The 54,986-nt window shown below is 71.4% G+C and carries 53 protein-coding genes and 1 pseudogene (1 of these 54 running past the window's edge); 26 read left to right on the top strand and 28 right to left on the bottom strand.

The genetic code is table 11. The features are described 5' to 3' along the window. Positions 1–629, bottom strand: partial view of an NAD(P)/FAD-dependent oxidoreductase gene (locus tag ABZV77_RS33740; RefSeq protein ID WP_356265348.1) — the 5' portion only. Its footprint begins 505 nt before the window's first position; only the first 629 of its 1,134 coding nucleotides appear in the window; the start codon lies at positions 627–629; the stop codon falls past the left edge of the window. A 184-nt stretch (positions 630–813) separates the two neighbouring features. On the opposite strand from ABZV77_RS33740, the gene ABZV77_RS33735 reads away from it, so the two are divergent. Further along, the gene (locus tag ABZV77_RS33735; RefSeq protein WP_356265345.1) at positions 814–1,533 is read left to right on the top strand and encodes a TetR family transcriptional regulator; all 720 of its coding nucleotides are present in this window, start codon (positions 814–816) and stop codon (positions 1,531–1,533) included. 9 nt (positions 1,534–1,542) lie between these two features. Here ABZV77_RS33735 and ABZV77_RS33730 read toward each other — a convergent pair whose 3' ends face one another. After that, a complete protein-coding gene (locus ABZV77_RS33730) occupies positions 1,543–1,995 on the bottom strand; it encodes a helix-turn-helix domain-containing protein (protein WP_356265342.1) in 453 nt (150 codons plus the stop codon). 122 nt (positions 1,996–2,117) lie between these two features. Here ABZV77_RS33730 and ABZV77_RS33725 point away from each other — a divergent pair, with 122 nt between their 5' ends. The 4 genes from ABZV77_RS33725 to ABZV77_RS33710 all read left to right on the top strand — a co-directional run bounded on the left by ABZV77_RS33725 (position 2,118) and on the right by ABZV77_RS33710 (position 5,766). Beyond that, positions 2,118–3,359: an MFS transporter gene (locus ABZV77_RS33725; RefSeq protein ID WP_356265339.1), complete on the top strand. Its 1,242-nt coding sequence runs from the start codon at positions 2,118–2,120 to the stop codon at positions 3,357–3,359. Between the two features lie 76 nt (positions 3,360–3,435). Beyond that, on the top strand, positions 3,436–4,494 hold the full coding sequence (locus ABZV77_RS33720) for a vWA domain-containing protein (protein WP_356265336.1): 1,059 nt from the start codon (positions 3,436–3,438) through the stop codon (positions 4,492–4,494). 78 nt (positions 4,495–4,572) lie between these two features. After that, positions 4,573–5,268, top strand: a complete 696-nt coding sequence (locus ABZV77_RS33715; RefSeq protein WP_356265333.1) for a ribonuclease H — start codon at positions 4,573–4,575, stop codon at positions 5,266–5,268. A 258-nt stretch (positions 5,269–5,526) separates the two neighbouring features. Then, the gene (locus ABZV77_RS33710) at positions 5,527–5,766 is read left to right on the top strand and encodes a chaplin (RefSeq protein ID WP_356265330.1); all 240 of its coding nucleotides are present in this window, start codon (positions 5,527–5,529) and stop codon (positions 5,764–5,766) included. Positions 5,767–5,871: 105 nt separating this feature from the next. Here the strand turns inward: ABZV77_RS33710 and ABZV77_RS33705 are convergent, their stop codons facing one another. Continuing rightward, complete coding sequence (locus tag ABZV77_RS33705) at positions 5,872–6,210, bottom strand: hypothetical protein (protein WP_356265327.1); 339 nt, start codon at positions 6,208–6,210, stop codon at positions 5,872–5,874. Positions 6,211–6,366: 156 nt separating this feature from the next. On the opposite strand from ABZV77_RS33705, the gene ABZV77_RS33700 reads away from it, so the two are divergent. Genes ABZV77_RS33700 through ABZV77_RS33690 form a run of 3 tightly spaced genes read left to right on the top strand, consistent with a single transcriptional unit; the run spans position 6,367 to position 8,821 of the window. Next, positions 6,367–6,924: a hypothetical protein gene (locus ABZV77_RS33700; protein ID WP_356265324.1), complete on the top strand. Its 558-nt coding sequence runs from the start codon at positions 6,367–6,369 to the stop codon at positions 6,922–6,924. Beyond that, on the top strand, positions 6,924–8,147 hold the full coding sequence (locus ABZV77_RS33695; RefSeq protein WP_356265321.1) for a histidine kinase: 1,224 nt from the start codon (positions 6,924–6,926) through the stop codon (positions 8,145–8,147). The genes ABZV77_RS33700 and ABZV77_RS33695 overlap by 1 nt, the downstream gene beginning before the upstream one ends. Next, entirely contained in the window at positions 8,144–8,821 is a 678-nt protein-coding gene (locus ABZV77_RS33690) for a response regulator transcription factor (protein ID WP_356265318.1), read from the top strand. Before ABZV77_RS33695 ends, ABZV77_RS33690 begins: the two co-directional genes overlap by 4 nt. Before the next feature lie 20 nt (positions 8,822–8,841). On the opposite strand, the gene ABZV77_RS33685 is transcribed toward ABZV77_RS33690, so the two are convergent. Next, positions 8,842–9,579 (bottom strand): SDR family oxidoreductase, encoded by a 738-nt coding sequence (locus tag ABZV77_RS33685; protein ID WP_356265316.1) that lies wholly within the window; start codon positions 9,577–9,579, stop codon positions 8,842–8,844. Between the two features lie 109 nt (positions 9,580–9,688). Between ABZV77_RS33685 and ABZV77_RS33680 the strand changes: the two genes are divergently transcribed. Next, entirely contained in the window at positions 9,689–10,489 is an 801-nt protein-coding gene (locus ABZV77_RS33680) for a helix-turn-helix transcriptional regulator (RefSeq protein ID WP_356265313.1), read from the top strand. On the opposite strand, the gene ABZV77_RS33675 is transcribed toward ABZV77_RS33680, so the two are convergent. The 8 genes from ABZV77_RS33675 to ABZV77_RS33640 form a co-directional block, all read right to left on the bottom strand. After that, a complete protein-coding gene (locus ABZV77_RS33675) occupies positions 10,459–11,052 on the bottom strand; it encodes a GNAT family N-acetyltransferase (RefSeq protein WP_356265310.1) in 594 nt (197 codons plus the stop codon). The two genes, ABZV77_RS33680 and ABZV77_RS33675, sit on opposite strands and share 31 nt — an antisense overlap. A gap of 28 nt (positions 11,053–11,080) precedes the next feature. Then, positions 11,081–12,133, bottom strand: coding sequence for a helix-turn-helix transcriptional regulator (locus ABZV77_RS33670; RefSeq protein WP_356265307.1), 1,053 nt, complete (start codon positions 12,131–12,133; stop codon positions 11,081–11,083). Between the two features lie 103 nt (positions 12,134–12,236). After that, positions 12,237–12,731, bottom strand: a complete 495-nt coding sequence (locus ABZV77_RS33665) for a DUF3291 domain-containing protein (RefSeq protein ID WP_356265305.1) — start codon at positions 12,729–12,731, stop codon at positions 12,237–12,239. A gap of 32 nt (positions 12,732–12,763) precedes the next feature. Then, positions 12,764–13,444, bottom strand: a complete 681-nt coding sequence (locus ABZV77_RS33660) for a helix-turn-helix domain-containing protein (RefSeq protein WP_356265302.1) — start codon at positions 13,442–13,444, stop codon at positions 12,764–12,766. A 45-nt stretch (positions 13,445–13,489) separates the two neighbouring features. Then, on the bottom strand, positions 13,490–14,338 hold the full coding sequence (locus ABZV77_RS33655) for an alpha/beta hydrolase (protein WP_356265299.1): 849 nt from the start codon (positions 14,336–14,338) through the stop codon (positions 13,490–13,492). Positions 14,339–14,351: 13 nt separating this feature from the next. Continuing rightward, positions 14,352–15,596 (bottom strand): beta-ketoacyl-[acyl-carrier-protein] synthase family protein, encoded by a 1,245-nt coding sequence (locus tag ABZV77_RS33650; RefSeq protein WP_356265298.1) that lies wholly within the window; start codon positions 15,594–15,596, stop codon positions 14,352–14,354. After that, a complete protein-coding gene (locus ABZV77_RS33645) occupies positions 15,593–15,829 on the bottom strand; it encodes an acyl carrier protein (protein ID WP_356265295.1) in 237 nt (78 codons plus the stop codon). The genes ABZV77_RS33650 and ABZV77_RS33645 overlap by 4 nt, the downstream gene beginning before the upstream one ends. A gap of 162 nt (positions 15,830–15,991) precedes the next feature. Next, positions 15,992–16,399, bottom strand: a complete 408-nt coding sequence (locus tag ABZV77_RS33640; protein WP_356265292.1) for a rodlin — start codon at positions 16,397–16,399, stop codon at positions 15,992–15,994. Positions 16,400–16,624: 225 nt separating this feature from the next. On the opposite strand from ABZV77_RS33640, the gene ABZV77_RS33635 reads away from it, so the two are divergent. After that, a complete protein-coding gene (locus ABZV77_RS33635; RefSeq protein ID WP_356265289.1) occupies positions 16,625–17,734 on the top strand; it encodes a hypothetical protein in 1,110 nt (369 codons plus the stop codon). Positions 17,735–17,754: 20 nt separating this feature from the next. Then, on the top strand, positions 17,755–18,864 hold the full coding sequence (locus ABZV77_RS33630; protein ID WP_356265537.1) for a hypothetical protein: 1,110 nt from the start codon (positions 17,755–17,757) through the stop codon (positions 18,862–18,864). Between the two features lie 51 nt (positions 18,865–18,915). On the opposite strand, the gene ABZV77_RS33625 is transcribed toward ABZV77_RS33630, so the two are convergent. Beyond that, on the bottom strand, positions 18,916–21,741 hold the full coding sequence (locus tag ABZV77_RS33625; protein ID WP_356265286.1) for a hypothetical protein: 2,826 nt from the start codon (positions 21,739–21,741) through the stop codon (positions 18,916–18,918). A 237-nt stretch (positions 21,742–21,978) separates the two neighbouring features. Between ABZV77_RS33625 and ABZV77_RS33620 the strand changes: the two genes are divergently transcribed. Continuing rightward, complete coding sequence (locus tag ABZV77_RS33620; RefSeq protein ID WP_356265284.1) at positions 21,979–23,316, top strand: serine hydrolase domain-containing protein; 1,338 nt, start codon at positions 21,979–21,981, stop codon at positions 23,314–23,316. A 99-nt stretch (positions 23,317–23,415) separates the two neighbouring features. On the opposite strand, the gene ABZV77_RS33615 is transcribed toward ABZV77_RS33620, so the two are convergent. Next, the gene (locus ABZV77_RS33615; protein ID WP_356265281.1) at positions 23,416–24,255 is read right to left on the bottom strand and encodes an NAD(P)H-binding protein; all 840 of its coding nucleotides are present in this window, start codon (positions 24,253–24,255) and stop codon (positions 23,416–23,418) included. Positions 24,256–24,347: 92 nt separating this feature from the next. Between ABZV77_RS33615 and ABZV77_RS33610 the strand changes: the two genes are divergently transcribed. Next, positions 24,348–24,749, top strand: coding sequence for a helix-turn-helix domain-containing protein (locus ABZV77_RS33610; protein ID WP_356265279.1), 402 nt, complete (start codon positions 24,348–24,350; stop codon positions 24,747–24,749). A gap of 31 nt (positions 24,750–24,780) precedes the next feature. Here the strand turns inward: ABZV77_RS33610 and ABZV77_RS33605 are convergent, their stop codons facing one another. The 3 genes from ABZV77_RS33605 to ABZV77_RS33595 form a co-directional block, all read right to left on the bottom strand. Further along, on the bottom strand, positions 24,781–25,527 hold the full coding sequence (locus ABZV77_RS33605) for a hypothetical protein (protein ID WP_356265276.1): 747 nt from the start codon (positions 25,525–25,527) through the stop codon (positions 24,781–24,783). A gap of 127 nt (positions 25,528–25,654) precedes the next feature. Next, positions 25,655–26,323 carry a response regulator transcription factor gene (locus ABZV77_RS33600; RefSeq protein WP_356265273.1) on the bottom strand — a complete coding sequence of 223 codons (669 nt, stop codon included), beginning with the start codon at positions 26,321–26,323 and terminating at the stop codon, positions 25,655–25,657. A 299-nt stretch (positions 26,324–26,622) separates the two neighbouring features. Then, a complete protein-coding gene (locus ABZV77_RS33595) occupies positions 26,623–27,777 on the bottom strand; it encodes a hypothetical protein (protein ID WP_356265271.1) in 1,155 nt (384 codons plus the stop codon). 277 nt (positions 27,778–28,054) lie between these two features. Here ABZV77_RS33595 and ABZV77_RS33590 point away from each other — a divergent pair, with 277 nt between their 5' ends. The 5 genes and pseudogenes from ABZV77_RS33590 (at position 28,055) to menC (ending at position 34,010) form a co-directional block, all read left to right on the top strand. Beyond that, the gene (locus ABZV77_RS33590; RefSeq protein WP_356265269.1) at positions 28,055–29,725 is read left to right on the top strand and encodes a helix-turn-helix domain-containing protein; all 1,671 of its coding nucleotides are present in this window, start codon (positions 28,055–28,057) and stop codon (positions 29,723–29,725) included. Between the two features lie 48 nt (positions 29,726–29,773). Next, positions 29,774–30,794 (top strand): annotated as a pseudogene (locus ABZV77_RS33585) (membrane dipeptidase). Positions 30,795–31,015: 221 nt separating this feature from the next. Further along, positions 31,016–32,098: a M20 family metallopeptidase gene (locus tag ABZV77_RS33580; RefSeq protein WP_356265535.1), complete on the top strand. Its 1,083-nt coding sequence runs from the start codon at positions 31,016–31,018 to the stop codon at positions 32,096–32,098. 32 nt (positions 32,099–32,130) lie between these two features. After that, complete coding sequence (locus tag ABZV77_RS33575) at positions 32,131–32,901, top strand: GNAT family N-acetyltransferase (protein WP_356265532.1); 771 nt, start codon at positions 32,131–32,133, stop codon at positions 32,899–32,901. A gap of 41 nt (positions 32,902–32,942) precedes the next feature. After that, positions 32,943–34,010: an o-succinylbenzoate synthase gene (gene menC / locus ABZV77_RS33570; protein WP_356265529.1), complete on the top strand. Its 1,068-nt coding sequence runs from the start codon at positions 32,943–32,945 to the stop codon at positions 34,008–34,010. Positions 34,011–34,038: 28 nt separating this feature from the next. Here menC and ABZV77_RS33565 read toward each other — a convergent pair whose 3' ends face one another. After that, positions 34,039–35,217, bottom strand: coding sequence for an acyl-CoA dehydrogenase family protein (locus ABZV77_RS33565; RefSeq protein WP_356265265.1), 1,179 nt, complete (start codon positions 35,215–35,217; stop codon positions 34,039–34,041). 446 nt (positions 35,218–35,663) lie between these two features. Between ABZV77_RS33565 and ABZV77_RS33560 the strand changes: the two genes are divergently transcribed. Further along, positions 35,664–36,320 carry a M23 family metallopeptidase gene (locus ABZV77_RS33560; protein WP_356265262.1) on the top strand — a complete coding sequence of 219 codons (657 nt, stop codon included), beginning with the start codon at positions 35,664–35,666 and terminating at the stop codon, positions 36,318–36,320. Between the two features lie 20 nt (positions 36,321–36,340). On the opposite strand, the gene ABZV77_RS33555 is transcribed toward ABZV77_RS33560, so the two are convergent. Together ABZV77_RS33555 and ABZV77_RS33550 are read right to left on the bottom strand one after the other, a co-directional pair. Continuing rightward, on the bottom strand, positions 36,341–37,162 hold the full coding sequence (locus ABZV77_RS33555) for a phosphoenolpyruvate hydrolase family protein (RefSeq protein ID WP_055563863.1): 822 nt from the start codon (positions 37,160–37,162) through the stop codon (positions 36,341–36,343). Between the two features lie 22 nt (positions 37,163–37,184). Next, complete coding sequence (locus ABZV77_RS33550) at positions 37,185–38,438, bottom strand: Tm-1-like ATP-binding domain-containing protein (RefSeq protein ID WP_356265259.1); 1,254 nt, start codon at positions 38,436–38,438, stop codon at positions 37,185–37,187. Between the two features lie 110 nt (positions 38,439–38,548). Here ABZV77_RS33550 and ABZV77_RS33545 point away from each other — a divergent pair, with 110 nt between their 5' ends. The 3 genes from ABZV77_RS33545 (at position 38,549) to ABZV77_RS33535 (ending at position 42,762) form a co-directional block, all read left to right on the top strand. Continuing rightward, positions 38,549–40,003 (top strand): PLP-dependent aminotransferase family protein, encoded by a 1,455-nt coding sequence (locus ABZV77_RS33545; protein ID WP_356265256.1) that lies wholly within the window; start codon positions 38,549–38,551, stop codon positions 40,001–40,003. Positions 40,004–40,064: 61 nt separating this feature from the next. Next, positions 40,065–41,849, top strand: a complete 1,785-nt coding sequence (locus ABZV77_RS33540) for an ankyrin repeat domain-containing protein (RefSeq protein WP_356265254.1) — start codon at positions 40,065–40,067, stop codon at positions 41,847–41,849. 34 nt (positions 41,850–41,883) lie between these two features. Continuing rightward, positions 41,884–42,762 carry an AraC family transcriptional regulator gene (locus tag ABZV77_RS33535; protein WP_356265252.1) on the top strand — a complete coding sequence of 293 codons (879 nt, stop codon included), beginning with the start codon at positions 41,884–41,886 and terminating at the stop codon, positions 42,760–42,762. Between the two features lie 31 nt (positions 42,763–42,793). On the opposite strand, the gene ABZV77_RS33530 is transcribed toward ABZV77_RS33535, so the two are convergent. Together ABZV77_RS33530 and ABZV77_RS33525 are read right to left on the bottom strand one after the other, a co-directional pair. Next, positions 42,794–43,579, bottom strand: a complete 786-nt coding sequence (locus ABZV77_RS33530; RefSeq protein ID WP_356265250.1) for a hypothetical protein — start codon at positions 43,577–43,579, stop codon at positions 42,794–42,796. A gap of 123 nt (positions 43,580–43,702) precedes the next feature. Next, entirely contained in the window at positions 43,703–44,032 is a 330-nt protein-coding gene (locus tag ABZV77_RS33525; protein ID WP_356265248.1) for a cupin domain-containing protein, read from the bottom strand. Between the two features lie 70 nt (positions 44,033–44,102). On the opposite strand from ABZV77_RS33525, the gene ABZV77_RS33520 reads away from it, so the two are divergent. From ABZV77_RS33520 to ABZV77_RS33505, 4 genes are all read left to right on the top strand, one after another. After that, entirely contained in the window at positions 44,103–45,068 is a 966-nt protein-coding gene (locus ABZV77_RS33520) for a helix-turn-helix domain-containing protein (RefSeq protein WP_356265245.1), read from the top strand. A gap of 174 nt (positions 45,069–45,242) precedes the next feature. Next, positions 45,243–45,662 (top strand): STAS domain-containing protein, encoded by a 420-nt coding sequence (locus ABZV77_RS33515; protein ID WP_356265242.1) that lies wholly within the window; start codon positions 45,243–45,245, stop codon positions 45,660–45,662. Positions 45,663–45,911: 249 nt separating this feature from the next. Beyond that, positions 45,912–46,688 carry a DUF1206 domain-containing protein gene (locus ABZV77_RS33510; RefSeq protein ID WP_356265240.1) on the top strand — a complete coding sequence of 259 codons (777 nt, stop codon included), beginning with the start codon at positions 45,912–45,914 and terminating at the stop codon, positions 46,686–46,688. Between the two features lie 147 nt (positions 46,689–46,835). Further along, positions 46,836–47,438, top strand: a complete 603-nt coding sequence (locus ABZV77_RS33505; protein ID WP_356265528.1) for a TetR family transcriptional regulator — start codon at positions 46,836–46,838, stop codon at positions 47,436–47,438. Between the two features lie 55 nt (positions 47,439–47,493). Here ABZV77_RS33505 and ABZV77_RS33500 read toward each other — a convergent pair whose 3' ends face one another. From ABZV77_RS33500 to secD, 6 genes are all read right to left on the bottom strand, one after another. Next, positions 47,494–48,042: a tellurite resistance TerB family protein gene (locus tag ABZV77_RS33500; RefSeq protein ID WP_356265237.1), complete on the bottom strand. Its 549-nt coding sequence runs from the start codon at positions 48,040–48,042 to the stop codon at positions 47,494–47,496. 44 nt (positions 48,043–48,086) lie between these two features. Then, complete coding sequence (gene dctA / locus ABZV77_RS33495; RefSeq protein WP_356265235.1) at positions 48,087–49,466, bottom strand: C4-dicarboxylate transporter DctA; 1,380 nt, start codon at positions 49,464–49,466, stop codon at positions 48,087–48,089. A gap of 79 nt (positions 49,467–49,545) precedes the next feature. Next, on the bottom strand, positions 49,546–50,601 hold the full coding sequence (locus ABZV77_RS33490) for a tartrate dehydrogenase (protein WP_356265232.1): 1,056 nt from the start codon (positions 50,599–50,601) through the stop codon (positions 49,546–49,548). A gap of 82 nt (positions 50,602–50,683) precedes the next feature. Next, entirely contained in the window at positions 50,684–51,586 is a 903-nt protein-coding gene (locus tag ABZV77_RS33485) for a LysR family transcriptional regulator (RefSeq protein ID WP_356265229.1), read from the bottom strand. An 80-nt stretch (positions 51,587–51,666) separates the two neighbouring features. Continuing rightward, the gene (locus tag ABZV77_RS33480) at positions 51,667–52,356 is read right to left on the bottom strand and encodes a PepSY domain-containing protein (protein WP_356265226.1); all 690 of its coding nucleotides are present in this window, start codon (positions 52,354–52,356) and stop codon (positions 51,667–51,669) included. Positions 52,357–52,422: 66 nt separating this feature from the next. Next, complete coding sequence (gene secD, locus ABZV77_RS33475) at positions 52,423–54,789, bottom strand: protein translocase subunit SecD (RefSeq protein WP_356265224.1); 2,367 nt, start codon at positions 54,787–54,789, stop codon at positions 52,423–52,425. Between the last annotated feature and the right edge of the window lie 197 nt (positions 54,790–54,986).

The following is a 54,986-nucleotide window of genomic DNA, read 5'->3' as shown; positions in this document are numbered from 1 at the left end:
ATCCCCTTTCCCGGCTCGGGCGCGAGCATCATCCCGCCGCCGACCGCCTTCGCGGTGTCCGGGTGGCGGGTGTCGGCGTCGTAGACATAGGTCTCGATGAAGGACGTGCCGGTGTACTCCGGTATGACGTCGGTGAGCAGCGGCCGGACCCGTGACCACGCGCCGTCTGCTCCCACCAGCAGGTTCGTGACGATGGTGGTGCCGTCGGCGAAGGTCACCTCGTGGCGGCCTTCCCCGAGGGCCCGGACCCCGCTGACCTTGTGGCCCCACCGCACGGTGTCGGCCGGGAGCGAGTCGAGCAGGATCTGCCGCAGCTCACCGCGCTGCACCTCGGGGCGGCCACCCGTGCCGTCGTCGTCCTGCTCGAACAGGACGGTCCCGTCGCGTTCGAGGACCCGTGTCGCTTGGCGGCCCGCCAGGACGAGGCTGTGGAACTCCGTCATCAAGTCGGCCTCTTGCAGGGCGAGTTGGCCGTTGTAGTCGTGGATGTCGAGCAATCCGCCCTGCGCACGCGCGGTGGGCGACGCCTCCGCCTCGTAGACCGTGGACGTGATGCCGTGGACGTGCAGGACACGGGCCAGGGTCAGCCCGCCGAGCCCGGCTCCGATGATCGTGACGTGAGTGGTCATGGTGGTTCCTTTCGTCCTGCACACCCACGGGGTGCGCGCGTTCCGAGCCGGTGTGCCTCACCCCGGACCACGAGCCAGCTCCGAAGTGTTCTGGAATGCCGTTCCAGACCTTCATCCAGACTGGAACGCCGTTCCAAGAATGTCAAGCTGGAACGACGTTCCAGGGATGTGCCAGGATGAGCGCATGGCAACCAGAACGCGTCGGCCCGAGCGCCGCGAGAACCCCCTCTCTCGCGAGCGCATCGTCGAGGCCGCCGTTGAGCTGCTCGACACGGACGGCGAAGGAAAGCTGACGTTCCGCGCACTGGCCGAGCGTCTGGCCACCGGACCCGGGGCGATCTACTGGCACGTGGCGAACAAGAGCGAGCTACTCGATGCCGCCACCGACGGCGTGATCGCCGACGCGCTGACCGTCGCACCCGCCATGACCATCGGGCCCGCCACGAGCGCCACGACCGCGGATTCACCCCAGGAAGGAATCCGCGCGGTCGCACTCGCCCTGTTCGACGCGATCGACGCGCACCCATGGCTCGCCACGCAGCTCGCCGCCCAACTCTCCCGCACCCCGGGGCAGTCGGTGGCCCCGAGGATCTTCGAAAGCATCGGCCGACAGGTCAGTGCGCTGGACGTACCCGAGAGCACTTGGTTCACGGTGACGTCCGCGTTGGTGCACTACACCCTCGGCGCCGCGGGCCAGAACGCGGCGAACGGCCGCACCCTCGGGCCCGACGTGGACCGCGGCGAGTTCCTCGACGCCGCGTCAAAGGCGTGGGAAGCGCTTGACCCCGACGACTACCCCTTCACCCGGGCCGTCGCGGCGCAGATGCGCGTCCACGACGACCGCGAGCAGTTCCTCGCGGGGATCGATCTCATCCTCAACGGCATTGCAAAGAAGCTCAGTTGACGGCTCGAATCACCGGCCGGAGACCTTGTGCACAGCCGTGTCGTCGGAGTTGAGCCGTCGCCCGTCCGCGGACAGCACTTCCAGGGCGCGGAGGCTCTGACCCTGTCGGCGGTCGACCAGCTGTGAGTGCGGTTCGCCGGGGGCGAAGAAGTTCTGCTCGCCCCACTGCCGCAGCGCCACGATGACAGGGAAGAGCGCTTCGCCCTTCGGGGTCAGGACGTACTCGCGGTAGGCGCTGCCGTCCGAGGCCGGGACGGATTCGAGGACCCCGCCCTCCACCAACGTCCGCAGGCGCGCGGTGAGGATGTTCTTCGCCACGCCGAGGCTGCGCTGGAACTCACCGAAGCGTCGGCTTCCGTCGAAGGCGTCCCGCACGATCAGCAGGGACCACCAGTCACCGATCGCGTCCACCGACCGGGCGACGGGGCACTCACTGTCGTCGAAACGCGTCCTGGTCACCACGGCATCCACCCTTCACTCTCCACGCTGGTTGCAACATGCTACCAACCAGCGCTACCGTCGCCACCTCCACTGGTAGCAAGATGCAACCAGATTCCCAGATACGGACAGGCGGAGGCGTGCTGATGAGCTGCGACAGCAAGGCTGTGACCCGACGGACCGGGAGCGGACTCCCCCCATCCCCCCTCTCCCGCGCCGTCATCACCCTGTTCGCCATCGCCTGCGGCGCAGCCGTGGCCAACGTCTACTTCTCCCAGCCGCTCCTGGTGACCATCGGCCACGACCTCGCCATGAGCCCCGCGCTGATCGGCAGCGTGGTCACGCTCACGCACGTCGGATACGGCCTCGGGCTCTTCTTCCTCGTGCCACTGGGCGACATGGCAGACCGCAGACGGCTCATCGTGGCGCAGTTGCTGCTCCTCGTGGGCGCGCTGGCCGTGGTGGCCACCGCCCGGACGACGGGGATGCTGCTCGCGGGCATGGCCGCCACCGGACTCCTCGCGGTCGTCACGCAGACGCTCGTGGCCTTCGCTGCGTCACTGGCGCCTGCCGCCGGGCGCGGACGGGTCGTCGGCCTGGTCACCAGCGGCGTGGTCGTCGGGATCCTGCTCGCCCGCACCGCGTCCGGCCTGATGGCGGACCTCGCGGGCTGGCGCTCCGTCTACCTGGCCTCCGCGTCGCTCACCGCCCTGCTCGCCCTGGTCCTGCACCGGGTACTGCCGCGCCACAGCGCCACTCCACAGACCGCTCTTCGCTACGGAGAGCTCCTGCGCTCCACGGTCACCCTGTTCGCACGGGAGCGGCTGCTGCGGCTCCGGGCCCTGTTCGGTCTGCTGGTCTTCGCCGCCTTCAGCACGTTGTGGAGCAGCGTCGCGCTGCCGCTCAGCGAGGCTCCGTACTTCCTGTCCCACAGCGCGATCGGCGCGTTCGGGCTGATCGGTGCCGCGGGTGCGCTGGCCGCGACCGTGGCGGGACGCCTCAACGACCGCGGGCTCTCGCGCCGGACCACCGGCATCGCCCTGGCGCTGCTCACCGTCTCGTGGCTGCCCCTGGCCTTCACCCGCAGCTCTCTCGGGGCGCTGGTCGTCGGGGTGATCCTGCTCGACCTCGCCGTCCAGGCGGTCCATGTCACCAACCAGACCCTGATCTACGCGCTGCACCCGGACGCGGGCAGTCGGCTGATCGGCGGCTACATGGTCTTCTACTCGATCGGCAGTGCCACCGGTGCCATCGCCGCGACCTCCCTCTACACGGTGGGCGGTTGGGGTGCCGTGTGCGCGCTGGGTGCGGCGTTCAGCTGCCTCGGGCTCGTGCTGTGGGCGTGCACTCGGCACAGCATGGACGACGGCACGAGGCGGGGTGATTGAGCGTCAAAGGCCGTTGTCAGTGCCTCCCCATAGAGTGAATACATCACTCGGGGAACGTCGGAGGGGGAGCACAAACGTGTCCGCAAACAGGATTCAGCACAAGGTCAATCACGTCGCGCTGGTAGTGGACTGTTCGGGCTCGATGCAGCCGCACCAGAGCCAACTCATTCGTGTGGTGGACGAATTCGTGGCGGGCTTGAAGGCGGAGTCGGACAGCCTCGGCCACGAGACCCGGATCAGCCTCTATTCCTTCGACCACAGGGTGGAGAACCTGGTCTGGGACATGGATGTGAAGCACCTCCCGTCCATGCAGGGGCTGTACAGGGTGAAGAATGGTGCGACGGCGCTCATTGAGGCTTCGCTGAAGTCCCTGGACGACCTGGGCCACATCTGGGAGGAGTACGGCGAGCACAGCTTCCTCCAGATCGTGGTGACGGACGGCGAGGAGAACGCGTCAGGGGGAGATCGGCGCCACGACGGCGACATGACCGTCCTGGGTCCCTGGCTCGACCGGATCGCGGCGAAGATGGGCGGCCTTCCCGACCACTGGACGTCCGCGATCCTCGTGCCGAACTCGCTGGCCAAGCGCACCGCTCAGAACTACGGCTTCCCGGCGGGGAACATCGCCATCTGGGACGCGGACTCCCAGAAGGGCGTCGAGGACGCGATCGGCACCGTGCGCGCCGCCGCCACCAGCTTCCTCCGGGGGCGGGAGCAGGGGGTCCGCGGCACGAAGAACCTGTTCGCCGTCGGTCAGGACATATCCGTGGACGAGGTGCGGGCGAACCTCGAACCGGTTCCGGCCGACAAATACCGCCTCCTGAAGGTCGACAAGGAAGTCGAGATCCGCCCCTTCGTCAATTCACACCCGGGCGTCGCATACGAAAGGGGTGCTTGTTACTACCAGCTGGGTGCCCGGGCGCAGGTTCAGCAGAACAAGGAAGTCATCGTGGTCGAGAAGGACACCGACCGGGCTTATACGGGGGACGCGGCGCGCAGCCTCCTCTTCGGTACGGGGATTCACGGAACCGTATCCGTGAAGGCGGGGAACAATCCCAAGCTGGAGGTATATGTGCAGAGCCGTTCGGTGAACAGGAAACTGAAGCCGAATACGCGCCTGCTCATCATGCTCTGAAGCGACTCATGTGAGGAAGTTCCCCTGTGGAGGGACCTGCGTGTCTCGGTGGCGGGCGCAGGATGAAACCATCGGGGGATGTCTGACTTGATCATTGCCGCCTGCGACGGTGCGGCGAAGAAGAACCCCGGGCCCGCGGCCTGGGCCTGGGTGGTCGCCGACTCGGATGGTCACCCGCAGCGCTGGGAGGCCGGTCCGCTCGGCCACTCCACGAACAACGTGGCCGAGCTGACCGCACTGGCCGAGCTCCTTGAATCCACCGACCCTGCCGTGCCGATCGAGGTACGGATGGACAGTCAGTACGCGATGAACGCGGTCACCAAGTGGATCGCCTCCTGGAAGCGCAACGGGTGGCAGACCGCGGCGAAGAAGCCGGTCGCCAACAAGGAACTGGTCGTGCGCATCGACGCACTGCTGCAGGGCCGCCAGGTGACGTTCCGGCACGTGGCGGCGCACCAGGTCGACGGCGACCACCTCAACGCGATCGCGGACGTCGCGGCCAGCGACGCCGCGACGAGCCAGCAGCCCGCGGGCACGGCCCACGGCGCGACGGAGATCCCGGAGCCGCGGGCGGAGCGCATGACCGCCGCCCCCGCGAACCGCGCGCCCAAGAAGGCCACCGGCCGCACGAAGAAGGCGGGCTCGAGCGCCGTCATCAAGGCCAAGTACCCCGGCCGCTGTCACTGCCAGAAGCCGTACGAGGCCGGAGAGAAGATCGCGAAGAACGCACACGGGTGGGGCCACGTCGAGTGCCGGGACACCGGAGGTGAGTAACCCCACCCACCGCACCCGGCACGCCCGGCCCGACGCGCATCTGACGCGCATCTGACGCCCAAAAGCGGCTCCCGCTGTCAGCGGGAGCCGCTTTCGTATGCGCCCGCCGTTGCGGCAAACGGGCGAGAACGCGTGTCCGGCCGCCGGGGCAGGCGTTGATCACGGCGGGCGCCCAGAGTGGTGCTGCTCCGGTCTCGCACGGCGTGTGGTGACCTGACCGGGCGCCTTCGGCTTCATTCAACTGCAAGGAGAACCACCATGTCCGCAACGAAGAAGACGCTGAGCGTGGTCCTGGGCACCGGCGCCCTGGTGATGGGTGCGGCGGGCCTGGCCACGGCCGACTCCGGCGCCCAGGGCGCGGCCCAGAACTCGCCGGGTGTCATCTCGGGCAACGCCGTCCAGGTGCCGATCCACATCCCGGTCAACGCCTGTGGCAACACCGTGGACGTCATCGGCCTGCTCAACCCGGCCTTCGGCAACACCTGCGTCAACGACTGACCAGGCACCCCGCGCCGTAGCGAGCTCGCCCAGGCTCCTGCGGCACGAGCAGGCGCGCCGCCGATCTTCCCTTTCGGCGGCGCGCTTTTCGTGCGGTGGGCGGGACTACCAATTGTCCGGCCGCACCTCGTAGGTGAGCGTGTAGTGGGCACCGTCGCCGCGGAACTCGGCGACCTGCTCACCGCGGCCCGAGACGGCGGGGCTGATGTGGAAGTCACCCAGGTGGTCGTTCGGGTCGAGGGTGTCCTCCTCCCACACGGAGACGACATCGGCCGCGCTGTTGGACAGCGTGAACGGCCCGTTGTTGACGTTGATGACGTCGCCCTTGTTGATGTCTCCGCGGCCCCAGACGCGCCCGCCGCGGAAGTCCACCCACGTCTCGTCCTCGCTGCCGTCCTCGGTCTCGATGCACCGCAGTTGGTAGAACTTGACCTGGTATCCCATCTCTGTCTCCCGGGTCCTTCTCCTCGTCGGACGGGTTTCCGACACCCACGAGAATGCGCGCATCAGGGCTACCGTCGCGTCCACTCTGGAGTGGATTACTGGTGTACGACCCAGGGTGTACGTTTCTGCGCCGAGACGAGCAAGTTTCATGGACCCATGAGCGACTCGAACGACCCCATGGATGAGTCGACCGCGCTGGTCACGGCCGCGGACGTCACCCTCGAACCGATCGGCGCGCGGGCGCTCCTCGTGGACCGGGACGTGCTCCTCGTCCCCGATCCGCCGCCCCTCCTCGTCGAGCCGCCGGGGGCGCTGTTCGCCGTGATCGCGCCGGTGCCCGAGGGAAGCGGGCCGGTGGAGCGGATCGGCGTGGCCGACGTGGAACACCTGGAGAACGGCGAGGGCGAGTCGTCGTCGGACGTGCTGGCCAGCGTCGTGCGACTGACCGGGCGCTCGCGCTATACGGTGCGCGCCGAGCCCGCCACACAGCAACGGCTGGCCGAGGCGCTGCTCGCCGAGGACGGCGATCTGTGGGCGGCGATGCGCGAGCTCGGCTACGACTCCCCGGAGCCTGCCCGGCCCAGGAAGGCAGGCCTGACCGGCATGAGCGAGGACCGGTCCGACGCGCTCGCGGCCGGTCCCTGCCGGGTCATCCGCACCTGTCTGCCCCACCCGCCGCGCCCCGACGAGCCACACCCACCGACCGGACCGTGATGACCGGCCCCGGAGCCGTCCTCGGCAGGCTGTACCGGGCGGCCCCCGCCGTCCAGGACTCGGTGCTGGCAGCCGCCCTGCTGCTGCCCGACCTGTTCCTCTTCTCCGACTTCGCGCTCCCCCACGTCGGGCCGGGCGGCCGACTGGTCACGGTCGGGTACGCGGTCCTCGGCTATGCGGCGCTCGCGATGCGGCGGCGCGCACCTCGCGCGGTGTTCGGCTATGTGTGGGCGCACGCGCTCTGCGGTGAACTCCTCACCGCCGCCGGGGCGTTCGACTACAGCCCGACCCTGGCCCTGCTCGCTGCGCTCTATACCGTCGCCGCCCTCCAGGGCGCCCGGCCCGCCGTGCTCGCGCTGGCCTCCGTGGCGGTGCCGGTGGCGCTGTCGGTGCGGGCGGCGCTCGCCGACGTGCCCGACGCGGAGCGGCTCACCTCCCTGCTCGGGGTGGCCTGCTTCTACGGGCTGCTCAACCTGGAGGTGTGGGCCGTCGGCCGGTGGGTGCACGCGGGGCGGGCGGCGGCCGCCCGGGACCGGCTCGCGGTGGCCCGCGCCGAGGAGGCCGTCCTGACCGAGCGGGCGCGTACCGCACGGGAGTTGCACGACATCGTCGCCAATGCGGTGACCGTCATGGTGTTGCAGGCCGGGGGCGCCCGCCATGTGCTGCGGACGGACCCGGACCGGGTCGAGAAGGCGCTCGACCAGATCGAGTCGAGCGGCAAGACCGCGGTCGCCGAGCTCCGCCACATGCTGCTCGTGCTGCGCACCGACGGTGAACGGCTCGCCGCCCAGGGGCCGAGCTTCGGGCTCGCCGACCTCGGCCCGCTCCTGAACGGGGTGCGCCAGGCAGGCCTGCACGCCGAGGTGCGGGTGACGGGCGCCCCCGCCGCGCTCACCAGGAGCGTCGACCTGACCGCGTACCGGGTCGTGCAGGAGGCCCTGACCAACGCGGCCAAGCACGCGGGCCCGGGAGCAGCCACGGTCGTACGGCTCGACTGGCACGGGGCGGGCGGCCGCCTGGAGATCGCGGTCCACGACGACGGGCGGGGCACTCCGGCGGCCGCCCGCTCCGAACTGTCCACCGGGCACGGACTGCTGGGGCTGCGCGAACGGGTGGCCGTGTGCGGCGGCACGTTCGACGCCGGTCCGAACGGGGACGGCGGCTTCCATGTCGCCGCCACCCTGCCGACGGAGGAGCATGACCGGCAGGAGGTCGCGTCATGATCCGGGTACTGATCGCGGACGATCAGGCGATGGTGCGGTCCGCGCTCGCCATGCTGCTCACCGGCGAGGACGGCATCGAGGTGGTGGGCGAGGCGGCCGACGGCGCCGAGGCCGTGGCCCTCGCCGCCGGGCTGCGTCCCACCGTCGTCGTCATGGACGTACGGATGCCCGGCACGGACGGAGTCGAGGCGACCCGGCAGATCACCGCCGACGCCTTCCCCGGCGAGACGCGGGTGCTCGTGCTGACGACGTACAACGTCAGTGAGGCCGTCTACCAGGCGTTGCGTGCCGGGGCCTCCGGCTTCCTGCTCAAGGACGCGGCCCCCGGTGAGCTGGTGAGCGCGGTCCAGGCGCTCGCCGACGGGGACGGCTGGCTGGATCCCGCGGTGATCGCCGACATGCTGGCCGAGTTCGCTGCCCGGCCGGAGAGGATCAGGCCTGCTCCCGCGGAGCTGGCAGCGCTGACCTGCCGGGAGCGCGAGGTTCTGGTCCTGGTCGCGCACGGGCTCTCCAACTCCGAGATCGCCGCTCACCTCTTCATCGGGGAGGCGACGGTCAAGACCCACATCGGGCGGATCCTCCTGAAGCTCGGTATGCGGGACAGGGCCCAGGCGGTCGCCGCGGCCTACCAGAGCGGGCTGGTCGCGCCGGGCTCGTCGCCGCCGCTGCCCTGACCCGCGGACGGCGGGCGCGGTCAGCTCTGCGCGGTCGGGCGGACGACGATCTCGTTGACGTCCACGTCGGCGGGCTGCTCGACGGCGAACGCGATGGCCCGCGCGATCGAGACGGGCGGGATGGCGAACTCGTCGCGCATCCGCGAGATGTCCGCACGGACCCTGTCGTTGGTCGACGCGTCGGCGAAGTCGGTGGCCGTCACCCCCGGCGAGACGGTGGTCACCCGCAGCGTGGGTCCGGCCTCCTGCCGCAGCCCCTCGCAGATGGTCCGTATCGCGACCTTCGTCCCCGCGTACACGGCCATCGCCGGGACGATGCGGTACCCCGCGGTGGACGCGGTCACGACGAACTGGCCGCTGCCCTGGGCGCGGAAGACCGGGAGTGCCGCGCCGATGCCGTGCAGCAGGCCCTTGATGTTGACGTCGACCATGTGGTCCCACTCGTCGGTGCGCAGGTCGTCAAGGGGCGAGATGGTGCCCACTCCCGCATTGCTCACCAGCACGTCGAGGCGGCCGAAGCGCTCCTCCGCGAGTGCGACCAGGGCACGCAGATCATCGCTGCGCGTCACATCCGTGCGCAGGTGGACGGCTTCGCCTCCCGCCCGCACGATTCTTTCGGCCAGTGCCTCGAGCCGTTCGGTGCGGCGCGCGCCGAGGACGAGCCGCGCGCCCCGTTCCGCGAGCAGCAGTGCGGTGGCCTCGCCGATGCCGCTGCTCGCTCCGGTGATGGCCACGACCTTGCCGCTGATGCCTGTCATGCGCTGTGCTCCTCCGTCGTGCTGTTCCTGTATCCCTTTCACCGACAGTCTGGAGTGGGCTTAATCTGGTATCCAGAGCCGACTTATTCTGGAATCAAAGGTGGTAGTCATGGCAGGGACGCAGGACCGGCGCGCCGAGCTGGGTGCGTTCCTGCGCAGCCGCAGGGAGCGGATCACGCCCCGTGAGGTGGGCCTGCCGTCGACGCGGCGGCGCCGCACGCCGGGCCTGCGGCGGGAGGAGCTGGCCCTGCTCGCCGGGATGAGCGCCACTTGGTACACGTACCTCGAACAGGGCCGGGACATCCGGGTCTCCGACCAGGTCCTCGATGCGCTTGCCGACACCCTGCGCCTCGCCCCGCACGAACACGACCACCTGCTCCGACTCGCCGGGCGCGCCCCCAAGGCCGGGACACCGGAGCCGGAATCCCTCACGGCCGAGATCGCGGCCGTCCCGCTGCTCCTCCAGCCGCACCCTGCGTACGTCATCGACGGCACCTACGACGTGCTCAGCCACAACCAGGCCGCCGAGGACCTGTTCCCGCACCTGAGCACCGCCGCGGACCGGCCGCCCAACTTCGTGCGCTGGGTCTTCCTGGAACCCATGGCCAAGGAGGTCCTGGTCGACTGGGAACCCGAGGCACAGGGCCTGCTCGCCCGGGTCCGCACACTGGCCGGTGCCCATCCCGGTGATCCCCGGTATGCGCGGCTCGTGGCGGATCTCCACGACGGCAGCCCCGAAGTGCGGTCGTGGTGGCCACGGTTCGACGTCGAGCAGCGCAGGGGCGGGCACAAACGGCTGAGGCCGCCGGGGCGCGGCGTGACCACGTACGCCTACACCGCCTTCCACGTGGCCGGGCACCCGGAGCAGACGCTGGTGATCTACGCGGAGTCGGAGGGGCCGTCGACGTGAGGCGACCGCCGTCGACTGGCGGACGGCGCGGCCGGAGACCACTTGCCCATCCACTGTGCGGCGCCCCACGCCTCGTACCGTCGCACCTCGGTGAACCCCAGCTTCGCCGCGAGGCGCATCGAGCGGGCGTTGGCGGTCTGGGTGCAGAGGACGAGCGGCTCGCCGGGAAGCTCGTCGGCGAACCAGCCGAGTGCCGCCGCGCACGCCTCCGCGGCGTACCCGTGTCCCCATGCCTCCGGCAGGAACAGATAGCCGAGTTCGGCTTCCCCGGCGTCCGGACGGATCCTGCTCCGGTGCTCCGCGTCGCGTCGCTTGAGCTCGATGGTGCCGATCATCGAGCCGTCGAGCTCGATCACGAAGAGGCCGGGGCGCCTCCCGGGCGTCTCGGGCACGGTGCGCTCGCACTCTTCACGTGGTTGGGGGCCGCCCAGGTAAGTGTGCACCTCCGGTGAGGTGAACAGCTCGATGAATGCGGCGCGGTCGCGGCCCTCGGACTCCCGGAGCACCAGCCGCTGCGTTTTTATGGGTGTGGGCGGCCAAGTGACGGCAATCGGTTCGTACATGGCGGACAAGCTACCGCTCCCGTCGACTTCACAGGCAGGCGACGAGCTCCTCCCTGCTGGTCACGCCGGTCTTGCGGTAGACCGCCTTGAAGTGGTCGTTCACCGTGTGCGGTGACAGGTCGAGTCGGCGGGCGATCTGTTTGTTGGCCTGCCCCTGCAGCGCTCCCTCGACGACCATCCGCTCCCTGGCGGTGATGCCGTACCAGTGGGTGAGCGCGGGCAGCAGTTCGGCGGCCGGGGCGGGCTGCAGCGTGACCACGACGTCGCCTGTCATCGCGCCGTCGAGCGGGTGTGCCTGCAGCGAGAACCATCCCAGCGGGGTGGGGGCGCGGGTGATCGCAGGCGTTCCGGTGCGGCGGACGGTGTAGGTGATGTGCCAGATGAAGCTGAACAGCTCCTGATCGGCGGCGGGGTAGACGCCGGGCAGGATCCCGCGCAGCGCGTCGCGTCCTGCCGACGTCGCCCCGGCGATCTCGTCGTTCTTGCCGATGACGACGATGGCCGGTGGCAGGTGGAGCTGTCGGGGGCGCATCGGCTTGTCCGCCACGTACCGCGTCACGGCCGCGGCGAGCGGCTGCGCCAGCTCGGCGGCGCGGACGGTCTCCGCAGGGGAGAACGGCCTGGAGCCCCGCTCGCGCAGCAGCACCAACGCGCCCCGGGCGACGCCTCGTCGGGACAGGGCGATGCACAGCTCGCTGCCGTAGTCGTCGGCGGCCATGAGGTCGTGGAGGCGCAGCGTCTCGGGGCCCGGGTCCTGCGCGCCCGCGCCGAGCACGACGGCCGGGCAGGGGCCGTACAGGAGGTCGGCGACGGGTCTGCGGGTCCTGCCGAGGGCGTTCGCCCGGTCCATCCGGCGGCGCGCCGCGCTGCTGTAGCTGTTCTCACAGGCCAGGAAGCACCGCGCGCCCGTGACGGGGTCGAACCCGGAGAGCAGGTATCCGTCGTGCGGCAGGACCCGGCCGAGCTGCTGCGAGAGCACGCTGCCCAGCTCCGCCACGGTCCCCGCGCGCGCCGCCGCTTCCGGCAGGGCGCGGCTCACCGGGACCGGCGCGCTCGTCCCCGTACTCGTCCCCATGACCATCGGTCGAGCATGGCAGCCGCTCCCCCGCAACTGCCGGGTTTTTCGCACACCTTGACATTACGTCCGGTATGGACATGTCTTGCGTCACCCGGAGAGGCGGGCACTAGAGGGTCGGGACGGCCTGGAGGTGTTCGGCGGCCTCGGCCGCGGTGTAGGAGGAGGCGAAGGTGAACGCGCGCGGGGAGGGTCCGTTCGCCCGCAGGTCCGCCAGCCGCTCCAGTGCCTCGTCCACCGTCGGGATGTGCCCGGCGGGAACCCACCACAGCACCAAGTGCGCCTCGACGTGGCGCTCGAACCACTCGCGCCGCCGCCGCATCACTTCCAGGTGTCCGCTGCGGTAGGTGAACTCCCAAAGGGCCTCGGGGGTTTCCCAGACCGACATGGTGATGATGACGTCCTCGCCCGCGGGGCGCAGCGCGGTGGCATCGGGCTCCCCTTCCTCCACGAGCCGCCACACGAAGCCGGGCGCGCCGTCGGCGGCGGCGTTGACCGGGTTGAGCAGTTCGACGAACGGTGCGATGCGCGGGTCGGTCAACGGGTGGCTGAGCTTGGCGAGGTTGAGCTCGGCGAGATGCGCGACGGGCACGGGTGAGGTCATGGCCTCATCCCAGCACGGGCCGCTTTTCTATGTCAATCATCATTATTTTTAGAAGACTCCAGAACGACGCAGCACTCCCCCGGTCTGGCGTCCATCCGGGCGCGGACCGGCCCGTCCGCTCCGAGCAGCCCCTCGAGCAGCGCGAGGTTCATACCGCAGACGAGCGGCGGGAAACGCTCGGCGACGGCGTGGAAGGGGCAGTTGCGCATGCGGACGACGCGGTCCGCCGACCCGCCGGTCTCCTCGGCGCCTTCGATGTGCGGTTCGTAGCCGCGCGCGGCCAGCATCTCCGCCGCCTCGTCGAGGTCGTCGCAGGGTGCCGTCGCACCGCGCAGGGCCTCACCACGGCGGCGCGCGGCCGCACAGAGCCCGGCATCCAGACCGGCCTCCTCGGCAGCCTCGGCGAGCAGTTCGGCGGCGGTGCGGTAGTCGCGGGCGGGCAGCGACACCGACCGCTCGGTCCGTGAGCGCGTGTACACCTTGGCGGGGCGGCCCGCCCCCGGCCCCGAACGGCCCGTCAGGCGGCGGCTGCCGCTCTCCAGCAGCCCGGCGGCGACCAGCTTGTCCAGGTGGTGCGCCGCGAGCGTGCGGGTCACTCCGGCCGCCTCGGCGGCCTCGTTGCGGCCGACCTCACGGGCTTGCCCGGCCACGTACTCGTACAGACGACGCCGCACCGGATCCTGCAGTACCGCGATCGCGTCAATGTCCTCCACCTGGCCATTCTAGGAACAGCACCGGCGGGAGACGTTCCGCGGCCGCTACCGGACGCCGGCGGCGGCCTCGTCCACCAGGAAGGAGCCGACGAGGGAGGTGACCGCCTCGGGGCGCTGCAGCGGCAGCATGTGGTCGCAGTCGGGAAACGTCACGAACCGGCTGCCCTCGATCGTCGCGGCGAAGGCCTGCAGTCGCTCGCGGGGGTGGAGGTGGTCGTGCTCACCGCTGAAGACCAGCGTGGGCACGCCCGACAGGCCGCCCTTCAGGGGGCGGCTGCGACTGGTCAGGGCGGTGGCAAGCAGGTCCACCTTGCGCGGCACGCGGGCCGCATTGCGCATGAAGCGCCGCAGGTAGCCGCGGGTCAGCTCCCTGCGGTGGACGTGGTGGCTCTCGTCGAGGCACAACAGGCCGTCGGCCATCAGATCGGCGAAGCCGTCCGCGTCGCCGCTCCTCGCCCGGTCGACGGCGCTCCGCAGCTGGGTGACGAGCTCTTCCGTGACGTCCCCGGGGACGCCCCCGATGAGCAGGCGCTCGACGCGCTCGGGGCGGCGCTGCGCGTACTGCAGCGTGACGGCCGCGCCCAGGGAGTAGCCGTAGAGACTGATGCGGTCGGCGCCGAGGTCCTCGATGATGCCCTCGAGCCCGGTGCAGAGGGTGTCGAGGCCGTCCTGGCCGACGCCTTGGAACGCGGCGGGTTCCAGCCCGGGCAGGTCCACGGTGACCAGGCTCGCCCTCGGCAGGACGACCCCTTCCAGGTAGGCCCAGTCGTACATGCCCTCGAGCACCCCGCCCAGCACGAGGACCGGCGCCGCGGTCGGGTCCGGGTGCTGAAGTACCCGGTAGGTGTACGACACTCCGTGCACGGCCACCGTGCGGATGTGTTCCTGGATCATGCTTCTTCCCGGTTCAGTCGCGAGCGAGGACGAGTACGGCGTTGTGCCCGCCGAAGCCGAGCGACGTGCTCACCGCACAGTCGAGGCGGGCCGTTCTGGCGGTCCCGGCCACCACCTCGACGGGTACGCCCGGGTCCTGCGTCCGAAGGTTCACCGTGGCGGGCACCAACTGCTCCTCCAGGGCGAGGACGGTGAAGGCCGCCTCGATGCCACCGGCGGCGCCCAGCGTGTGCCCGGTCATGGACTTGGTGGAGGTCACCAACGGCCCTTCGCCCAGCACTCGGTGCAGTACGGCGGCTTCCACCAAGTCGTTCATGACGGTGGACGTGCCGTGTGCGTTGACGTGTCCGACGTCGCGCGGGGAGACACCGGCGTCGGTGAGCGCGGCGCGCAGCGCCAGCTCGATGCCCGCTTCGCTCGTGGCGACGGGCGAGGAGGCCTCGCTGGAGGTGGCCGCCCCGTACCCGCGCACGGCGGCACGGGACTTGGCGCCGCGGGCCCGCGCGTGTTCCGCACGTTCGAGCACCAGCACCCCGGCCCCCTCCCCCACGACGAACCCGTCCCTGTCGACGTCGAACGGGCGGCAGGCCGCGGCGGGGTCCGTGGTCCGGGTGGAGAGCGCTTTTGCGTTGCACGTGCCGGCGAAGACCGACCGGGAGCACATGGACTCCGCGCCGCCGGTGACGGCGATGTCGCAGGCCCCGGCGCGCAGCAGGTGGAGGGCGGTGCCGATCGCGTCCGTGCCGGAGGAGCAGGCGGTGGCCACCGCGAGGCTGGGTCCGCGGGTGCCGAGGTCCCTGGCGACGCTGCCCGCGGCTCCGTTGACGACGCTGAGCGGTGCCATGCGCGGGGACACCCTGCGTGCGCCGCGCTCGGTCAGTACGGCCTGCTGCTCGTCGTAGAAAGTGAGGCCGCCGTGGGCCGAGCCGACGACCACCGCGACCCGCGTGCTGTCCCAGACGTCGGGGGCGAGTCCCGCGTCCGCCACGGCCTCCCGGGCGGCGACGACGGCAAGTTGGGCGAAGCGGTCCATGAGCCGGTGGCTGGCCACACCGAGGACGGCGTCGATGTCGAGGTCGTCGATGGTGTACATGAAGTCGCAGGGCAGATCCTGCAACGAGTCCGGCCGTCGCACTCCGCGGGGGGCGGTGGCACTGGTGACCCGGCTCCAGGTGTCCTTCACGCCGACGCCCGCGGCGGTCACCAGGCCGAGCCCCGTCACGACGACCGCGGCGGGTTCCCGAGTCGCAGCCGTCATGCCGCCGCTGCCTTCTGGCGTACGACGGACATCAGGGCGGCGACCGTGTCGCGCGACGTCAGCGTCATGTCGGCCAGGTCGATGGCGCACTCGTCCTCGATCTGCAGGAGGAGTTCCTCCAGTGCGAGGGAGTCGATGGACAGCTGGTACAGGGGGGCGTCGGGGGACACGTCGTCGAGACGGACCCCGAAGTTCTTTTTCAAGAGAACCGTGACGCGATCAGTGGCTTCCACTTCGGTACCGCTCCTTGCCTTGCGATGGTCCACTGGGGAACGCGCCACTGCTTGGGAGGTCACGGGTCACGGGCGGCGGGGGGTGCTTTTCCCGGCTCCGATGCGACGCCCCGCACACACCTCGGGCCGGGCGGGGTGCCCGGCCCGAGGAGCGCTCCGGGATCAGTGGTTGTGCACGCCGTTGCCCGAAAGCGCCGGGATGTCCTCCAGGATGTGCGACAGCGGCTCGTCGCCCTTGGCCTGCGTCGAGTTCTCGGCGCACTGCTGGTTCTGCGGCGCCGAGAGGACCGGGATGTCCTGGACGGCGACCGGCACGAGGATGCCGACGAGGGCGCCCACGTTCGCCTTCACGGGGACTCCGGCGCAGAGCTTGTTCACCGAGCCGTCGACCAGGCGCGCCTGCGGGCTGAGGTCCCCCTGGGTGGCGCTGTTGCCGAACGCCTGCTCGGCGCCGTTGCCGCTGAGCGAGGTGGTGCCGGCGTCGTCGCCGATGGCGGCCGCGCTACCGGCGCCGCCCGCCAGTGCGGCGGCGGCGAGGCTCAGGGCGAGGGGGAGATTACGGGTACGCATGTCACTCCAGTACGGAACGTGAGTTGCCGGAAAAGGCCAGTACATTCGGGAATGCCCCGGGTCCTGCGCCATTCACTCGTTGGCGGAGTGTCGGCGTGGCGGAGCTGACGACGGCGGCAGGCGAACACGGGAGGTCCTGACGAGGACCCTGACGGCCGAATGCCGTCTACCCACGGGCGTGTTCATGCCAATATGCTGTGCGACCTTCGCGCCCTGGGGGGTTCCGTGAAAGGTCTCCGTACGGTCGTCATCGGTGCCGTGATCGCGTGTGCCGCGGTCGTGGCACCGACTGCGGTCGTCCCACCGGCCGTGGCTGTCCCGGCGACTGCGGCCGTGCGGTCCGACGCGGCCGTGGAGGCGAGTTGGTCGGCGCTGCCGGTGCCTGCGGCCGCCCCGCCCGCGAACGTGTCCGACCTCGCCGCGCGCGGACCGGGCGAGGCCTGGGCCACCGGGACCGAACAGGCCGCCGACGGGCCAAGGCCGTTGCTGCACCGATGGGACGGCAAGGCGTGGAGCCGGGACACGACGTTCCCCGGTACCGATGCGCCGGGCAGGCTCGGCAGGGTGCAGTTCGTCGGCAAGGAGACGTGGATCTTCCGGACCCGCGACGGGGCGGGGGAAATCCTGCGCCGGTCGGCAGGTGGGTGGAGCACCGTCCCGCTCCCCCAGACCCTGTGGACGTACCAGGACTTCACCGCGGTACCGGGTGCCGCATGGGTCGTCGGTGAGGACAGCACCGGGCTGAAGGTGCTGCGCTACGACGGCGCCACCTGGACCACGCAGCCCACCCCGGACGGCGTGCTCTTCCTGATGGGGATCACCGCACGTACCGCCGACGACGCCTGGGCCTGGGCGGACACCACCAACGGCACCACCGTTCTGCACTGGGACGGCACCGCGTGGCGGGACGCGAAGGTGCCGCTGCCTTCGAACAGCAACGTGCACACGATCCTCCTCGAACCGCACGGCCGGATGACCATCGGCGGCAGCCAGTACACCGACGGCGTGGGCCGCACCTACCTGATGGCGTGGAACGGGCACGCCTGGCGCACCACGTACCCGCCGCTGGGCGACACCCACACCGCCGCGATGGTGCGCGGCCCGGACCGCGCGCTGTGGCTGCCGGTGCGCAGCGACCGCGCGTTCCAGTCGAAGTACGCACGGGTGGACGGCCGTCGCGTCACCTTCTCCTACGGCCCGGAGCGCACGAACGCCATCGACGTGAAACCACGTGCGCTGGCGAGCACCGGGGCCGGACTGCTGTCCTTCGGGACCGTCGAGATCTACGGCTCCAAACCGAACCTGATGAGCGAGCGGTGGGGAGACCGACCATGACACGCCGACTCCGACTTCCTGTGCCGCGCCGCCTTCTCGTCGCGGCCCTCGCCCTCGCCATGACCGTCGTGGCTGTCATGTCATCGGCCGCGGCGGAACCCCGGTCCTGGGTGCACGTTCCGGTCCCTGCGCAGGTGCGCCCGCAGGCCGCGCTGAGCGAGGCCGTGGCGTTCGGGCCCGACCGGGCGTGGGCGGTGGGTGCCGACGCGGTGGGGCGCGAGGCGCCGGGGTTCCCGCTGGTGCTGCGCTGGAACGGCACCGCGTGGCAGCGCCAGAGCCTGCCCGGGGTCGGCTGGCAGGGGGAACTGCTCTCCATCGCCGCGACCTCGGCGAAGGCGGCCTGGGCGGTCGGGCGCGACTCGGCGGGCGGCGCGCGCCTGCTCCGCTTCGACGGCACCGCCTGGCACGAGAGCCGGGCGCCGCGCGGTGTCGTGCTGACCAAAGCCGTCGCGGGCGGCGGCGAGACGTGGCTGATCGGTTCGCGGGACGGGGCGCAGGTGTTGCTGCGGCGGGACGGCGGGGGCTGGCGGGATCTGCCGGTGCCACCGGGTGCCGTGTGGGGCCTGCACGTCCTGGCGGCCGACGACGTCTGGGCCGCGGGGTCGGGCGCCTCGGGTGCGGCCGTGTCGCACTGGAACGGTCAGACGTGGCAGCAGACGATCGTGGACGGGTTCCCGCGGGCGGGTGTGGGCTCGGTGCTCGCGACCTCGCCGACGGAGGTGTGGGCGGGTGGCACGGCCGGGTTCGTGGGCGGCCCGCCGGGCAAGCCGATTCCGCCGCTCCTGATGCGGTGGGACGGGGAGACGTGGAGCCGGGTGGCCGTGCCCACCGACTTCGGCGCGATCACCTCGCTGGCACCCGCCGCGTCCGGCAAGCTGGGCTGGGTCGGGGTGGCCCGCTCGCAGAAGTGGGGCCCGCCGGGCACCTATCCTCCGCTCGTCCCCGGGCCGGATTTCCTCGCCTGGGACGGTCAGTCGTTCACCGGGTACGACGAACCGGCGGTGGCCGGGGAGGGTGACTCCTCGTTCCTGCAACTGGCGCCGGTGCCGGGCACGGAGACGGTGTGGGCGGTCGGCCGGGCCGCCGGGCCCGAGAGCACGTTCGCGCCGCGCATCCTGCGGTTCGGCTGAGGGGAGTCCGGTCCGGGGAGTGGCAGGGGTCGTCGACGTACACGCTCCTCGTCACCGCGTCGGGGCCCCCGGCAGGTGCGGTAGCTGTCGGGCGTGCATCGTGCAGGGGCTCTGCCGGGGGATGCGGCGGCTGTCGGCGGTGGCCAGGGGCAGTGACCAGGCCACGCGGATGCTGTCGATGAGCGGTCGCGCGCTGTAGGCCGATATGCCGAGTTCCTGGCGCGCCTGGGCGAGGCGCTCCGGTTCGCCGCCTTCGCCTCGTGCGGCGGCGTCCGTGGCCCGCTGGGAGAAGTGCCGGACGGTGAAGATGTCGAGCAGCGTCAAGGAGAAGTACGCGTAGGCGGAGGCCTCGTCGATGAGCTGGAGGGCCTCGGGTGTCAGCTGTCCGGCGAGGGCGGGCTGAAGGTGGTCGTCGGCGCCGCCGAAGGCGAACTCTTCGAGGGTGGTCTGCAGTTTGGCCTGGGTGCAGGGGCAGGGCCGGGGGTCGCTCAGGTAGGTGACGAGCGTGCCGAACCGGCTGAGGATCGTACGGGTCTCCGGCGTCCACTGGTGTTTGCTCAACAGGGTCCTGAACCCGGCGAGGGTCTCGGAGAGTTCCTCGAGGACCAGGTGGCGGGAGATGTCGGTGAGTTCGTGGCTCTGCGACTTCTCCTGCATTTCGCTGATCTGGATGCCGTAGCGCATGAGGTCGCGCAGGATGCCGCCGGACAGGGCGTGGGCGAGCCGCACGTAGGGCTCGGTGAGCCGGTCGGTGCGTACGGCGAGGATGGTCCTCGATTCTTCGAGGGTGCTCGGCTGGACGTGGACGATGTCGTCCAGGGAACTGTCGGTGACGCCCCGGTGGGGCAGGCCCCGGCGGACGAACGTGGCACCGACGTCCTCGGCCACCGAGATGAGGTAGTAGACGTACGGGACGCCGAGGACGGCCTTGATCTCGCTGAGGAAGGCCAGGGCCTCGGTGTCGGAGCCCAGTCGGTCGACCTCGTCGATGGCGATGACCACGGTCCTGCTCACCTCGCCTCCCCGCCCGGTGTTCCGCAGATGGAGCGCCCAGGCGATCTGGGTCAGCAGCTCACGGAAGTTGTCGACGAGTTCGGGGTAGGTGGGCGGGACGGTGGTGACGGATGTGGAGTGGGAGCCGCCGAGTGTCAGGACCTGGGCCGGGCCGGTGGCGTTGAGGGTGTTTCCGGACATCTGGATGGTCTGCAGCCGGTAGAGGTGGTTGCGGCATCGGGTCACCAGCTCCGGTTCCTCCAGCCGCGGCTCCCACCGCCCCACGCCGACCAGCGCCAGGCCCACCATGAAGACGGCCATGCGCAGGGGGTTGTCCTCGTCGGCGAGCAGCGGGCGGATCTCGGGGCTGTCGACCACGTACAGCACGAGGCCGAGGGCACCGGCCGCGGCCAGCGGCTGGAACAGCCGTCGCAGGCTGATGTGCCACCGTCCCAGGTCGAACTCGAAGCCGGAGTCACGACAGGCGACGCAGCACCTCCACACCAGAGTCAGCAGGCCCGCCGTGGCCAACGTCTGTGGCCCGATGTCCAGGTCCAGGTTCCGCACCCGTTCGTCCAGGACGATGCTGAGCGCGGCCAGGCTTTGCAGGAGGTGGCCCAGGAACCGGCCGGTCCGCCGCCAGCCCTCCTTGATCAGCCGGGGCAGCCAGGCGGCGTGCCTCGACTGCCACCAGACGAGGCCCGCGAGGGTGACGCACAGGCTCGCGACCACGGCGTGCCCCTGCCAGATGTCGACGGCGGCGTCGCGGAGCCCGTCACCCTGTTCGCGACCGGTGTCTCCGATGGAGTCGGCGTACTCCGTGTACAGGGAGCGGGCGGGAGCGGACAGGCCGAGCACCACCAGGGCGGCTGCCGGGAGGGCGAACACGCTCCAGCGGCCCAGCCTCCGCATCCGCGACCGGACGCGGCGCAGCAGCCGCCGGGTGGGCGAGAGGCGGGTGAACTCGGGGACGTCGTACCCCTCGTTGCTCAGATAGGTCTCGCACAGCCGCACGGACAGGGAGAGCAGGAAGTCATGGGGAGCGTAGGTGGCCGGGGCCTGGGCCAGCAGGCCCAGCTCGGCGTCCTCGACGCACCCTTCGAGCAGGGTCGTCTTGCCGGAGCCCCGTGGCCCGCACACCGCGATGGTGCCGTACTCGACCTGGTCGAGCTTGCGCTCCAGCTGGAGCATCGCCCTGCTGTCCACGACGTGTGCGGGAGACCGAGGTGTACGCAGCCCCGACGACCGGTCCGGGAGGAACACGGAGTCGGGTTCGTCGCCCACCAGACGGCGCACGACATGCGGGACCGCAGGCAGAATGCCTTCCTTCATGAGCACCCTGCCCCAGCGGATGGCTCGCACCCCGACCTCGAAGCGCTGCACCGCCCAACTGATGGCCAACGCGGCCTCTTTCAGGGAGTGCAACAGGTGGCCGCTGACTGACGCACCGCACCAGTGCAGCACGGACAACAGAGCCACCACGGTCACCACCGACGCGCCCAGCCACAGCAGATTGCCGAAGAGAAGCACGGCGAGCGCGCCGAGGGCCAGCAGCGAACAGGCCACCCGCCAGTTCCAGGCCGCCTCGCTCTCCGCGTCCCGACGCCGTTCCTCGATCTCCTCCAGGGCCTGCCCTGCCTCCTCGAACGTCTGCAGCTCGACATCCGGGCACCGGCTGATGGTGAAGTCCTTGAAGAGCGGGGCGAGCAGCTCCTCCCGGAGGTCGACCTTCGTCACGCCGCTGTGCGCTCGCAGGAGTTGCTCCGTGCTCGGGTCGTTCACGGCATCGTCCACGGTCCAGTCGTAGATGATGTCCATGTCCGGCTCGAAGAAGTCCCTGGCCTTCAGCAACTGAAGCCGGTACCAGATCCTGAGCGACAGCATCCGCGCTTCTTACCTCTCTCCCATGTCTCTCCCTGCCTGTTTCCGCACGTGTATCCCCACGTGCAGAACCTGCGGATGGTACCGGCTGCGATCAGTCGGCAGTCGTTGCGGCCCGGAACCTGACAAACGTCATCTCTTCCTGTGCACAAGGTCGTTCGGAGGGTGGAGGGGCGGCCGGTGTGGCGCGCAGAGGATGGAGGCACCTGCGACGCACACCTGATGAGACGGGGTACGCCCATGCGCAACACCCATCCGAACGCCCACACCGCCCGCCGGAGAGCGCGCCTGGCCGCCGTGGCATCGGCGGCCCTGATATCGCTCGCGGCCGGTGCCTTACCCGCCGGGGCCGCGGCCTCCCCGACGGCCTCCGCTCCCGGCTTCGTCACCGTCGCCGACTCCCCCGCGTCCCGCCTCGACCCGAAGGCGCTGCGCGCCGCGCTCGATGCCTTCCACGAGGCGGGGATGTACGGGGCCTATTCGTCGGTCAGGGACGGCTCGCAGCGGTGGCGGGGAGCGTCGGGCGTGGCCGACGTCGACACCGGGCGGCCGGTGCGCCCCGACTTCGAGCACCGGATCGGCAGCATCACCAAGACCTTCACCTCGGTGGCCGTCCTCCAGCAGGTGGCCAAGGGCCGGATCGATCTGGACGCCCCGGTCGGCGACTACGTTCCGGAGCTGGTGCCGGGCGAGCGGGGCCGCAAGGTGACGGTGCGGATGCTGCTCAATCACACCAGCGGCATAGCGGACTACATACTTCCCGCTTTTCCCGGGCTGCTGACCAACCCTCAAAAGGCTCTGGACGACGGCCGGTTCCGCAAGCTGCCGCCCGAGGAACTGGTCCGCCTGGGTCTGGCGGCCGAGCCGTCGGCGCCGCGCGGCACACACGCGTACGCGAACACCAACTACATCATCGCCGGGCTGCTGTTGAAGAAGGTCACGGGCCAGGAACCGGAGTCGTACATCACGGAAAACGTCATCCGCAAGGCAGGACTGCGCCACACCTACTTCCCGCGCTCCGCCCGCATCCCGGGGCCGCACACCAAGATGTACGAGTCGCTCTACGGCGCCATCGAACCGGCACGCGACTACAGCGTCTACGACATGTCCTGGGCCGGGACGGCCGGTGCGATGGTCTCCACGATGGACGACCTCAACGACTTCTACCGTCGGCTCCTGGGCGGGAAGCTGCTCGGCGCGGCGGAGCTGCGGGAGATGAAGACGACGGTGCCCGCGCACGAGCCGGAGCCGGGGCAGGAGGTCGCGCTGCGGTACGGGCTCGGCCTGTTCACCCTCAAGATGCCCGGTGGCGGCTGGTACTGGGGTCATGACGGCGGCGTGTTCGGGGCGGGGACCTGGGCGCTGTCCACGGAGGACGGGCGCCGCCAGGCCGCGATCGGCTACAACCTGATGAAGTACGAGCGGTTCGACGAGGAGGGCAGGCCGCTGCCGGACCCGATCGGCGAAGCGCTGGTCAGGTACATGGACGGAGCGGTGAGCGGCGCCCCGGCGAAGCGGGTCCCCGGCGCGTTGCCGGTGCCCGATCGCCTGTTCGCCCCCGAGCAACTGCGGCGCTAGGGCGGGCATCCGACCCTCCCCGTGCCCGTTGCAGGGCAACTGGCGCACGGGGAGCGGGGGTTCATCGGCCGCGGCGGCGATACTGCCGGGCCTGCAACCTCAGCGGAATGCGGCGATGTTGCGCTCGACCCAGCCGCTGAAGGGGATCGGGGCGCGGCCGAGGACCCGTTCCACGTCCGGGCTGATCCGCAGTTCGGCAGGGTTCGGGGCGGCGATGATGTCCAGGGTGTCGTCGGCGAGCTCCGGCGGCACGGCCCGGATCATCCCGGCCTTGGCCTCGTCGCGGGTGAGTTCGTGGAACCGCACCGACGAGCCGAGCGCGGCGGCGATGGCCGCCACCTGCTGACGCGGCGTGATCACCTCCGGCCCGGTGAGCTCGTAGACCCCTCCGTCGTGCCGGGCATCCAGCAGGCAGGCCGCCGCGACCTCGGCGATGTCCGCCGGGTCGACGACCGGCACTCCGACGTCGCCGAAGGGTGCGGCGGCCGCCCCCCGGGTACGGATGGACTCCACCCAGGCGAAGGCGTTGGAGGCGAAGCCGCCCGGCCGCAGGACCGCCCAGTCGAGGCCGGACTCCCTCAGCGCGTCTTCCACCCCGCGCATCGCGACCCGCGTCGGGCCGAGCGGCCTGGTCACCACGCCCTGCGAGGACAGCAGTACGACCCGGCGCACCCCGCAGGACGCCGCCAGGTCGATGATGTCGGTCGGCCTGGCGTCCGGGGCGTGCAGGTCGCCGGAGAGCAGGACGAACAGCGCCTTCGCGCCGTCCAACGCGAGGGCGAGGCCCGCCGGATCGGCCAGGTCGGCCGACACGTGCCGCACCCCGTCCGGCACGGCGGCCGCGTGCCGCGACACCGCCGTCACCTGCTCGCCCGCGTCGGCCAAGGCCTGCGTCAGGGGTCGGCCCACGTTTCCGGTAGCCCCGGTCACCACGATCATGTTCTGCTCCTAGTCCGTTGTGCACTACGGAAAATGACGCTAGGAGCCGGGCTTACTTTTCGTAAGAACATACCCGGAGGTAAGCTCCGGACATGAAGGAAGGCGCGCAGCTTACGCAGGCCGAGCCGGACCGTCCGTATGAGGTGTTTCACACCGACTGCCCCGCGCGCGGCGTGGTCGACCACGTCACCAGCAGGTGGGGGGTGTGGGTCCTGATCTCCCTGCGGAGCAACGACCTTCGGTTCTACGAGCTGCGCGACAGCATTCAGGGCATCAGCGAGAAGATGCTCGCCCAGACATTGCGCGCGCTGGTCCAGGACGGCCTGGTCTGGCGGGAGGTCGAGCCGACGACGCCGCCCCAAGTCACTTACGGACTGACCGAGTTCGGCAAGGACATCGGTGAGCCGCTGACGGACTTGTTCGACCGGATCACGGAGCGGCTGCCGCATCAGGCGCCGGAACGCAAGAACGGGGCCCCGAAGACCAAGTCTTAGGGCCCCGCCTCCGCACCGCCTATGGCCGTGCCTACGCCAGCTTCGCGCTCTGCGCGTCCACGATGCCCTTGCCGATTTTTGCGTTGCCGGGGCGTGCCTGGGTGAAGGCCATGCCGTCCACCGCGTAGTAGACCGCGATGGTGTCGCCGTGGCGGGCCGTCTGGGCGCGCATGGTGTGGGTGACGCCCTCGTACTTCATGGTGACCCGGAAGGCGAGCGACTCGTCGGCACCACTCGGCTTGGGGGCGGTCTCTGCGGTGATCGAGGAGTACCCACCCTTGTTGCCGTTCGCCTCGGCCGCGAAGCCCGTGCCACAGGAGCGGATCGCCTTGGAGAGGTCGGCCATCGTGGTCTTCGCCTCGCCGCTCGCGTACGTGGCGAGCGTGACGTACGTGTAGTCGCCGGGCCCCTTCGATCCCGTGGCCAAGCGGATCAGGTCGGCCTTCGGGGTGCCGAGGGGGAGCTGGTTCGTCGCGTACGCGAGCGGAGCGCAGACGGATTTGTCGAGCTTGACCTGGTCCTGGGACGTGGCGAACGCGTACTTCTTCTCGGGCTTCTTGACCGTGAAGCCCTTCACGTCGTTCGCGGTGAGGGCGGCACGGCGCAGTTCGGCGGCCGGGTCCGCGGTCTTCTCCGGGGACTTCGCCGATTCCTCCGACTTTCCTGCGGAGGAGTCGGCGGACGAGGAATCCGAGTCGGAGTCTCCGCAGGCGCTGAGGACCATGAGGGAGGCCAGGGCGAGAGCGGGCGCGGCCAGGGCGGTTCGGGTCCGCTTCATGAGGGCTGGGGCTCCTGTCGTTGGACGTGCGTCGGCGTGCTTCGGCGTGCGTCCGCGGCACTCTACTGTGCGGTTGACTCAGGAGTCACAGGCGGTGTCCCCGCGCCCTCGGCCGGGCCGGGGCCCGTCAGCCCATGGGCACCGACCGGCGTCGGACGAGCCCCCACTGGTAGGCGATGGAGACGAGCTCCACCCGGTTGCGGGCGCCCAGTTTGGCCAGGATGCGGCAGGCCCGGGTCTTGGCGGTGGTGCAGGAGAGGAACAGCTTCTCGGCGATCTCCTGGTTGGAGAGGCCGGTGCCGATGAGCACGAGCATTTCCCGCTCGCGCGGCGTGAGGCCGTCCAGCGGGATGCCCGGGGCCCGGTCCCGCAGGACGCATTCGTCGATGACTCGCTGCACGATGCGGGGAGACAGGTGCGCCTGGCCCTCGGAGACCACGCGGATCGCGCGCAGCAGTTCGTCGGGCTCGGCGTCCTGGAAGAGGAATCCGCAGGCGTGCGCCGCGAGCGCGTCGAACACCTGCGAGTCCGCGGCAGGTTCGGCCATCGCGAGGACGCGTACGCCGGAAAGCTGTGGGCGGGCCGTGATGCGCCGGGTCGCCTCGATGCCGCTCATGCCGGGCAGTTGTGGGTTCATCAGGACGACGTCCGGGCGGAGCCGCTCGGCGAGCTCCACGGCCCGGGCTCCGTCGCCGGCCTCCCCGACCACCTCTATGTCCGGCTGCGCGGCGAGCAGCGTGGCGCAGCAGGTGCGCAGCAAGGCGTCGGTGTCCACGAGGAGCACGGAGATGCTCATGGCGTCTACTCCCTAGGCGAGCGGCGAGGGATGGGCAGCGAGAGACGGGTGGGGTGGGTGTGGCCACCGCAGCGTGGCCTCTCGGAGGTCCGATCCGCCGGGGGAACGGTGGTGAGGGCGGGTGCTGTCTCGCTCTACTGACGAACCAGGGCGGGGAGATGTGAGGCGATCTCCGCCGCCTTCGGCGACTTTGGCTCGAAGTAGGCCAACTTCCGCACGGCAGCGGGAGTGGGGGCGGGAGCGAAAAGAGACAGGGGTGTCCTCAGGACCCGGCGGCGGGAGCTGCCCTCAGGGCGCCGTCAGGGGGTGCGCACCGTCGGCTGCGGTCCGGTCGCCGGAACCCTCGGGAACTCCTGGGTGTGGAACTGCTCCAGGCGGCGCTGCGCGAGCAGCAGCGTGCCGCGTTGGCGGCCGGGCACCTGGCGGCGCAGGGAGACCAGGGCGGGACCCAGCGCGCGGACGGCCTCGGCGTCCCGTATCCGGTCCCAGAGGTGGTGGGCCCGGTCTGCCGCCGCCTCCACCTCGGGGGAATCGGGCGCCTGGCCCCCCGAGATCCGGGCCGAGGCCACCGCGAGCCAGGTCTCGCAGCTGCGTGCCGGGTCGCCCGCGAACCTCGCCAGGTCCGCCCGTACTTCCATCCAGTGGATGGCTTCCTTGGAGCTCGGCCCGTGCATCCGCAGCGCGCTCTGCTCCCAGGACGCCGCCAGGGAGGCCGCCTCGCCGTGCCGCCCCGCCTCGACGGCGGCGGTGATCGCGGCGTGCGGGTCCATGTGGGCGTCGTCGGGCTGCGGCTGGTGCGGGCCGGGTGCGGCGGGGGACGGTGCGCTGGGGTCGCGGGCGGGCAGCAGGTCCGGGGCGTCGTCGCCGAGGCCCTGGGCGACGGCCTGCTCGTGGAGTTGGAGCGGCGGCGGGCGGTATCCGCTGCGCAGGATCGTCGCGACGGCCTTCATGTACGCGGGGATCGCGGGCGTGCGACGCCGGGCGGGCGGGGCGATGCGGCCGTAGAGCGCGACGCCGGGGCCCGCGTCGAGGGGCTGCGCGGTGAGGGCCTGCCAGCTCTCCTGGTCGGTGTGCAGGTCGGCGATCACCGTGGTGCTGCCCGCCGGACGCAGCCGCAGTTCCTGCGTGAACCAGTGCCACGGAAACCCGGTGTAGCGCACCGTCGCCGTGGTGGTCCGGGCGAGCGCGACGTGCAACTGCCGCTGGCGCCGGTCGAGGTGGACCTGCCCGATGAGGTAGATCGTCAGGGGCCCGGGGGCCATCGCCGCGGCCCTCAGCCGGGTGAGCACCGTCTGCGGGTCCAACGGGTCCGCCAGTTCCACGATGCTCGCGGTCGGCGTCCCTGCGAGCGTCTCCGTGGGCACCGCCGCGAGGACGGGAAGCACGGAAGCCGCGTCCACCAGGCGTCCCTTGCCCACCGGGGCGGCCGCGATGAGCAGCACGGTTCCAGGCACGGGTCCCTCCCTCTCGATCATCACGTCAGCACCGTATCCGCATCTCACGCTCGACGCGCCCATCGGGATTCTCCTGCTGTGCGGTGACCGTACCGGTCGGCGCCCCGGGGCGGGTGCGGTTCAGGGTGCGGCTCCCGATGACTGCCCGCGCGGACACCGCCGGGGCCGCGAATCGGCAGGAGTTCGTTCAGCAGTACGGAATGAGCCGCGTAATCTCGTCCGTACGTACGGATGCGCGGGAGCGCAGCGGTCCTAACCTGCGGAGATGATCAGGCACATGTCGTCGCACCCCGCCCGTGGTCTGAGCCGGGTGCTCGACGACCTCGGGCCCTCGCTCCTGGACCTGCTCCTCGGCGACCCCACGGCCGCGACGGAGCTCGGCGGCGTCGGCATCCACGATCCGCACGACGAACAGCACTATCCGGAGCGCGCCATCGTGCTCGGGGTCGGTGTGCACGGGGCGGCGGAGATCGCCCGGCTGATGCGCGGGCTCACCGGTGTGGGCGCGGCGGCGCTCGTCGTGCGCGGGCCCGTCGACACGGCGGCCCTCGAAGCCGTGGCGGACGAGACCGGGATCGCGCTGCTTGCGCTGACCCGCGGGGCGTCCTGGGCCCAGCTGGCGGCGATGCTGCGGACCCTGCTCTCGGAGGGCGACGTGGGCGGGCCCGGGGAACAGACCCTGGGCGGAGTGCCCTCCGGAGACCTTTTCGCGCTGGCGAACGCGATCGCGACCCTCCTTGACGCGCCGATCACCATCGAGGACCGCAGCTCCCGCATCCTGGCCTTCTCCGGACGCCAGGACGAGGCGGACCCGGCGCGCGTGGCGAGCATCCTGGCCCGACGGGTGCCCGAGCGGTATCTGCGCATCCACGAGGAGCACGGCGTCTTCAAGGAGCTCTACCGCAGCGAGCAGCCCGTGCACATCCCGCCGCCCGCCCTGGGCGACGAGGTCGCGCTGCCGCGGGTGGCGATCGCCGTGCGGGCCGGTGACGAGATCCTCGGATCGGTGTGGGCGGCGCTGCGCGAACCGCTCACCAAGGAGCGCGAGGAGGCGTTCAAGGAGGCGGCCAAGCTGGTCGCCCTGCACATGCTCCGCTTCCGGGCGGGTGCCGACGCCGAGAACCGGTTGCGCGCCGATCTGGTGGCGACCGCGCTGGAGGGCGGTCCAGGGGCGGTCGGGGCGCTGGGGCGGCTGGGCCTCGCCGACGAACCCATCCTCGTCCTGGCCATGGGGCTCGAAACCTCGGCGGACGGCGACCACGCCCAGGTCACCGCCGAGCGGCAGCGGCTCGCCGGGGCGCTGGCCGTGCACCTGACGGCGGTGCAGCCGCGGTCGGCGGTGGCGCTGCTCGGCGATGTGGCCTACGCGCTGTTCCCCGTCCCCGACGACTCGGCGTCCGCGCGCGAGCGGGCCGTGCAGGTGGCGGCGGACTTCCTGCAGCGCACCGGGGACCGCGGCGGCGCACTCGTCGGCATCGGCTCGGTGGCACCCGAACCCGCCGCTCTCGCCCGGTCCCGGTCGAACGCGGACCGCGCGCTGCGCGTACTGTCCTGCCGACCCGGCGACGGCACGCGGCGCGTCGCCGCCATCGCGGACGTCCACATCGACGCGCTGCTGCTTGAGATGCGGGACCTGGCGGTCGCCAACCGCGATGAACTGTCGGGCCCCCTCGCCCGGTTGACGGCCTACGACCGTCGGCACAACGCCCACCTCGTCGAGACGCTGCGGGCGTGGCTGGACGCGTTCGGCGACGTGATCGGCGCGTCGGCGAGCGTGTTCGTCCATCCCAACACCTTCCGCTACCGGATCCGCCGCGTCGCCGAAGTGGGGCAGATCGACCTCCAGGATCCGTCCGAGCGGTTCGCCGCGATGCTGCAGTTGCGTCTGATGGGGCTGTACGACGGGGGCGGCAAGTCCGAACGCTCCTCGACGCCGTTCTCTCGCTGACGCACGCTTGACGGCGCCGCCCGCCCACCGACCGAAAGGACCCGCACCGTGCCCCAGGACCTCCACTCCCATGCCGTCGTCGCCGACGCGCACAACGACCTCCTGATGGCGGTGACCGCCCGGCCGCCGGAGCGCTGGGCGGGCTTCTTCCGTGAGCGCTGGCTGCCCCAGCTGCGCGAGGGCGGCATCGGCATCCAGGTGCTTCCCGTCTTCATCGACGACCAGTACCGCCCGGAAGGCGCACTCCGGCAGACCCTGCGCATGATCGAGTGCGCCCACGTCCTCGCCGAGGGCAACGCCGACCACGTCGCCCTGTGCCGCGACGGGGAGGAGATCGACGCCGCCCTGGCCTCGGGCCGGATCGCCCTGGTCCTCGCGTTGGAGAGTGCGCCCGGGGTCGACGCGCACGTGGAACTGTTCTCCACCCTCTTCCGGCTCGGCGTGCGGATCGCCTCCATAGCGCACTGGGGCCGTACGCCGCTCGCGGACGGCAGCTGCGAGGACGCCAGGCAGCAGGCTGACGATCCCCGGTGTCCGGGCACTGCGGGAGATGGAGCGCCTCGGCATGCTCTTCGACGTCTCCCACCTCGGGGCGAGCGGCGTCTCCCACGTCCTGGAGATCGCGACCCGCCCGCTCATCGCCACCCATTCGTGCGCCCGGGCGCTGCGCGACCACCACCGCAACCTGTCCGACGAACACCTGCGCGGCATCGCTGCCACGGGCGGGGTGATCTGCGTGAACTTCATTCCGGACTTCCTCACCGACGACCGGGACAAGGTGAGCGTCGAGCGGATCGTCGACCACATCGAGCACATCGCCTCCGTCACCGGGACCGACCACGTCGGAATCGGCGCCGACTTCATCCAGGAGGTCATGGCCGACCTGACCCCGCCGTGCTGCGAGTCGCTGGGTGACGAGGACCCGTTCCTCGACTTCCCCGGGCTCGAAGGTCCTGCGGGCATGCCGCTGGTCACCGGCGCGCTCCTCGACCGCGGACTGGCCGAGGACGACATCTGCAAGATCCTGGGCGGCAATCTGAAGCGGGTCATGGGCTCACACATGGGCTGACAGGGGCGGAGGCGGAGGAGCCCGGGGAAGGCTGCCTGCGCCCTCTGCGCTCTCTGCGCCCTCTTCGTCCTTCGGTACGAATTCCCGTCCGACACGGGTGATCCACGTACCAACTCTGCTCCTGGCGGCTTGCCTAGCGTGGTGGTCATCCCACCACCTGGAGGACTCCCCCCGTGCAGGCCGACCACGTTTCCCACCCGGCGCCGCCGCCCCTCGGCGCCATGCTCGACGACCTCGAAGAACTCGTGTCCTGCGAGTCCTACTCCGCCGATCACGCGGCCGTGGCCCGCTCCGCCACGGTCGTCGCGGAGCAGGGCAGCAGGCTGCTCGGCGCCCGGCCGCGGACGCTGGTGACCGGCGGAGTGACCCATCTGCAGTGGAGCTTCGGGACACCGCGCGTCCTGCTCCTCGGCCACCACGACACGGTCTGGCCCATCGGCACCCTCAAGACCCATCCGTTCTCGGTACGGGAGGGCGTCGCGCGCGGCCCCGGCATCTTCGACATGAAGGCGGGGCTGGTGCAGATGTTCCACGCCCTGTCCCTGCTGCCCTCCCTCGACGGCGTCTGCGTCCTGGTCACCGGTGACGAGGAGGTCGGCTCCGACACCTCCCGCACGCTCATCGAGGAGACGGCGCGCGCCTGCCGGGCCGCCCTCGTCCTGGAGGCCTCCGCGACCGGCGGCGCCCTCAAGACCGCCCGCAAGGGCGTGTCCCACTACGAGATCACGGCCCACGGCCGGGCCGCCCACTCCGGTCTCGACCCCGAGAAGGGCGTCAACGCCGCCACGGAACTGGCCCACCACCTCCTCGCCCTGCGCGGCATCACCGACACGGTGACCGCCCGCACCGGCCCGGGGACGACGATCACCCCGACGGTGATGTCGGCCGGTACGACCACCAACACGGTCCCGGCCCTCGCCCGGCTCAGCATCGACGCACGCGTGCCCACCCCGGCGGCCCAGACAGCGGTCGACGACCTCCTCAAGGGCCTCGTGCCGCACCACCCCGAAGCCCGCCTTGAGGTGTCCGGAGGCCCCAACCGGCCGCCCCTGGACGCCGAGGCCTCACAGAGCCTGTTCGCGCTGGCCGCCGACATCGCCGAGCGCACGGGACTCGGCCCGCTCCAGCAGACGGCAGTGGGTGGCGCGTCCGACGGCAACTACACGGCGGGGGTCGGCTGTCCGACGCTCGACGGCCTCGGTGCCGTCGGCGACGGAGCCCACGCCGACCACGAGCACGTCATCACCGCCGACATGCCGCCCCGCACCCAGCTCCTCGCCCACCTCGTCGGAGCGCTGCTGTGAGCCACCACCTCGACATCCGCGAGCTCCACACCATGGAGGAGTTCGAGACCGTCTGCCGTCTCTACGCCGACATCTGGGGCACCGGGCCGAGCACGGGCCCGATCTCCGCCGAGGTCATGCGCGCACTGGCCCATGCGGGCAACTACGTCGGCGGCGCGTACGAGAACGGGCAGCTGAAGGGCGCCACCGTCGCGTTCTTCGGCGAGCCCGCGGGCACCACCCTGCACTCCCATATCACGGGCGCCGCCATGGGCCGCGGCATCGGCCTCGCCCTCAAACTGCACCAGCGCCAATGGGCCCTGGACCGCGGTCTGAAGCGCATCACCTGGACCTACGACCCCCTCATACGCCGCAACGCCCACTTCAACCTCACCAAACTCGGGGCGCGACCGGAGGAATACCTGCAGTCCTTCTACGGCGCCATGGACGACGCCATCAACGGCGGCGACGAATCGGACCGGGTCCTGACCGCCTGGGACCTGTCGGCCCCGCGGCCGGAGGCGGCGCACGACGGCATCCCGCTGCCCGCGGGCGCCGCACACGCCGTGCGCGACCACGAAGGCCTGCCCCGACTCGGCCCCACCGACGCCGAGTTCGTCCTCATCGACCTGCCGGACGACATCGAGGCGCTGCGCCGCACCGACACCGCGGCCGCCCGCGCCTGGCGGGTCGCCGTCCGGGAGACCCTCGGCGGCCTGCTCGCCGAGGGAGCCCGTGTCCTCGGCCTCCACGACCGGCGCGGCTATGTCGTCCAGCGCGTCCCCGCCACCCCCGCACACCTGCCCACCGGGAGCAACCAGTGACCAAGACGAAGATCTCCGGCATCGAACTGCGCCGCATCGCGATGCCGCTCGTCGCGCCGTTCCGCACCTCCTTCGGCGTCGAGACCAGCCGCGACGTCCTGCTCGTACGTGTCGTCACCGCCGACGGGGAGGGCTGGGCCGAGTGTGCGGCCATGTCCGAGCCCCGCTACTGCAGTGAGTACGTCGACGGGGCCCAGGACGTCCTGCGCAAGTTCCTCATCCCCGCGCTGCCCAAGGACGGCGTGGACGCGGCCGCCGTGGGCCGGGCCCTCGAGCCGTTCACGGGCCACCACATGGCGAAGTCCGCCCTGGAGAGCGCGGTGCTCGACGCCCAGCTCCGGGCCACGGGCGAGTCGTTCGGCTCCTACCTCGGCGCCGCGCGCGACCGCGTCCCGTGCGGTGTCTCGGTGGGCATCATGGACTCGGTCCCGCAGCTCCTCGACGCGGTCGAGGGGTACGTCGCCGAGGGCTATGTCCGCATCAAGCTGAAGATAGAGCCGGGCTGGGACGTGGAGCCCGTGCGCGCGGTGCGCGAACGCTTCGGGGACGACCTGCTGCTACAGGTCGACGCGAACGCCGCGTACACCCTCGTCGATGCCCAGCACCTCGCCAAACTCGACGCCTTCGGCCTCCTGCTGATCGAACAGCCCCTCGCCAACGACGACATGGTGCAGCACGCGCAGCTCGCCAAGCTGCTGCGCACCCCGATCTGTCTGGACGAGTCGATCGAGTCCGCGGCCCACGCGGCCGCCGCCATCTCGCTCGGTGCCTGCTCCATCATCAACGTCAAACCGGCCCGGGTCGGCGGCTACCTGGAGGCCCGCCGCATCCACGACATCGCGCGCGCCCACGGCATCCCCGTCTGGTGCGGCGGCATGCTGGAGACCGGCATCGGCCGCGCCGCCAACGTCGCGCTCGCGGCGCTGCCCGGGTTCACGCTGCCCGGCGACACCTCCGGTTCGAGCCGCTACTTCGCCACCGACATCACCGAGCCGTTCGTCCTCGCGGACGGCCATCTCGAAGTCCCCACCGGCCCGGGCCTCGGAACGGAGCCGCTGCCGGACGTCCTCGACGAGGTGACGACGACCACGGAATGGATCGCCCTCTAGGCCCAGGTCAACGGTCACCACTCACCAGTCACCAATCACTGGTCTGGGTGTCGAACATGTTGTAGCCGAGCGTCGACTTGCCCACGTACTCCAGGCACTGCTCAGGACCCGCGGGCGTCACCGAACACAGTGACGCCTCGCGCAGCAGCCGCTCCAGGGGGCCGGGGCCGCGCAGCGCGTCGGCGCCGCAGATGCGGACGGCCCCCAGGGCGAGCCTGGGGGCGAGTTCCGCGATGCAGTACTTCGCCGCGTGGACCGCAGTGTGCGCCTCCAGGCTCCCCTTCTCCTCGTCGACCAGCCGGGCGGCGGCGTGGACCAGCGCCCGCGCGGCCCTGAGGTCGACCGCGAGTCGGCCGACGTCCGCCTGGCGGGCGGGCGAGGAGCGGCGGCGCTCGTCGCCCCGCAGGAGGCGGACCGTCAGCCGGAGGATGGATTCGGCGATGCCCAGATACGCGCCCAGGCAGCCGGACACCGTCCAGTGCGGCTCCCTGACCAGTTTGAACAGGGAGAGCCCCTCCGCACCGAGGAAGAGCCGCTGCCGCGGGACGACGACGTCGCTCAGCGTCATGGTCGCGGTCCGGGTGCCGCGCAGTGCGGCGGCGTCCCAAGGGTCGCCGAAGGAGACCCCCGGGTCGTCCTTGGACACCACGAAATGCGACACCTCGTCGGCGATCGCGGCGCCTTCTTCGCGGGCCGCGATCACATAGTGATCGGCGATACCTGCAGGTGACACCGAGGACTTGGTGCCTTTCAGGATGTAGCTGTCACCGGCACGGCGATAGGTGGTGTGGATATGGCGAATTCTGGCCCCGCTGCCCGTCTCGGCCGTGGCCGAGGTGAACATGCGGCCGCGCTCCACAACTTCGCGGAAGATCCAGGTGCGGAACCGGTCGGCGGCGGCGGGGAGTTCGGAACCGGCCGTTTCGCACAGGGATCCGATGGCCATGTAATGCATGTTCAATCCGAGGGCGGTCGCCCCGTCCCCGACGGCCAGCGTCTCCAAGATCTTGGTGTAGTCGAGGAACGACAGTCCCTCGCCGCCGGACTCCCGCGGAACCAGGAGCGTCAGGAGTCCCGCCTCCCGCACCGCCCGGTAGCCGAGGTCCGGGGCGGCCCGGCCGCTGTCGATCTCGGCCGAGCCGCGCCGGAGTTCGTCCGCCGCCTCGCGGACCCGGTCGAGGAGGACCGTGGTGTCCGCAGCGTCCATGATGTGAATCCGGCCCTTTCAGAAAGACACGGAAAGGCTCAGAAAGGCCGGGGAACTCCGTGCTTGGACGAGTTCCACCCTGAATCCAGTGAGCGATCCATCGTTGGCCAACCCCTTTGATGTGCGCGGAAATGACGAAGCCCCGGCGGCGACGGTTGATGCCGACCCGGACGACCGGGCCGCCTCAAATTCCTCACATGCCGTCACGCTTCACGTGAGGAATCTGAGCGCCCCGTGAATACGGCCGCGAATGACCGCCCTTTCCTTGCACGGTCAGTATCGTCCCGACGTTCCGAAGGCGTCCAATATCAGTTCGTACTGAGCACTAGTCCGGTCAGTTATGGAGGGCGGCCCGCCCCGCGGAGCAGGCGGCGCGGGCGGGCCCGTGTCCACCGGATGGCGCAGTCGACGTGCGGTCCCCCGCCCGTGACTGTCTGCTGACTGAGATGGGCTACCACATAGACAGCCCGCGTGAAGCGGGCACCACACGACGTGACGTACTGGGCATGGCCGCGGTGCTGCTGGCAGGCGGCGCGCTCTCCGCGGGGGCAGCCGCACCGGCGGCCGACGAGGAGCTCGACGACTCCTGCGCGGCCACCTACGACGCCGAGTTCGAGTCGGCGCTGGCCGACGGCGACGCGGAGTTCCCCGAGACCCCCGAGGATGAGGAGCGCGGTCTCGCCGCCGGTCCCCGCCGGTTCACCCTGCCGCTGCGCCGCCGTTTCCGGGTCACCGCCCGGTACGGGGTGCGCGGCAACTGGCTCGCGGGCCACCACACCGGCATCGACCTCGCGGTCCCCCGGGGCACCCCCGTGTACGCGGTGGGCGGCGGGGTGGTGGTGCTGGCCCGCTGGTCGGGGGCGTACGGCAACGCCGTCACCGTACGGATGCCGGACGGGCACTACGCGGTGTACGGGCACCTCTCCCGCATCCGGGTGCGCAAGGGTGCCCGCATCCGTGCCGGGACGCGGCTCGGGAGCAGCGGCAGCACGGGGCGTGCCACCGGACCCCACCTCCACCTGGAGATCCGGGCCCGGCGCCACTACGGCTCGGACGTCAGCCCCTACCGCTACCTGGCTCGGCGGGGCGCTCGGCTCTGGTAACACTTCCGGCCGCCGGGGCTTCAGGACCGCAGGGACTTGAAGGCCCGCGTCTGCTCGACGATGGCCCGCTCTGTGGGCAGTCGTTCGATCGACGAGGCGCCGAAGAACCCGACGATGCCGGTGGTGTGCTCCAGCACGTACCGCGCGTCCTCGGGCTCGGCGATGGGGCCGCCGTGGCAGAGGACGAGGGCGTCCGGGTTGACCCGCTTGGCGGCGTCGTGCATCTCCTGCACGGCGGCCGCCGCCCGGTCGAGGGTCATCGCGGTGCCCGCGCCGATGGATCCCTTCGTGGTGAGGCCGACGTGCGGGACGAGGATGTCGGCGCCCGCCCTTGCCATCTCGGCGGCCTGCTCGGGGTCGAAGACGTAGGGCGCGGTGAGCAGGTCGCGTTCGTGGGCGGCGCGGACCATGTCGATCTCCAGGCCGTATCCCATGCCGGTCTCTTCGAGGTTGACCCGGAACGTGCCGTCGTAGAGCCCGACGGTGGGGAAGTTCTGCACGCCGGTGAAGCCCATGGCCTTCAGCTGGTCGAGGAAGAGGTCCATGCGGCGGAACGGGTCGGTGCCGCACACGCCCGCGAGGACCGGGGTGTCGCGGACGACCGGCAGGACCTCACGCGCCATGTCCACGACGATCTCGTTCGCGTCGCCGTACGGCAGGAGTCCGGCCAGGGAGCCGCGGCCCGCCATCCGGTAGCGCCCGGAGTTGTAGATGATGAGCAGGTCGACGCCGCCCTCTTCCGCGCACTTGGCGGACAGGCCGGTGCCCGCGCCCGCGCCGATCACGGGCTGTCCCGCGGCGACCTGGGCGTGCAGCCTGGCGAGTGCTTCCTTGCGGTTCATGGGGTACTCCTCGAAGAGCGGATCAGCGGGCTGCCTGTGAGGCGGCGCGTTCGCCGATCATTTGGTGCAGACGGTCGGCCATGGTGACGGCGAAGGACGCGTCGTTGATGTGGGCGTCGACCTCGTGCAGGCGGACACCGCTGCCGCACACGGTGGCGCGCAGGGCGTCGAGGCCCGTCCTGTCGGCGACCGGGTCGGCGAACGGTGCATCCGTCATGTCCACCGCCGAGAGGCCGCGCAGGGGCCAGTAGAGCTCGGCGGGCCCGCGGGCCGCGGCGAGCTTGTGGCCGAGCATGGCGCCGAGGGCCGCCATCTCGCGGGCGGTCGTCCGCATCAGGGTGACCGTCGGGTTGTGGACCAGGAACCGCCGTCCGGCGAAGCGCTCGGGAACGCTCTCCGCGGGGCCGAAGTTGACCATGTCGAGGGCGCCGGGCGCGACGACCTGGGGGATGGCGGCGGCGCCCGCCGCGGTGAGCCGGTCGGGGCCCGCGCTGAGCACTCCCCCGACGAGTTCGTCGGCGAGTTCGGTGGTGGTCAGGTCGAGGACGCCGTCAAGGAGGCCGTCGGCGGCGAGCTTCTCCACGGCACGGCCACCGGCGCCCGTGGCGTGGAAGACCAGGACCTCGTAGCCCAGTTCGGCGAGGCGGGCACGGGCCGCGTCGACGGCGGGCGTGGTCACGCCGAACATGGTGGCGGCGACAACCTTGCGCCGCGGGCCCGCGAGCTCCTCGTAGCTGCGCTCCTGGCGGCGGGCCATCCCGGCCGCGGCGGCCGCGGCGTTGCCGAGGATGTGGCTCGAGACGGAGTTGATGCCGGAGATGTCGACGACGCTGTACATCATCGTGAGGTCGCTGCTGTCGACGTACGGTGCCACGTCGCCGCCCGCCATGGTGCTGACCAGGACCTTCGGCACGCCGATGGGCAGGGCCCGCATGGCCTGCGCGGCGATGGCCGAGCCGCCGCTGCCCGCCGCCGCGAGCACCGCGTGCAGCTTGCCCTGATGGTGCAGGTCGAGCACGACCCTGGTCAGTCCGTCGGCCATGGCGGCGACGGCCGCGCCACGGTCCCCGGCCGCGCGCAGCGCCGCCAGGTCGTGTCCTGCGGCCCGCGCCACCACGTCGGCCGGGATGTCGGCCGCGGGGGCGTGGGCGGGCGGCGGCAGGACTCCGATGTCGACCAGCAGGACGTCGCTGCCGTACTCACGGAGCCGCTCGCGCAACCACGCGTACTCCTCGCCCTTGGTGTCCAGTGTTCCGACGAGGACCACCGTCGCCATGTACTTCACACTCCTTCAGGTGCTCGGTGCTGTTGATCCTGCGACCGGTCCTCAAGCGAGACAACGGCCAGTGGGGCCCGATTGGCCTGCGCATGGGCGAAGATGAGGGTATGGCGAAGATCCCGACGGCCCGTTTGTCGCGGCTGCTCACCGGCTGGTCATCGGAGGGTACGACTCCGCTTCCGCGTCGACTAGCGGACGCTCTGCGGGAACTGGCGGAGCGGGCGGACGTGACTCCCGGCTCGACCCTGCCCTCACAGCGCGAGCTGGCCGGTGTGCTGGGGGTGAGCCGCTCCACGGTCACCGCCGCCTACAGCCTCCTGGAGGAGGAGGGCTGGCTGGAGAGCCGCCGCGGCAGCGGTTCACGGCTGCGCGGCTCGGGGGCCCTGGAGCAACAGGGGGGCGAGGAGCGGCACGGGGGCGAGGGGCGCCTCGCCAGTTTCGACGCGCGGATGAGCGGCGCCGACCTGTCGAGCGGCGCGCTGGACGGGCTGGGGGCGGTGGGCGACGCGGTCGGTGCGCTGTCGGGCGACGACCTCGCCCCGCTGCTGCGGGCCGACGGCTATCTGACGCACGGGCTGCCGGAGCTGCGCGAGGGCATCGCGGCGTACTACCGCGGAGCCGGGCTGCCCACCGAACCGGACCAGATCCTGGTCACGGCAGGATCGCAGCAGGCCGTGTGGCTGGTCGCGCAGGCGCTGGTCGACCCGGGCGACACGGTCGTGGTGGAGAACCCCACGTACCGGGGCGCCCTGGAGGCGCTGCGGTCGCGCGGCGCGCGGCTCGTGCCGGTCGGCGGGGACCGTCCAGGGGCCGGTGGCGCGGGCTCCGACGCGGCGGCCCTGCGACGCCTCGGCGCGAAGGTGCGGCCGCGGCTCGTCTACCTCCAGCCCGCCGTGCACAATCCGACGGGCCGCAGTCTGGACGGGGCGGCGCTGCGGGCGTGGGCCTCGGCGCTGGGCGAGCGCGAGCTGTTCACCGTCGAGGACACCGCCTGCGCCGAGCTCGGCCTGGCCAACGACGGGGCCCCTGTGCCGCTGACGGCCCGGCTCCCGGAGGCGTCCACGATCACGGTGGGGACGCTGTCGAAGCTGTTCTGGGGCGGGCTGCGGGTGGGCTGGGTGCGGTCGTCGCCGCACATCGTGGCGCGCCTCGCGAAGATCAAGACGTCGGTGGACCTGTCGTGTTCGGTCGTGGACCAGCTGGTGGCGGTGCGGCTGCTGGCCGGGCTGCCGCAGGCGCGGACCACTCGCCGGGCGGCGCTGCGCGCGCAACTGGCGGGCGCGGAGAAGCTGTTGCGTTCGCGGGCCCCGCACTGGGAGTGGGACCGTCCGGCCGGTGGCCCCGCGCTGTGGGTGCGGGTGCCTGGCGTCGACACGGAGGCGCTTGCGCAGTTGGCGCGGCGCCAGGGCGTGGCCGTGGTGCCGGGGTCCGCGTTCTCCGCGGTGGACGGGTTCCGTGACCGGCTGCGGCTGCCGTACGCACACGGCGTCGACATGCTGGAACGGGCGCTGCCGACCCTCCTCGACTGTGCGAAGCGGAGCCGGGTGGCCACCGGAGGCTGATCCTCCGTCACCGGCGCTCCGGGCACGGTCCGTTGTCAGACCCTGCTGACAGCATGCGGGCATGGGATTCTTTGACGACCTGGTGTATTCGCCCGACGAGCCGCGCGAGGGACCTTACGAGGAGTTGTTCGAGGAACCGGCCGCGCGGCGCAGCGAGGCGATCCGGCTGGGTCCGCCGGGTGCGGACACGGCCCGCGAGCGCCCGCCGCTCGACTGGTTCGTGCCCGCGCCGGTGCCGCAGCTCGCGGTGGCCGGGGGCGGGCCCACCGCGAAGGTCCTGCTGACCGGCTGGTCCGTGTGGCCGGATTCGGTCACGCTGCACCTGGCCGTGCACCGGACAGCCCACTGGCAGAACGAGGGCGAGGGCAGGCAGTCGGGGCTGCGGGTGGGGCTCGTGCTGGGCGACGGGCGGCGGGTGACCTCGCTCGACGCGGACCGGGACGCGTACGCGCCGGTGGTAGGCCCGGCGGCGTCCCACGCCGCCGCCTTCTCCGGACGGCCGACCGGGCTGATCCCACTGGACCCCGGCGGGATGCGCGACTCGCTGTTCAGGACCGACGTCGACCTCTATCTGACGGAGCTGCCCCCGCCCGGCGAGGCGCGGCTGGTGGTGGAGTGGCCGGACGAGGACATCCCCGAGACCAGCACGCCGGTCGACGCCGACACCCTGCGGGCCGCGGCTGCGCGCGCCGTCGAGGTGTGGCCCGGCCTGCCGACGCCGCCCGCCACAGGTACGGATTCCTTTCTCGTCTTCACCCGGCTCGGCGGGCCGCCCGGCTTCCTGGCCCGGCCGATGTCGGGGCGCGAGCGCGGCCTGCTGCGCGAGCGGGAGAAGGCTCGGGTGCGGTACGTGCCGCGGGGCGACTGGGCAGGCATGGGTTACGAGGACTGGAGCGACGCGGCGCTGATCCGGGCCCGGCTGGACGGCGGCGCACCGGTCGACGCGCCCGTCTGGTCGGGCGCCACCCCGCTGCACCTGACGGCCGAGCGGGGCGACGCGGAGTCCTTGGGCCTGCTGCTCCCGCACGTCATACAGGTCGACGTGCCCGACGACGAGGGGCATACCGCGCTGTGGCACGCCGCCTGCCGGGGCAACGAGGACAGTGTCCGTGCGCTGATCCGGGCCGGAGCGGACGTCTGGACCCCGCAGACCGGCCCCTGGTCGCCGGGGCGGCTGCTGCTGACGACGCCGCTCGCCACGGTCGTCGAAGACCTGCCGGGTGCGGTGCCGCTGCCGGACGAGGAGCTGGCGGCCTTCCGCGCCGCCGACGCGCTCATCGCGGCCTTCGACGACCAGGACGCGTGGACGGAGGGGCTCGGGATCGCCTTCGTCCGCGATCTCGACGCGGCCGAGGTCGTCCGGCGGCTGGGCTCCGATCCCGCTCTCTGCCCCGAAGTCCCCCCGGAGCAGGCCCCGTTCGACGAGGAGGACTACGACACGTCCCTCCGCTTCGTCGCGGTGACCGATCTGCCGGGCAGCCCCGGCGGCTGCGTCATCACGCAGGACGGGTACATGCCGGGCGACGACGCGGTGCTGCGCGTGATATCGGCCCACACCACCGCCTACGGGATGTACTTCAACCCCAAGGGCGGCACCCACGGCACGCTGGCGAGGGACGGCCGCTGCATGGAGCATGAGGAGATCGGCCTCTCCCCCGACGCGTCGGACCCGGCCGCGTACTGGCACTTCCGCTTCTGGCAGGCCGGTTCCGGTGTCCCGTTCGACGCGCTCGACCTCGCCTACGCCTGCGCGGCCGCCGGACTCCGCATCACCGACGGCCGCCCGGCCCTCGACGACACGCTGCCGCGGCGCTGGGTGGAACTGCCCCCGGAGCTCGTGCGCTGACCATGATGAGCACGGAGAAGGAAGGGGACCGCGCGTGCTGGAGCGGCTCAACCAGGCCATGGAGTACATCGAGCGCCACCTCGGCGACACCGTCGACGTGGCGGAGGCGGCCCGCGTTGCCGCCACCTCCGAGTACCACCTGCGCCGGATGTTCTCCGCGCTCGCGGGCATGCCCCTGTCGGAGTATGTGCGGCGCAGACGGCTGACCCTCGCGGGGGCGGAGGTGCTGGCAGGGCGCGACACGCTGCTGGAGATCGCGGTCCGCCATGGGTACGGGTCGGGCGAGGCGTTCGCGCGGGCGTTCCGTTCCCTGCACGGCGTCGGGCCCGGCGAGGCCCGGCGCACCGGAGCCACGCTCAGCTCCCAGTCCCGGATGACCTTCCGGCTCACCGTCGAAGGGAGCAGCGACATGCGCTATCGCGTGGTGGACAAGCCCGCCTTCACGGTCGTCGGCCCCAAGGCCCGGGTGCCGCTGGTGCACTCGGGACCGAACCGAGCGATCATCGACTTCGTCCGCGGGATCGCGCCGGAGGACCTGGAGCGGCTGGAGAAGCTGTCGGACCAGGAGCCGCGGGGCATCCTCGCCGTCTGCGACGACCTGGACCCGAGCCGCGCCGAGGGCACCGAACTCGACTACTACCAAGGGGTGATCACGTCCGCGGACGCCCCGGCGGGCGCGAGCGTGCTGCCCGTACCCGCCGGGACGTGGGCGGTCTTCACGGCGTCGGGTCCCGCGCCGGAGGCCATTCAGAACCTGTGGCGGGACGTGTTCACGGAGTGGTTCCCCTCGAACCCCTACCGCGGCCGCCCAGGGCCCGAGGTCCTGCGCATGCGCCCGTCGCCGGACAAGTCGTCGGCGGAGACGGAGGCGGACGCCGAACTGTGGCTCCCGGTGGAGCGGGACCAGGGCTGATTCCGGGGCTGGCCCGCTCCCTTCGCGGGGCTCAGCCCGCCGACGCGGTGGAGACGAAGCCGCGGGTGACGTGGGTGCCCGCGCCGTCGTTCTCCGCGCGGTAGCCGGACTCGCCCACGCAGTCGCTGTACTCGTAGTTGGCCCTTGCGGTGCCGCTCAGGCCGCCTGCGTCGCCGGACGTGGGCCCGCCGAAGACGACGTCGGACCTGGGCATCTCGGCGCAGCTCGGGATGCCCGCGTAGTACTCCACGAAGCCGCCCTGGGAGCCGCGGAGGTTCCCGCTGCCCGCCGGAAGCGTGTATGTGCCGAGGTGCGTTGCCTTGCCGGTGACCGTGTCCCGCGCGGTGCCGGTCCAGGTGTCGGTTCCGGTCCGCTCGACCTTGATGTCGTAGCGGTGGCCGTAGACGCCGTCGAAGTCGACCGCGCAGGTCACGCCCGGCCCCCCGTCGGCTCCTTCGTGGCACAGCGGGTCGTTGGTCGTCGAACCCGCGACGAAGTTGGAGAAGCGTGCGGAGAGGCGCTCGCTGCCACCGCTGTTCGCGCGGGGCTGCAGGCCGGTGTAGCCCACGTCCGCGGCGTTGGTGAAGCCGAACTGCTGGGCGAAGTAGATGCCGCTCTGGTGGGCGGTGGCCTTGTTGACCGTCATGGGGAAGGTGATGTCGCGCAGGCCGTCCGTGGGGGTGCCGGGGATGGACCAGCTGACCGACACGTTTCCGCCGCCTACGGCCGCGGTGGCCGGACCGGGCATGGCCACCAGCAGTCCGGCGACGGCCGCCGCGACCGCGCCGCTTCGGCGCCAGGATCTGAGTGCAGACATGTGCTGTTCCTCCTCGGTGGGGGGGGTGAAGAACAGTGCGGGCGCGTTCACAGTGTCGCGCCCGCGCCCCGCGCCACCGCCATGGACAATCGCGGCACGGCCTTGGACTCTTGCCGCCCTCCGCTACCCCTCCGGGTAGAAGACGAAGAGCGTGCATCCTGCGGTCGTCTGCGGGATGTGCGAGGAGCCCGCGGGCGCGTGGATGAACGAGCCCGCCGGATAGTCCCGTTCGCCGTCGTTGAACACGCCGGAGACCACGTAGACCTCCTCGGGCCCGGGTTCGTGCACGTCGATCCCCTCCCAGCGGGAGTTCGGGTCCATCTCCAGGACGTGCGCCTGCGCACCGTCGTCGCCCGTCCACAGGGGGCGCAGCCGGATGCCGGGGAAGAGTTCGCGGGTGGGGGCGTCGTGCACGGCCGCCCATACGTAGCCGGTGTTCTGTTCCGTCGTCATGGTCCCAGCCTCCCCGGCGGTGATCGTCCCGCCGAGTGTCAGAAAAGTCATGCTGATGTACTTTCCTGCCATGCATCGTGTCGTCGCGCTCGTCCACGCTCCCCAGTCGACCTTCGAACTCGCTTGTGCGGCGGAGGTGTTCGGCATCGAGCGGCCCGGCATCGGGCGGCGGTACGTGTTCGGCGTGTGCGCGGAGCGCCCGGGGCCGGTGGCGACGCGCGCCGGGTACGACATGCTCGTGACCGACGGCCTGGACGCGCTCGGCCGCGCCGACACGGTGATCGTCCCGGGCTGGCTGCCCACCACGGAGGCCCCCTCCCCCGCCCTGGTGCAGGCACTGCAACGCGCGCACGGCCGCGGGGCGCGGATGCTCAGCATCTGCTCGGGCGCCTTCGTGCTCGCGCACGCGGGGCTCCTCGACGGGCGCCGTGCGACCACGCACTGGGCCCTCGCGGACGAACTGGCCGCCCGCTTCCCGGCCGTGCGGCTCGACCCCGACGTGCTGTACGTGGATCACGGGGACGTGGCCACCAGTGCCGGTTCCGGCGCGGGCATCGATCTGTGTCTGCACGTGGTCCGGGCCGACCAGGGCGCCGGGTACGCCGCGCAGGTGGCGCGGAACATGGTGATGCCGCCGCACCGCGAGGGCGGTCAGTTGCAGTACGCGGCGCCCGCGCACCCCGCCCAGTTCGACGGTTCACTCGCGCCGCTCCTCGCGTGGGCCTCGGAGCATCTCGACGACCCGGTCGGCGTCGACGACCTGGCGGCACGCGCGGGCGTCTCCGCCCGGACCCTCGCGCGGCGCTTCGCCGACCAGCTCGGCGTCAGCCCAGGTCAGTGGCTGCTCGCCCAACGCATCGGGGCCGCACGCCAGTTGCTGGAGTCCACCGACCTCCCACTGGACGCGGTGGCCCGCCGCGCCGGGCTCTCCTCGGCGACCAATCTCCGCAGGCGTTTCCTGCGCGCCCTGGGGACGACGCCGGGCGCCTACCGCCGGGCCTTCCGCACAGCCCCTCAGGCGGACAAACCTCTGTGATTACTGTGCGTAATCAATGAGTTGACGCTTCATCAGCTCCGCTTTTCGACCAATCACATCACCGTACGAGGGTACGAATGGCTCTGAGCGGGAACGATTGACACATGACTTCGGTGCCGCCCAGGACCCCGGTGGCGTCCGGCGCCGGTCTTCGTACGCCGCGCCACCAACATTTTGATTACTCTCCGTGAAGGGAAGAAGACACTGCTGGACTGGGAAACGGGCACCGCCGACTTCACCTTCGGCCTGCAGCACCGCGTGGTGAACGGCACCGATGTCCTTGCGTTTTGGGGTGAACTGGACGCCTGGGCCGACCAGGAGCTCGCCCCCCGTGTCATGGCACTTCTGGACCATGCGGGCCCTCGGGTCGTCGCGGACCTCCGGGAGGTGACCTTCATGGACGCCGGCGGCCTGCGGCTGCTCGTCCGCATCCGGAAAAGGGTCACCCCCGGCCGCGGCACCTTATGGCTGGTGCCCGGCAGCGCGCGCAACCGGCGCCTGCTGCGCATCACATCACTCGACAAGGCGTTCACGATTCCGGCAAGCATGCCGGTCCCGTGCACACGAACCGGCACCCGGAGCGGGTTCCGCTGACGCGGCCCCACGACCGGGACCCGGGGCGCGTCGATTCCCCTTGAATCGGCGCGTAAGTGCATGAAAGGCGCCATCACTGCCTATGTGGGAGCAGGAAGCGGCTCGCATGAGGCAGGGCGCCCGGGGCATTCGGTAGTCATGCGTCTCCCCTCCATGCGCCTCCCTTCCGTGCGTCTCCCTTCCGCGCGCCTCACCTCGGCCACCGCGCGCGGTAAAGGCTCGGCGCGGCGCGCAGCCAAGGGACGCGGCGTGGCCGCGGTGGCGCGCGCCGGATTCATCGGGCGTGGCGTCCTGTACCTGCTCATCGGGGCGCTGGCCCTGCGCATCGCCTTCTCCGACGGCGACGGCCGCCAGGCGGACCGTGGCGGCGCGCTGGCCGAGCTGGCGGACCGGCCGTTCGGGCACGTACTGCTGTGGCTGCTCGGCGGCGCCCTGGCGGGCATGGCGCTGTGGCGGCTCTCCGAGGTCTTCTTCGGACAGGCGGGACCGGACGGCGACGCCGCCGGCAAGCGGGCCCTCGCGGGCGTGCGCTGTCTCTTCTACGGCTTCGTGTCGTACTCCGTCATCGCCTACGCCGCCGGGGACCAGGGCAGCGGCAGCGGCTCCAGCGACCGGCAGACACAGGACGCGACGGCGAAGGTGCTCGACTGGCCCGGTGGACAGTGGATCGTCGCGGCCGCGGGCGCCGGAGTGCTCGGGGCGGGGCTCTGGATCGCGGGCCGTGCTCTCCTGCGGAAGTTCCGCGACCGGCTGCGCGTCTCCGAGATGCCGCGGCAGATGCGCCGGGCGACCGACGTCGTCGGCATCACCGGCGGGACGGCACGCGGCGTGGTCTTCGGCGCCGCGGGCGGCTTCGCCATCACCGCGGCCCTGCGCCACAAGCCGGGCGAGGCCAAGGGCATGGACAACACCCTGCGCTCCTTCGCGGACACCGGCGCGGGCCCCTGGCTGCTCGCGCTGATCGCCGTCGGCCTCGTGGCCTTCGGGCTCTTCTCGTGGGCGAGCGCACGCTGGCGCAAGCTCTGACCTGCGACTGCCGGGAACTCCGGCCGACCCGGCAGAGGGCGGCATTCCTCGCCGTCCGCGGCACGGGATGCCGCCCTGCCCCTGAGTGACGAAGAGGGCATGCGAACGCCCGAGATGTACGATGAACCGGTGACTTCCCACCCCCGAATGAGCCTGGCCGAGCGCAAGCGCCGCCTCGTCTCGGACGAACTGACCGAGTCCGCACTGCAGTTGCTGGCGCTGAAGGGGTACGACGCGGTCACCATCGACGAGATCGTGGCCACCGCCGGAGTGTCCCGGCGCACGTTCTTCCGGTACTTCGCGTCCAAGGAGGACGTGGTCATCCAGTTCCTGGCCGACATGGGCACCGGCATGCGCGCGGAGCTGGCGGAGCGTCCCGCCGATGAACCGCACTCGACAGCGCTGCACAACGCCGTCAAGGTCCCGCTCGCCATCTGCTCCGACCGATCCGACCACTCCGAGCGCGCGCTGAGCGTGGTGCAGCTGATCCTGCGGACGCCCGCTCTGCTGGCCCGCTTCCTCGAGCGGCAGGCGCAGTGGCGCGGCGATCTGACAGAGGAGATGGGCCGACGCACGGGGCTCGACCCCGAGGCCGATCTGTACCCACGGCTGGCCGCGGGGATGGCCCTGACCGCGTTCGACGCCGTGCTGCAGCGGTGGAGCGGCAGCAACGGCACCGAGGACCCGGCCGAACTGCTCGACCGGGCCTTCGACGTGATCACCCCGGCCCTGGACGCCGTCCGGGCATAACCCCTTCGGGGCGCAGCCCCTTCAGCGGGCCGGGGCGGTGGTGCCCGTCACCCGCTCAGAGACCGAACTCCTGCGGCGACACGTTCAGCGCCGCGCACGCTTCCCGCAGGACCTGCTCCTCCGCCGGGGCGATGTACCCGTCGGCGCCCGCGACGACGAAGCCGGTCTGCACGACCGCCTTAGCCTCCACCGGCTTCTTCGCCGCCTTGGCGATCTCCTGCATGACCTCGGCCTTGCCCTGCTGGAAGTTGAGCGCCAGCTGGTCGACGTGCTTGTTGAACCGCTGGCGCAGCTGGTCCGGCGGGAAGTTCTGCAACACGTCGTTCTGCACGATCAGGGACTCCACGTGCTGGCGCTCGGCCGGGTCGACCGTGCCGTCCGCCGCCGCGACCAGGGCGCACATGGCCATGCTGGCGTCCCGGTAGGCACCGCTCTTGAGCTCCGTCTTGAGGGAGGCCAGCTGGGTCTTGAGCACGCCCACGAGCTGAGTCTTCGATCCCCCGCCGGAGCCCGAACCCGGTCGCCCGTGGCCGCCGGAGCTCCGCGCCCCCTGCGACTGCTGCAGACCCTTCGCCTGGTCCTTGATCCGGTCCCACATCGCCATCCGTGCCACCTCGACTGCCTAGCTCGTCCACGCGCTTGTGCGCGTCACTCCGCCAACGCCTTCCCTGCCGTCGAAGTTCCGTGGTCGGCCGGGCCGTTCGACGGCTCGGGACGTCCGGTGCGCAGGACCCTGTTCACGCGTGCGGTGTCGAGGACGCGTTCCCAGCGGGCGACGACGAGCGTGGCCACGCTGTTCCCCGCGAGGTTCGTCAGGGCCCGGCACTCGGACATGAACTTGTCGATGCCGAAGATGAGCATGATCCCCGCGGCGGGGACGGTGCCGACGGTGGAGAGCGTGGCCGCCAGGGCGATGAACCCGGCGCCCGTGACGCCGCCTGACCCCTTGGACGTCAGGATCATGACGGCGAGCAGTCCGAGCTGCTGTCCGAGGGTGAGCGGGGTGTCGGTGGCCTGGGCGATGTAGACGGCGGCCAGGGAGAGGTAGATCGAGCTGCCGTCGAGGTTGAAGGAGTAGCCGGTCGGCACGGTCAGGCCGACGATGTCCCTGCGCACGCCGAGCCCTTCGAGCTTGACCATCACCCGCGGCAGCACGCTCTCGGAGGACGATGTGCCGAGGACGATCAGGAACTCCTCGCGCAGGTGGTGCAGCAGCCGGAAGATGTTGATCCGCAGCAGGGCGAGGACGCCGCCCAGGACGACCACGACGAAGAACAGCGACGTGCCGTAGAAGAGGCCGATGAGTCGGCCGAGGCTGGTGAGGGTCGAGACGCCGTACTTGCCGATGGTGTAGGCCATGGCGCCGAACGCGCCGACGGGGGCGGCGAGCATGACGTAGTGGAGGATCTTGAAGACGACCGCGCTCAGCCGGTTGATGCCGTCGACGAGGGGCGCGCCCACCGGGCCCACGGCTTTCAGCGCGACGCCGAACAGGACGGCGAAGAAGATGACTTGGAGGATGTTCCCCTCGGCGAACGCCCCGACCGCGCTGGAGGGCACGATGTCGGTGAGGAAATGCCACCAGCTCTGGCCCTCGCCGTCCTTGACGTACTGCGCGGCGTCGCCGGAGAGCCGCAGGTCACCGGGGTGGGCGTGGACACCGGCGCCGGGCTGGAAGAGATTGACCGCGAGCAGTCCCACGGCGAGTGCGACCAGGGTTCCCGCCTGGAAGTAGAGCAGGGATTTCAGGCCCACCCTGCCGACCCGGCGGAGGCTGTCGACACCGCCGATGCCCGCGACGATCGTCAGGAAGACGATCGGGGTGATCAGCATTTTGATCGCGTTGACGAAGGTGGTGCCGACCGGTTCCAGGGCGACGCCCACGGACGGCCGGAGCCAGCCGGTCAGGATGCCCGCGACGATCGCGGTCAGGACCCAGAAGTACAGCTGCTTGTACCAGGGTTTGGCGGGCTCGGACGGTGGTGCGGCCGACGGTGTGCCGACCGTGGTGGACGCGGTTGCTGCCATGGCGTGTCTCCTCGCCGGGGAACGTGGACGCGGCCGGGACGCGGCGGCCCGTCCGTCGCCGCCCGGGCCTTGCGCGGTGTCAGAGCAGTTCGAGGAGCTTCTCGGTGAACTCGGTGGTGGTGCTCTCGCCGCCGAGGTCCGGGGTGCGCACGTCGGTCTTGGCGAGCACCGCGGCGATGGCGGCCGTGATCTCGTCGGCCGCCGCACGGTGTCCGAGGTGGTCGAGCATCATCGCGGCCGACCAGATCGCGCCGAGGGGGTTGGCGATGCCGCGGCCCGCGATGTCGGGGGCGGAGCCGTGCACCGGCTCGAACATCGAGGGGAATTCGCGCTCCGGATTGAGGTTGGCGGCCGGGGCGATGCCGATGGAACCGGCCACGGCGGCGGCCAGGTCGCTGAGGATGTCACCGAAGAGGTTGGAGGCGACCACGACGTCGAAGCGGGCCGGGTCGAGGACGAACTTCGCGGCCAGCGCGTCGATGTGCTCCTGGTCCCACGCCACCCGCGGATGGTCCGCGCCCCGCTCGGCGACCAGCTCGTCCCAGAACGGCATGGTGTGCACGATGCCGTTCGACTTGGTGGCCGAGGTGAGCCTGCCGCCGCGCCGCTCGGCCAGCTCGAAGGCGTAGTCGAGGACGCGGGTGACCCCGGCGCGGGTGAACACGGCCTCCTGGACGGCCATTTCCTCTGGGAAGCCCCGGTTCAGACGGCCGCCGATCTCGCTGTACTCGCCCTCGACGTTCTCCCGCACGACGACGAAGTCGACATCCCCGGGCGCGGCGGCCCGCAGGGGGCTCTCGACTCCCTCGAAGACGCGGATCGGCCGCACATTGACGTACTGGCGAAAGCCCCGCCTGATCGGGATCAGCAGCCCCCACAGCGAGACGTGGTCGGGCACGCCCGGGTAGCCGACCGCGCCCAGCAGGATGGCGTCCTTGTCCCGCAGCAGGTCGAGCCCGTTCTCGGGCATCATCGCGCCCTCACGGGCATAGCGCTCGCAGGACCAGTCGTACGTCGTGTAGGAGCAGTCGAAGCCGTGGCGGGCGCCGACGGCGTCGACGACCCGCTGTGCGGGGGGCAGCACTTCGGCCCCGATGCCGTCACCGGGAATGAGTGCGATGTGGTGGTGGGTCATGCCCTGATTGCAGCAATCGGGGCGTTCGACCGTCCAAGACACTCTGCCGATCTGCCTTATAGGGCAGGCCTATGAGTGCCGTTCATGAGGGCAGCGTCCCGCCCTGCCCGACGGCGGCGAGTCCGCAGGCCAGGAACGTCCGGGCGGCCGGTGACTGCTCGGCCCTGCGGCTCACCAGCGCGATCCGGAGCGTCGTCCTCGGCTCGATGTCCAGGACCAGCGCACCGGCCCGCTCGGCGGTCGTGCGCCAGGATTCGGTGACGACGGCGAGCCCGACCCCCGCGAGCACCAGCGGCAGGATCGCCACCCGGTGTTCGGTCTCCGCCGCGATCGTGAAGTCGATCCCCCGCTCGCGCAGCCCGTCGACGTACGCGCGCATTCCGGTGCCCCGCTGCCCGACGATCAGCCGTTGGCCCGCCAGCTCCTCACGGGCGACCGGGCGGCCCGCAGGGAAGGGTCCGTCGGACGGGGTGACCAGGACGAATCGCTGCTCGCCCGCGTCGTGCGAGACCACCTCCTTGTCGGCCACGGGGCCGGACGACGCGAGGAGGCCGAGCTCGGCGGCGCCGGTGCGCACCATGTCGATGACGTCGCGCGAGGTGAACGCCGCCCGGATGTTCACCGACACCCCGGGATAGCGGTCGCTGAAACCGCGGACCATCGTGGTCAGCGGCTCCACCGCCTGGGAGGGCATGGCGGCGATGTCGAGGCGCCCCTCGCGCAGTTCGTGCACCGCGGCGACGCTGGCGCGGGCCGTTTCCAGGCTGCGTACGGCCGCCCGCGCGGGCTCGATCAGCGCCGTACCCGCCTCGGTGAGCACGGCCCGGCGGCCGATGCGGTGGAACAGGCTGCTGCCGAGGTCCCGCTCCAGGGCCCGCACCGCCTGGGACAGCGACGGCTGTGAGAGGTAGAGGGCCGACGCCGCCCGGTTGAAACCCCCGTGATCGACGATCGCGAGGAAGTACTCCAGCTGACGAACATCCATGCACCCATCCTCGCGCCGGTGTCACCGCCACACCGCCACACCGCCACCAGGTCGGCATACGCGCCCTTCGCCGGTCGGGGTCAGTCCCGGTCGACGTGCTCCCGGAGGATCTTGCGGTTGGTCGCGTCGATGTCGAAGGTCGTCTTGTTCCAGTCGTCGGTCGTGACGACGTCGACGGACCACAGCACCATGGCGCCCTTGTCGGAGTCGTCGAGCTCCACAGAGGTGACCGTGCCCTTGGTCTTGTCCGTGGCGGTCTGCGCGGCCTGCTGCGGCGTCACGGTCGCCTTCTTCAGCAGGTCGGCAAGCTCGCGCTTGTCGTCCTGGTCCTGGTCCGTGTCGGCCTGTGCCTGACCCGCCTTGCCGGTGACCGCGTCGACATGGACGGTGTGGGCCGCGCCGTCCGCGGTCGCCACCTCGGCTTCCCAGCTCGGCTTGTCCGGCGTGCCCTCCAGCTCGACGGAGACCGGCTTCGACTTGTCGACCGTCGCCACCGCGGCGTCCAGGGCCTTGTCGTAGCCGACCTTGGCCTTGGGGACGAGCGCCTGCCGCTCCCGCTGGTCGTCCGTGAGGGTGGCCCCGTCGGTCGGGGAGGGCGACGCCGCCCGTCCGGCCGTGGACGCGTCGGTCTTCGCGGCGTCGTCGTCGCCCTCGCTGCCGCAGCCGGTGAGCAGAGCTCCGGCCGCGGCAGCGACACAGATCAGGCCCGCGCCTCGCGCGACCGTGCGGCGTCCACGCCTGGCAACACTGTCATTCCTTTTTGTGACCATATGGCCACGTTAGGCGACATGCCCATGCGGCACCCGAGGAGACACGTCGACGACCGCGCACGGCCCTCACACGACCGCCCCGGTTCCCCGCTCCCTCCTCCGACGCGCCTCCAGCGGGCTGTATCCGTCGGCCGCCTCACCCGGGCCACCGGAACCACCTGACCGGCCCGACCGTCCCGGCCTCGAAGGCGGCGGCGCCGGATTCCGGCGTTCGAGCGCGACGGCGATCGGGACGGCTGTGAAGACGGTCGAGGCCATGCCGATGAGGACCCCGGCGATCAGCGCGAGCGAGAAGTCCGCGAGCGAGTCGCCGCCGAGCACCGCCAGGGCGGTCAGGATGAACAGCGCGCCCATGCCCGTGTTCACCGTCCGTGGCAGCGTCTGGACGACGGCGTGGTTGGCGGTGGCCGCCAGGTCGCCGCGCGGATCCCGGCGGCGTACTTCGCGCACACGGTCGAAGACGACCACCGTGTCGTTGACCGAGTAGCCGATCACCGTGAGCAGGGCGGCGAGGAAGACGCTGTCGACGGGCTTGCCGAGCCAGGCGAACAGGCCCACCACGAGCAGTACGTCATGGACCATTGCCGACACGGCCGCCGCCGCGAGGGTCCAGCGGAAGCGCACGCTCAGATAGATCAGCTGGGCGGCGACGGCGATGCCGAGGGCGATGAGCGCCTTCTGGCGCAGCTCGTTGCCGAGGCTCGGCCCGATCATCTCGTCGCGCTCGACGGTGACCGTGCCGCCGGGCCGCTCCAGGGCCGACTTGACCCGCTGCTGTTCGGCGTCGGTCAGCCGTTCCGTGCGTACGGTGATGTCGCCGTCCCCCGACTCCTGCACCACCGCGCGCGGGAAGCCCGCGTCGGACACGGCGCCGCGGGCGGTGTCGGCGTCGACGGGCCTGCTGGTGCTGTACTCGACGAGGCGGCCGCCGGTGAACTCGACACCGAACTCCAGGCCGCGCAGCGCGATGCCCGCGACGGCCACGGCGACCAGGACGGCGCTGGCGCCGAGCCAGCGGCGCCGTTGGCGCCGGTGGCCCACCAGGTTCGGCTTGCGGCGGGCCAGCCAGGCGCGGACGCGGCCCGTGGAGGCGATGCCCGTCAGGGCGGGCCTCTTGCGTACGAACCCGCGGCCCACGGCGAAGTCGGCGAGGACGCGGGTGATGACCAGCGCGGTGACCATCGACGCGAGGACGCCGATGGACAGGGTGACGCCGAATCCCTTGACAGGACCGGTGGCGAAGAAGAACAGCAGTCCGGCGGCGAGCAGCGTCGTCACGTTCGAGTCGACGACCGCGCTCCACGCCTTCGCGAAGCCCGTGCGGACGGGCTTGGCCAGGTCCGTGGACCGGACGCCGAGGTATTCCTCCCGTGCGCGTTCGAAGACGAGCACGTTGGCGTCGACGGCCATGCCGATGGCCAGGACGAACCCGGCGAGTCCGGGCAGGGTGAGCGTCGCGCCGAGTGCGACCAGGGCGGCGTACGAGATCAGGCCGTACAGCGCGAGGGCGAGGGCAGCGAGGGCGCCCATGAGCCGGTAGACGACGGTGATGAACAGCGCGGTCAGGGCGATGCCGATGAGAGCGGCCGTGGTGCTGGCCTCGATGGCGTCGGCGCCGAGCGTCGGGCCGACGGTGCGCTGCTCGACGACGTCGACGGGCACCGGCAGCGCACCGCCCTTGACGAGCGCGGCGAGGTCGCGGGCCTCGGCCTGGTCGAAGTCACCGGTGATCTGTGTGCTGCCGCCGGTGATGCCGGTCTTGCACGCCACACCCTGGTTGACGCCCGGCGCCGAGATGATCTTGCCGTCGAGGGTGATGGCGACGCGCCGTTCGGGGGCGTTCTGCGGCGCGCAGGCCGCGTCGCCGGTGATCCGCGCCCAGGTGTCGCCCGCCTCCTTGCGGAAGTCCAGGGAGACGATCCAGCCCGCGAGGGACTGCTGGTCGAGCGTCGCCGCGGCGTCCTTGACGCCCTGGCCCGTCAGCGCGGTGGGGCCGAGCGTGAGGTAGGCGCCCGGCCGTTCGGGGTCGGGCAGGGTCCGTGAGCCGTCGGCGGCGGGCTTGGCCGTGCCCTTCTCCGCCGACTCCCCCGTCACGGGGTGGACGGTCAGCTGGGCGGTGCGGCCGATGACCTCGGCCGCCTTGCGCGGGTCCTGGACACCGGGGAGTTCGACGATGATGCGCTTCTCGCCGGAGCGTGCGATGCCGGGTTCGGACACGCCGAGCGCGTCGACGCGCTGCCGCAGGACTTCCAGGGCGCGGTCGGTGGACTCGGCGTCCGCCTTGGTGGTGGGTGAGTCCTTGGTCTCCAGGACGATCTGCGTGCCGCCCCGCAGATCGAGACCGAGGCGAGCGGATTGAGTGAGGGCGACGTACACGGAAAGGGCGACGACCGCGAGCGCGACGATCGCCCGCCACAAGGGCGCGCGGGACATGGGTTCTCCACGATGAGGGCAGGCCACGATGAGGGCAGGACGGAAGGACACGTGACCGGGCGCCGCGAACGCGGTGCGCCGGGTCAGGCGTCGGGGAGGGTCTGCGTGCTCATCGGTGGGGCGGGCCGCGCGGGGCCAACTCCGCCACGTACGGCAACATGAGCCCGCAGATGGCCCTCATCCAGGGCTCGCTCAAC

This window comes from Streptomyces sp. NPDC004732 (assembly GCF_040609235.1).
GTDB lineage: Bacteria > Actinomycetota > Actinomycetes > Streptomycetales > Streptomycetaceae > Streptomyces.
This window is presented reverse-complemented; position numbering and strand designations above follow the sequence as displayed.

Excerpts from the sequence above, each read along its gene's own strand:
- ABZV77_RS33710 (WP_356265330.1), top strand. The coding sequence starts at position 5,527 with ATGTCCGCAACGAAGAAGACGCTGAGCGTGGTCCTGGGCACCGGCGCC.
- ABZV77_RS33725 (WP_356265339.1), top strand. The coding sequence starts at position 2,118 with ATGAGCTGCGACAGCAAGGCTGTGACCCGACGGACCGGGAGCGGACTC.
- ABZV77_RS33610 (WP_356265279.1), top strand. The coding sequence starts at position 24,348 with ATGAAGGAAGGCGCGCAGCTTACGCAGGCCGAGCCGGACCGTCCGTAT.
- ABZV77_RS33715 (WP_356265333.1), top strand. The coding sequence starts at position 4,573 with ATGTCTGACTTGATCATTGCCGCCTGCGACGGTGCGGCGAAGAAGAAC.
- ABZV77_RS33485 (WP_356265229.1), bottom strand. The coding sequence starts at position 51,586 with ATGGATGTTCGTCAGCTGGAGTACTTCCTCGCGATCGTCGATCACGGG.
- ABZV77_RS33590 (WP_356265269.1), top strand. The coding sequence starts at position 28,055 with ATGTCGTCGCACCCCGCCCGTGGTCTGAGCCGGGTGCTCGACGACCTC.
- ABZV77_RS33525 (WP_356265248.1), bottom strand. The coding sequence starts at position 44,032 with ATGACGACGGAACAGAACACCGGCTACGTATGGGCGGCCGTGCACGAC.
- ABZV77_RS33675 (WP_356265310.1), bottom strand. The coding sequence starts at position 11,052 with ATGTACGAACCGATTGCCGTCACTTGGCCGCCCACACCCATAAAAACG.
- ABZV77_RS33540 (WP_356265254.1), top strand. The coding sequence starts at position 40,065 with ATGGGATTCTTTGACGACCTGGTGTATTCGCCCGACGAGCCGCGCGAG.
- ABZV77_RS33545 (WP_356265256.1), top strand. The coding sequence starts at position 38,549 with ATGGCGAAGATCCCGACGGCCCGTTTGTCGCGGCTGCTCACCGGCTGG.
- ABZV77_RS33550 (WP_356265259.1), bottom strand. The coding sequence starts at position 38,438 with ATGGCGACGGTGGTCCTCGTCGGAACACTGGACACCAAGGGCGAGGAG.
- ABZV77_RS33640 (WP_356265292.1), bottom strand. The coding sequence starts at position 16,399 with ATGCGTACCCGTAATCTCCCCCTCGCCCTGAGCCTCGCCGCCGCCGCA.
- dctA (WP_356265235.1), bottom strand. The coding sequence starts at position 49,466 with ATGGCAGCAACCGCGTCCACCACGGTCGGCACACCGTCGGCCGCACCA.
- ABZV77_RS33670 (WP_356265307.1), bottom strand. The coding sequence starts at position 12,133 with ATGGTCATGGGGACGAGTACGGGGACGAGCGCGCCGGTCCCGGTGAGC.
- secD (WP_356265224.1), bottom strand. The coding sequence starts at position 54,789 with ATGTCCCGCGCGCCCTTGTGGCGGGCGATCGTCGCGCTCGCGGTCGTC.
- ABZV77_RS33685 (WP_356265316.1), bottom strand. The coding sequence starts at position 9,579 with ATGACAGGCATCAGCGGCAAGGTCGTGGCCATCACCGGAGCGAGCAGC.
- ABZV77_RS33565 (WP_356265265.1), bottom strand. The coding sequence starts at position 35,217 with ATGGACGCTGCGGACACCACGGTCCTCCTCGACCGGGTCCGCGAGGCG.
- ABZV77_RS33705 (WP_356265327.1), bottom strand. The coding sequence starts at position 6,210 with ATGGGATACCAGGTCAAGTTCTACCAACTGCGGTGCATCGAGACCGAG.
- ABZV77_RS33615 (WP_356265281.1), bottom strand. The coding sequence starts at position 24,255 with ATGATCGTGGTGACCGGGGCTACCGGAAACGTGGGCCGACCCCTGACG.
- ABZV77_RS33580 (WP_356265535.1), top strand. The coding sequence starts at position 31,016 with ATGCTCGACGACCTCGAAGAACTCGTGTCCTGCGAGTCCTACTCCGCC.
- ABZV77_RS33625 (WP_356265286.1), bottom strand. The coding sequence starts at position 21,741 with ATGCTGTCGCTCAGGATCTGGTACCGGCTTCAGTTGCTGAAGGCCAGG.
- ABZV77_RS33560 (WP_356265262.1), top strand. The coding sequence starts at position 35,664 with ATGGGCTACCACATAGACAGCCCGCGTGAAGCGGGCACCACACGACGT.
- ABZV77_RS33655 (WP_356265299.1), bottom strand. The coding sequence starts at position 14,338 with ATGATCCAGGAACACATCCGCACGGTGGCCGTGCACGGAGTGTCGTAC.
- ABZV77_RS33650 (WP_356265298.1), bottom strand. The coding sequence starts at position 15,596 with ATGACGGCTGCGACTCGGGAACCCGCCGCGGTCGTCGTGACGGGGCTC.
- ABZV77_RS33480 (WP_356265226.1), bottom strand. The coding sequence starts at position 52,356 with ATGGTCACAAAAAGGAATGACAGTGTTGCCAGGCGTGGACGCCGCACG.
- ABZV77_RS33700 (WP_356265324.1), top strand. The coding sequence starts at position 6,367 with ATGAGCGACTCGAACGACCCCATGGATGAGTCGACCGCGCTGGTCACG.
- ABZV77_RS33695 (WP_356265321.1), top strand. The coding sequence starts at position 6,924 with ATGACCGGCCCCGGAGCCGTCCTCGGCAGGCTGTACCGGGCGGCCCCC.
- ABZV77_RS33690 (WP_356265318.1), top strand. The coding sequence starts at position 8,144 with ATGATCCGGGTACTGATCGCGGACGATCAGGCGATGGTGCGGTCCGCG.
- ABZV77_RS33555 (WP_055563863.1), bottom strand. The coding sequence starts at position 37,162 with ATGAACCGCAAGGAAGCACTCGCCAGGCTGCACGCCCAGGTCGCCGCG.
- ABZV77_RS33605 (WP_356265276.1), bottom strand. The coding sequence starts at position 25,527 with ATGAAGCGGACCCGAACCGCCCTGGCCGCGCCCGCTCTCGCCCTGGCC.
- ABZV77_RS33520 (WP_356265245.1), top strand. The coding sequence starts at position 44,103 with ATGCATCGTGTCGTCGCGCTCGTCCACGCTCCCCAGTCGACCTTCGAA.
- ABZV77_RS33505 (WP_356265528.1), top strand. The coding sequence starts at position 46,836 with ATGAGCCTGGCCGAGCGCAAGCGCCGCCTCGTCTCGGACGAACTGACC.
- ABZV77_RS33490 (WP_356265232.1), bottom strand. The coding sequence starts at position 50,601 with ATGACCCACCACCACATCGCACTCATTCCCGGTGACGGCATCGGGGCC.
- ABZV77_RS33620 (WP_356265284.1), top strand. The coding sequence starts at position 21,979 with ATGCGCAACACCCATCCGAACGCCCACACCGCCCGCCGGAGAGCGCGC.
- ABZV77_RS33665 (WP_356265305.1), bottom strand. The coding sequence starts at position 12,731 with ATGACCTCACCCGTGCCCGTCGCGCATCTCGCCGAGCTCAACCTCGCC.
- ABZV77_RS33530 (WP_356265250.1), bottom strand. The coding sequence starts at position 43,579 with ATGTCTGCACTCAGATCCTGGCGCCGAAGCGGCGCGGTCGCGGCGGCC.
- ABZV77_RS33575 (WP_356265532.1), top strand. The coding sequence starts at position 32,131 with ATGGAGGAGTTCGAGACCGTCTGCCGTCTCTACGCCGACATCTGGGGC.
- menC (WP_356265529.1), top strand. The coding sequence starts at position 32,943 with ATGCCGCTCGTCGCGCCGTTCCGCACCTCCTTCGGCGTCGAGACCAGC.
- ABZV77_RS33600 (WP_356265273.1), bottom strand. The coding sequence starts at position 26,323 with ATGAGCATCTCCGTGCTCCTCGTGGACACCGACGCCTTGCTGCGCACC.
- ABZV77_RS33680 (WP_356265313.1), top strand. The coding sequence starts at position 9,689 with ATGGCAGGGACGCAGGACCGGCGCGCCGAGCTGGGTGCGTTCCTGCGC.
- ABZV77_RS33500 (WP_356265237.1), bottom strand. The coding sequence starts at position 48,042 with ATGGCGATGTGGGACCGGATCAAGGACCAGGCGAAGGGTCTGCAGCAG.
- ABZV77_RS33735 (WP_356265345.1), top strand. The coding sequence starts at position 814 with ATGGCAACCAGAACGCGTCGGCCCGAGCGCCGCGAGAACCCCCTCTCT.